This window comes from Desulfonatronospira thiodismutans ASO3-1 (assembly GCF_000174435.1).
Taxonomy (GTDB): Bacteria; Desulfobacterota; Desulfovibrionia; order Desulfovibrionales; family Desulfonatronovibrionaceae; genus Desulfonatronospira; species Desulfonatronospira thiodismutans.
Genome location: NZ_ACJN02000003.1, coordinates 1 through 54239, shown reverse-complemented (window position 1 = coordinate 54239; position 54239 = coordinate 1). Strand labels below are relative to the sequence as shown.

At 46.4% G+C, this 54239-nt stretch carries 64 protein-coding genes and 7 pseudogenes (1 of these 71 running past the window's edge); 22 read left to right on the top strand and 49 right to left on the bottom strand.

Annotated features, from left to right (window positions below; genetic code table 11):
• Positions 1 to 121, bottom strand: partial view of an archease gene (locus tag DTHIO_RS21700; protein ID WP_040418932.1) — the 5' end (the start) only. 302 nt of this gene lie to the left of the window's left edge; 121 of the gene's 423 nt are visible here — the first part of the coding sequence; its start codon is at positions 119 to 121; its stop codon lies off the left edge, out of view.
• Positions 122 to 546: 425 nt separating this feature from the next.
• Here DTHIO_RS21700 and DTHIO_RS12005 point away from each other — a divergent pair, with 425 nt between their 5' ends.
• From DTHIO_RS12005 to DTHIO_RS11990, 4 genes are all read left to right on the top strand, one after another.
• The gene (locus tag DTHIO_RS12005; protein WP_008870542.1) at positions 547 to 891 is read left to right on the top strand and encodes a hypothetical protein; all 345 of its coding nucleotides are present in this window, start codon (positions 547 to 549) and stop codon (positions 889 to 891) included.
• 271 nt (positions 892 to 1162) lie between these two features.
• A complete protein-coding gene (locus DTHIO_RS12000) occupies positions 1163 to 2725 on the top strand; it encodes a BCCT family transporter (protein WP_008870541.1) in 1563 nt (520 codons plus the stop codon).
• Between the two features lie 172 nt (positions 2726 to 2897).
• On the top strand, positions 2898 to 3128 hold the full coding sequence (locus DTHIO_RS11995; protein ID WP_008870540.1) for a hypothetical protein: 231 nt from the start codon (positions 2898 to 2900) through the stop codon (positions 3126 to 3128).
• Entirely contained in the window at positions 3128 to 3520 is a 393-nt protein-coding gene (locus DTHIO_RS11990) for a type II toxin-antitoxin system VapC family toxin (protein ID WP_008870539.1), read from the top strand. The genes DTHIO_RS11995 and DTHIO_RS11990 overlap by 1 nt, the downstream gene beginning before the upstream one ends.
• Before the next feature lie 239 nt (positions 3521 to 3759).
• Here DTHIO_RS11990 and DTHIO_RS21165 read toward each other — a convergent pair whose 3' ends face one another.
• On the bottom strand, positions 3760 to 4044 hold the full coding sequence (locus tag DTHIO_RS21165; RefSeq protein WP_144311528.1) for a hypothetical protein: 285 nt from the start codon (positions 4042 to 4044) through the stop codon (positions 3760 to 3762).
• Between the two features lie 182 nt (positions 4045 to 4226).
• On the opposite strand from DTHIO_RS21165, the gene DTHIO_RS22470 reads away from it, so the two are divergent.
• Together DTHIO_RS22470 and DTHIO_RS22465 are read left to right on the top strand one after the other, a co-directional pair.
• Positions 4227 to 4775, top strand: a complete 549-nt coding sequence (locus DTHIO_RS22470) for an integrase arm-type DNA-binding domain-containing protein (protein WP_244156374.1) — start codon at positions 4227 to 4229, stop codon at positions 4773 to 4775.
• Between the two features lie 36 nt (positions 4776 to 4811).
• Positions 4812 to 5381, top strand: a complete 570-nt coding sequence (locus DTHIO_RS22465; RefSeq protein WP_244156373.1) for a site-specific integrase — start codon at positions 4812 to 4814, stop codon at positions 5379 to 5381.
• A gap of 61 nt (positions 5382 to 5442) precedes the next feature.
• Here DTHIO_RS22465 and DTHIO_RS11980 read toward each other — a convergent pair whose 3' ends face one another.
• The 14 genes and pseudogenes from DTHIO_RS11980 to DTHIO_RS11905 all read right to left on the bottom strand — a co-directional run bounded on the left by DTHIO_RS11980 (position 5443) and on the right by DTHIO_RS11905 (position 21796).
• The gene (locus tag DTHIO_RS11980) at positions 5443 to 6348 is read right to left on the bottom strand and encodes an Rpn family recombination-promoting nuclease/putative transposase (RefSeq protein ID WP_244156396.1); all 906 of its coding nucleotides are present in this window, start codon (positions 6346 to 6348) and stop codon (positions 5443 to 5445) included.
• The gene (locus DTHIO_RS22460) at positions 6327 to 6485 is read right to left on the bottom strand and encodes a hypothetical protein (RefSeq protein WP_244156372.1); all 159 of its coding nucleotides are present in this window, start codon (positions 6483 to 6485) and stop codon (positions 6327 to 6329) included. The genes DTHIO_RS11980 and DTHIO_RS22460 overlap by 22 nt, the downstream gene beginning before the upstream one ends.
• Before the next feature lie 62 nt (positions 6486 to 6547).
• The gene (locus DTHIO_RS22455) at positions 6548 to 7198 is read right to left on the bottom strand and encodes an ISAs1 family transposase (protein WP_161598669.1); all 651 of its coding nucleotides are present in this window, start codon (positions 7196 to 7198) and stop codon (positions 6548 to 6550) included.
• A gap of 71 nt (positions 7199 to 7269) precedes the next feature.
• A complete protein-coding gene (locus DTHIO_RS22450) occupies positions 7270 to 8343 on the bottom strand; it encodes a Druantia anti-phage system protein DruA (protein WP_050775192.1) in 1074 nt (357 codons plus the stop codon).
• A gap of 262 nt (positions 8344 to 8605) precedes the next feature.
• Positions 8606 to 9661 carry an Rpn family recombination-promoting nuclease/putative transposase gene (locus DTHIO_RS11960; RefSeq protein ID WP_008870537.1) on the bottom strand — a complete coding sequence of 352 codons (1056 nt, stop codon included), beginning with the start codon at positions 9659 to 9661 and terminating at the stop codon, positions 8606 to 8608.
• A gap of 226 nt (positions 9662 to 9887) precedes the next feature.
• A complete protein-coding gene (locus DTHIO_RS11950) occupies positions 9888 to 10808 on the bottom strand; it encodes a transposase (RefSeq protein ID WP_008870536.1) in 921 nt (306 codons plus the stop codon).
• Positions 10720 to 13980, bottom strand: coding sequence for an outer membrane protein assembly factor BamB family protein (locus DTHIO_RS19845; RefSeq protein WP_050775191.1), 3261 nt, complete (start codon positions 13978 to 13980; stop codon positions 10720 to 10722). Before DTHIO_RS19845 ends, DTHIO_RS11950 begins: the two co-directional genes overlap by 89 nt.
• A gap of 768 nt (positions 13981 to 14748) precedes the next feature.
• A pseudogene (locus DTHIO_RS21695) lies at positions 14749 to 14964 on the bottom strand (hypothetical protein); the annotation flags it as partial.
• Between the two features lie 190 nt (positions 14965 to 15154).
• On the bottom strand, positions 15155 to 18382 hold the full coding sequence (locus DTHIO_RS20840; RefSeq protein ID WP_008870535.1) for a BspA family leucine-rich repeat surface protein: 3228 nt from the start codon (positions 18380 to 18382) through the stop codon (positions 15155 to 15157).
• A 470-nt stretch (positions 18383 to 18852) separates the two neighbouring features.
• Positions 18853 to 19055: pseudogene (locus DTHIO_RS22445) on the bottom strand (hypothetical protein).
• 101 nt (positions 19056 to 19156) lie between these two features.
• Positions 19157 to 20200, bottom strand: coding sequence for an Rpn family recombination-promoting nuclease/putative transposase (locus DTHIO_RS11920; RefSeq protein ID WP_008870532.1), 1044 nt, complete (start codon positions 20198 to 20200; stop codon positions 19157 to 19159).
• A gap of 168 nt (positions 20201 to 20368) precedes the next feature.
• Positions 20369 to 20653: pseudogene (locus tag DTHIO_RS11910) on the bottom strand (hypothetical protein); the annotation flags it as partial.
• Positions 20613 to 20765, bottom strand: coding sequence for a hypothetical protein (locus DTHIO_RS21465; protein ID WP_153305073.1), 153 nt, complete (start codon positions 20763 to 20765; stop codon positions 20613 to 20615). The pseudogene DTHIO_RS11910 and the gene DTHIO_RS21465, both read right to left, overlap by 41 nt.
• Positions 20766 to 20815: 50 nt before the next feature.
• On the bottom strand, positions 20816 to 21796 hold the full coding sequence (locus DTHIO_RS11905; protein WP_161598668.1) for an Rpn family recombination-promoting nuclease/putative transposase: 981 nt from the start codon (positions 21794 to 21796) through the stop codon (positions 20816 to 20818).
• Between the two features lie 295 nt (positions 21797 to 22091).
• On the opposite strand from DTHIO_RS11905, the gene DTHIO_RS11900 reads away from it, so the two are divergent.
• The 7 genes and pseudogenes from DTHIO_RS11900 (at position 22092) to DTHIO_RS22715 (ending at position 26738) form a co-directional block, all read left to right on the top strand.
• Positions 22092 to 22682, top strand: a complete 591-nt coding sequence (locus DTHIO_RS11900; RefSeq protein ID WP_008870529.1) for a site-specific integrase — start codon at positions 22092 to 22094, stop codon at positions 22680 to 22682.
• A gap of 353 nt (positions 22683 to 23035) precedes the next feature.
• A pseudogene (locus DTHIO_RS23115) lies at positions 23036 to 23317 on the top strand (Arm DNA-binding domain-containing protein); the annotation flags it as partial.
• Between the two features lie 150 nt (positions 23318 to 23467).
• A complete protein-coding gene (locus tag DTHIO_RS23110; protein ID WP_244156395.1) occupies positions 23468 to 24208 on the top strand; it encodes a site-specific integrase in 741 nt (246 codons plus the stop codon).
• A 68-nt stretch (positions 24209 to 24276) separates the two neighbouring features.
• On the top strand, positions 24277 to 24861 hold the full coding sequence (locus tag DTHIO_RS11890) for a hypothetical protein (RefSeq protein WP_008870527.1): 585 nt from the start codon (positions 24277 to 24279) through the stop codon (positions 24859 to 24861).
• A 22-nt stretch (positions 24862 to 24883) separates the two neighbouring features.
• On the top strand, positions 24884 to 25183 hold the full coding sequence (locus DTHIO_RS11885; protein ID WP_008870526.1) for a hypothetical protein: 300 nt from the start codon (positions 24884 to 24886) through the stop codon (positions 25181 to 25183).
• Positions 25184 to 25487: 304 nt separating this feature from the next.
• The gene (locus DTHIO_RS11880) at positions 25488 to 26492 is read left to right on the top strand and encodes a tyrosine-type recombinase/integrase (protein ID WP_008870525.1); all 1005 of its coding nucleotides are present in this window, start codon (positions 25488 to 25490) and stop codon (positions 26490 to 26492) included.
• A 117-nt stretch (positions 26493 to 26609) separates the two neighbouring features.
• The gene (locus DTHIO_RS22715; RefSeq protein WP_279614625.1) at positions 26610 to 26738 is read left to right on the top strand and encodes a hypothetical protein; all 129 of its coding nucleotides are present in this window, start codon (positions 26610 to 26612) and stop codon (positions 26736 to 26738) included.
• A gap of 272 nt (positions 26739 to 27010) precedes the next feature.
• On the opposite strand, the gene DTHIO_RS19835 is transcribed toward DTHIO_RS22715, so the two are convergent.
• The 7 genes from DTHIO_RS19835 to DTHIO_RS11840 form a co-directional block, all read right to left on the bottom strand.
• The gene (locus DTHIO_RS19835) at positions 27011 to 27763 is read right to left on the bottom strand and encodes a SapC family protein (protein ID WP_008870524.1); all 753 of its coding nucleotides are present in this window, start codon (positions 27761 to 27763) and stop codon (positions 27011 to 27013) included.
• 64 nt (positions 27764 to 27827) lie between these two features.
• Complete coding sequence (locus DTHIO_RS11865) at positions 27828 to 28742, bottom strand: transposase (protein ID WP_008870523.1); 915 nt, start codon at positions 28740 to 28742, stop codon at positions 27828 to 27830.
• Between the two features lie 271 nt (positions 28743 to 29013).
• Entirely contained in the window at positions 29014 to 30030 is a 1017-nt protein-coding gene (locus DTHIO_RS11860; RefSeq protein WP_008869515.1) for a site-specific integrase, read from the bottom strand.
• Positions 30027 to 30995, bottom strand: a complete 969-nt coding sequence (locus tag DTHIO_RS11855) for a tyrosine-type recombinase/integrase (protein WP_008869516.1) — start codon at positions 30993 to 30995, stop codon at positions 30027 to 30029. The genes DTHIO_RS11860 and DTHIO_RS11855 overlap by 4 nt, the downstream gene beginning before the upstream one ends.
• Positions 30982 to 32166 carry a tyrosine-type recombinase/integrase gene (locus tag DTHIO_RS11850; protein ID WP_008870522.1) on the bottom strand — a complete coding sequence of 395 codons (1185 nt, stop codon included), beginning with the start codon at positions 32164 to 32166 and terminating at the stop codon, positions 30982 to 30984. Before DTHIO_RS11850 ends, DTHIO_RS11855 begins: the two co-directional genes overlap by 14 nt.
• A gap of 5 nt (positions 32167 to 32171) precedes the next feature.
• Positions 32172 to 32468 carry a CHC2 zinc finger domain-containing protein gene (locus DTHIO_RS11845; RefSeq protein ID WP_008869518.1) on the bottom strand — a complete coding sequence of 99 codons (297 nt, stop codon included), beginning with the start codon at positions 32466 to 32468 and terminating at the stop codon, positions 32172 to 32174.
• Between the two features lie 102 nt (positions 32469 to 32570).
• The gene (locus DTHIO_RS11840) at positions 32571 to 32996 is read right to left on the bottom strand and encodes a hypothetical protein (RefSeq protein WP_040418625.1); all 426 of its coding nucleotides are present in this window, start codon (positions 32994 to 32996) and stop codon (positions 32571 to 32573) included.
• A 72-nt stretch (positions 32997 to 33068) separates the two neighbouring features.
• On the opposite strand from DTHIO_RS11840, the gene DTHIO_RS22710 reads away from it, so the two are divergent.
• Positions 33069 to 33191, top strand: coding sequence for a hypothetical protein (locus DTHIO_RS22710; protein WP_008869520.1), 123 nt, complete (start codon positions 33069 to 33071; stop codon positions 33189 to 33191).
• Between the two features lie 404 nt (positions 33192 to 33595).
• On the opposite strand, the gene DTHIO_RS22065 is transcribed toward DTHIO_RS22710, so the two are convergent.
• Complete coding sequence (locus tag DTHIO_RS22065; RefSeq protein ID WP_008870521.1) at positions 33596 to 33874, bottom strand: hypothetical protein; 279 nt, start codon at positions 33872 to 33874, stop codon at positions 33596 to 33598.
• A gap of 521 nt (positions 33875 to 34395) precedes the next feature.
• Here DTHIO_RS22065 and DTHIO_RS11830 point away from each other — a divergent pair.
• Both DTHIO_RS11830 and DTHIO_RS11825 read left to right on the top strand, forming a co-directional pair.
• Complete coding sequence (locus DTHIO_RS11830; RefSeq protein ID WP_008870520.1) at positions 34396 to 34674, top strand: type II toxin-antitoxin system RelE/ParE family toxin; 279 nt, start codon at positions 34396 to 34398, stop codon at positions 34672 to 34674.
• A 13-nt stretch (positions 34675 to 34687) separates the two neighbouring features.
• Entirely contained in the window at positions 34688 to 34993 is a 306-nt protein-coding gene (locus tag DTHIO_RS11825; RefSeq protein WP_008870519.1) for a HigA family addiction module antitoxin, read from the top strand.
• On the opposite strand, the gene DTHIO_RS11820 is transcribed toward DTHIO_RS11825, so the two are convergent.
• The 9 genes from DTHIO_RS11820 to DTHIO_RS11785 all read right to left on the bottom strand — a co-directional run bounded on the left by DTHIO_RS11820 (position 34994) and on the right by DTHIO_RS11785 (position 39898).
• Positions 34994 to 36010: a Calx-beta domain-containing protein gene (locus DTHIO_RS11820; RefSeq protein WP_008870518.1), complete on the bottom strand. Its 1017-nt coding sequence runs from the start codon at positions 36008 to 36010 to the stop codon at positions 34994 to 34996. It lies immediately after the preceding gene.
• Positions 36011 to 36044: 34 nt separating this feature from the next.
• The gene (locus DTHIO_RS11815) at positions 36045 to 36581 is read right to left on the bottom strand and encodes a hypothetical protein (protein ID WP_008870517.1); all 537 of its coding nucleotides are present in this window, start codon (positions 36579 to 36581) and stop codon (positions 36045 to 36047) included.
• A 59-nt stretch (positions 36582 to 36640) separates the two neighbouring features.
• Positions 36641 to 36862 (bottom strand): hypothetical protein, encoded by a 222-nt coding sequence (locus DTHIO_RS11810; RefSeq protein WP_008870516.1) that lies wholly within the window; start codon positions 36860 to 36862, stop codon positions 36641 to 36643.
• A 1-nt stretch (position 36863) separates the two neighbouring features.
• Positions 36864 to 37505 carry an NYN domain-containing protein gene (locus tag DTHIO_RS11805; RefSeq protein WP_008870515.1) on the bottom strand — a complete coding sequence of 214 codons (642 nt, stop codon included), beginning with the start codon at positions 37503 to 37505 and terminating at the stop codon, positions 36864 to 36866.
• On the bottom strand, positions 37502 to 38212 hold the full coding sequence (locus DTHIO_RS11800) for a SapC family protein (protein ID WP_008869510.1): 711 nt from the start codon (positions 38210 to 38212) through the stop codon (positions 37502 to 37504). Before DTHIO_RS11800 ends, DTHIO_RS11805 begins: the two co-directional genes overlap by 4 nt.
• A gap of 78 nt (positions 38213 to 38290) precedes the next feature.
• On the bottom strand, positions 38291 to 38506 hold the full coding sequence (locus tag DTHIO_RS11795) for a type II toxin-antitoxin system HicB family antitoxin (protein ID WP_008869511.1): 216 nt from the start codon (positions 38504 to 38506) through the stop codon (positions 38291 to 38293).
• A 3-nt stretch (positions 38507 to 38509) separates the two neighbouring features.
• Positions 38510 to 38692: a type II toxin-antitoxin system HicA family toxin gene (locus DTHIO_RS22990; RefSeq protein ID WP_008869512.1), complete on the bottom strand. Its 183-nt coding sequence runs from the start codon at positions 38690 to 38692 to the stop codon at positions 38510 to 38512.
• Positions 38693 to 38737: 45 nt separating this feature from the next.
• Positions 38738 to 38884, bottom strand: a complete 147-nt coding sequence (locus DTHIO_RS21460) for a hypothetical protein (protein WP_153305062.1) — start codon at positions 38882 to 38884, stop codon at positions 38738 to 38740.
• Between the two features lie 93 nt (positions 38885 to 38977).
• Positions 38978 to 39898: a transposase gene (locus DTHIO_RS11785; protein WP_008870514.1), complete on the bottom strand. Its 921-nt coding sequence runs from the start codon at positions 39896 to 39898 to the stop codon at positions 38978 to 38980.
• A 95-nt stretch (positions 39899 to 39993) separates the two neighbouring features.
• On the opposite strand from DTHIO_RS11785, the pseudogene DTHIO_RS11780 reads away from it, so the two are divergent.
• Positions 39994 to 40344, top strand: a pseudogene (locus tag DTHIO_RS11780) (IS21 family transposase); the annotation flags it as partial.
• Positions 40345 to 40375: 31 nt separating this feature from the next.
• On the opposite strand, the pseudogene DTHIO_RS21160 reads toward DTHIO_RS11780, so the two are convergent.
• The 4 genes and pseudogenes from DTHIO_RS21160 to DTHIO_RS21155 all read right to left on the bottom strand — a co-directional run.
• A pseudogene (locus DTHIO_RS21160) lies at positions 40376 to 40479 on the bottom strand (GDP-mannose 4,6-dehydratase); the annotation flags it as partial.
• A 15-nt stretch (positions 40480 to 40494) separates the two neighbouring features.
• Complete coding sequence (locus DTHIO_RS11775) at positions 40495 to 40695, bottom strand: DUF2283 domain-containing protein (protein ID WP_008870513.1); 201 nt, start codon at positions 40693 to 40695, stop codon at positions 40495 to 40497.
• On the bottom strand, positions 40692 to 40934 hold the full coding sequence (locus DTHIO_RS11770) for a DUF4258 domain-containing protein (RefSeq protein ID WP_008870512.1): 243 nt from the start codon (positions 40932 to 40934) through the stop codon (positions 40692 to 40694). Before DTHIO_RS11770 ends, DTHIO_RS11775 begins: the two co-directional genes overlap by 4 nt.
• Before the next feature lie 418 nt (positions 40935 to 41352).
• Positions 41353 to 41721 carry a hypothetical protein gene (locus tag DTHIO_RS21155; protein WP_144311526.1) on the bottom strand — a complete coding sequence of 123 codons (369 nt, stop codon included), beginning with the start codon at positions 41719 to 41721 and terminating at the stop codon, positions 41353 to 41355.
• Positions 41722 to 41971: 250 nt separating this feature from the next.
• Between DTHIO_RS21155 and DTHIO_RS11760 the strand changes: the two genes are divergently transcribed.
• Genes DTHIO_RS11760 through istB form a run of 4 tightly spaced genes read left to right on the top strand, consistent with a single transcriptional unit; the run spans position 41972 to position 44591 of the window.
• Positions 41972 to 42361 carry a helix-turn-helix domain-containing protein gene (locus DTHIO_RS11760; RefSeq protein WP_008868686.1) on the top strand — a complete coding sequence of 130 codons (390 nt, stop codon included), beginning with the start codon at positions 41972 to 41974 and terminating at the stop codon, positions 42359 to 42361.
• Entirely contained in the window at positions 42358 to 42666 is a 309-nt protein-coding gene (locus tag DTHIO_RS22430; RefSeq protein WP_244156371.1) for a hypothetical protein, read from the top strand. Before DTHIO_RS11760 ends, DTHIO_RS22430 begins: the two co-directional genes overlap by 4 nt.
• A 21-nt stretch (positions 42667 to 42687) precedes the next feature.
• Entirely contained in the window at positions 42688 to 43833 is a 1146-nt protein-coding gene (istA, locus tag DTHIO_RS11755; protein ID WP_244156394.1) for an IS21 family transposase, read from the top strand.
• Positions 43830 to 44591, top strand: a complete 762-nt coding sequence (istB, locus tag DTHIO_RS11750) for an IS21-like element helper ATPase IstB (RefSeq protein WP_008869835.1) — start codon at positions 43830 to 43832, stop codon at positions 44589 to 44591. Before istA ends, istB begins: the two co-directional genes overlap by 4 nt.
• A 756-nt stretch (positions 44592 to 45347) precedes the next feature.
• On the opposite strand, the gene DTHIO_RS11745 is transcribed toward istB, so the two are convergent.
• From DTHIO_RS11745 to DTHIO_RS11700, 9 genes are all read right to left on the bottom strand, one after another.
• On the bottom strand, positions 45348 to 45566 hold the full coding sequence (locus DTHIO_RS11745) for a DUF2283 domain-containing protein (RefSeq protein ID WP_008870510.1): 219 nt from the start codon (positions 45564 to 45566) through the stop codon (positions 45348 to 45350).
• Between the two features lie 609 nt (positions 45567 to 46175).
• On the bottom strand, positions 46176 to 47096 hold the full coding sequence (locus DTHIO_RS11735) for a transposase (RefSeq protein ID WP_008870507.1): 921 nt from the start codon (positions 47094 to 47096) through the stop codon (positions 46176 to 46178).
• Between the two features lie 254 nt (positions 47097 to 47350).
• On the bottom strand, positions 47351 to 48331 hold the full coding sequence (locus DTHIO_RS11730) for a DUF3800 domain-containing protein (protein ID WP_008870506.1): 981 nt from the start codon (positions 48329 to 48331) through the stop codon (positions 47351 to 47353).
• A 47-nt stretch (positions 48332 to 48378) separates the two neighbouring features.
• Positions 48379 to 48741, bottom strand: a complete 363-nt coding sequence (locus DTHIO_RS22985) for a glutamine amidotransferase-related protein (RefSeq protein ID WP_050775190.1) — start codon at positions 48739 to 48741, stop codon at positions 48379 to 48381.
• Positions 48742 to 48959: 218 nt separating this feature from the next.
• Positions 48960 to 49976, bottom strand: a complete 1017-nt coding sequence (locus DTHIO_RS11720; RefSeq protein WP_008869515.1) for a site-specific integrase — start codon at positions 49974 to 49976, stop codon at positions 48960 to 48962.
• Positions 49973 to 50941, bottom strand: a complete 969-nt coding sequence (locus tag DTHIO_RS11715; RefSeq protein WP_008869516.1) for a tyrosine-type recombinase/integrase — start codon at positions 50939 to 50941, stop codon at positions 49973 to 49975. Before DTHIO_RS11715 ends, DTHIO_RS11720 begins: the two co-directional genes overlap by 4 nt.
• Entirely contained in the window at positions 50928 to 52112 is a 1185-nt protein-coding gene (locus DTHIO_RS11710) for a tyrosine-type recombinase/integrase (protein WP_008869517.1), read from the bottom strand. Before DTHIO_RS11710 ends, DTHIO_RS11715 begins: the two co-directional genes overlap by 14 nt.
• A 5-nt stretch (positions 52113 to 52117) precedes the next feature.
• Positions 52118 to 52414: a CHC2 zinc finger domain-containing protein gene (locus tag DTHIO_RS11705; protein WP_008869518.1), complete on the bottom strand. Its 297-nt coding sequence runs from the start codon at positions 52412 to 52414 to the stop codon at positions 52118 to 52120.
• Positions 52415 to 52516: 102 nt separating this feature from the next.
• Positions 52517 to 52942, bottom strand: a complete 426-nt coding sequence (locus tag DTHIO_RS11700; protein ID WP_040418625.1) for a hypothetical protein — start codon at positions 52940 to 52942, stop codon at positions 52517 to 52519.
• Between the two features lie 76 nt (positions 52943 to 53018).
• On the opposite strand from DTHIO_RS11700, the gene DTHIO_RS11695 reads away from it, so the two are divergent.
• A complete protein-coding gene (locus tag DTHIO_RS11695) occupies positions 53019 to 53246 on the top strand; it encodes a hypothetical protein (protein ID WP_040418623.1) in 228 nt (75 codons plus the stop codon).
• A 114-nt stretch (positions 53247 to 53360) separates the two neighbouring features.
• On the opposite strand, the gene DTHIO_RS11690 is transcribed toward DTHIO_RS11695, so the two are convergent.
• The 3 genes and pseudogenes from DTHIO_RS11690 to DTHIO_RS21690 all read right to left on the bottom strand — a co-directional run.
• A complete protein-coding gene (locus DTHIO_RS11690) occupies positions 53361 to 53594 on the bottom strand; it encodes a DUF2283 domain-containing protein (RefSeq protein WP_435050724.1) in 234 nt (77 codons plus the stop codon).
• Positions 53557 to 53907 carry a DUF4258 domain-containing protein gene (locus DTHIO_RS11685; protein ID WP_008870502.1) on the bottom strand — a complete coding sequence of 117 codons (351 nt, stop codon included), beginning with the start codon at positions 53905 to 53907 and terminating at the stop codon, positions 53557 to 53559. The genes DTHIO_RS11690 and DTHIO_RS11685 overlap by 38 nt, the downstream gene beginning before the upstream one ends.
• Before the next feature lie 106 nt (positions 53908 to 54013).
• Positions 54014 to 54239: pseudogene (locus DTHIO_RS21690) on the bottom strand (hypothetical protein); the annotation flags it as partial.

Sequence of the window (54239 nt, the reverse complement as noted above, 5' to 3'; positions counted from 1 at the left end):
CACACATAACCGCCATGAGAGCCAGTCCGGCCTGGGCGAAAGCCTGCTCCAGGCTGGGGCCAACCCCCTGAATGCCGATATCCGCCCTGTGATCCAGGTGTTTCCAGTAAGCGTTATTCATATTGCAAAGAGTTCGCCCTGGTTGAATTGTTTTGAGTTCTGCATGCAACCGGGTTGAAATATTGCTGCTGAATTTTCCTGATTCTGCCGTCTCAGGGGTTTTGTTTGTGTTCCGGGTGGTGTTATTATTTGCACTATATTGACTTTTGGTAAGAATATAGTTCATATTAGAATTTATTTCAAACATTATTGCGGTTATTTTTGATCTGCTCAAGATGACTTGCAGTGTAATGGATTTTCGGAAATGGCGCAGCATCAGCAAAGATCTGCTTAGGATTGATGCCCCTTCTGAACATGGGTTGTCACTTGTCAACCTGAATTCTAACTGGTTTCCATCCGGAAAGTCTTTCTTTCCAGATGTTAAAGCTATTGGTTTTCTTTACCGAAAGAACCGTTTTCGGATGGAAACTAATTGGAGGTAGACTTATGAAACAGGGTAAGCGCAAAGGAACTTATACCCACAATTATGATCCTGACCGCCTGCGGCAGTTAATCAAGGACAAAAAGGATGCCAAGGCGATCATGAAGGATCTGCAGATTTCCAGGTACAGCCTTTATGAGCAGTTGCTCATGCTTCAGGACGAGGACAACGAACTTTACGAGATCCCAGGGCTTTTGGACCCACCCACTCTGGAAGAGAGAAGATGGTGGAAATACAAGAAGGATGGAGTGATTTTTTCCGAAAAGATGCTCCAGTATACCGGATTTAAACCCGGAGACGCCTTTGAAATGGTAGTTGAAGACGACCGGGTGATTCTGAAAAAAATTTAGAGTTTTATTACCTGGCGGGTACATCCGGACTTGGTATGGCAGGCATCTTGATGAACACAGTCGTCTTTTAGTTATCAGGTTTTTTGCTTTACTGCTTGATTCCTGCCAATTTTTTGAGCCTGGAAAAGTTTCTACATCCTCAGGGAATCGACTTCTCGCAGGGATGCTGAACAACCTGCCTGCATAGCAAAGTATCTTTGTGACGTGTATTCAGCTGTGCATAAAAGCTTAACTGCCAGCAGGAGTTAATCTTTCTAATCAGGAGGTACGCATGGAAGAAGATATTCAAATGCCGCGCCAGATGCGCAAGTCAACCTGGAAAAAGAGAACAGGAAAGTTTAGATACGACATTCATCCGTGGGTATTTTTTGTATCCACGGTGATCATTTTATTGGGAGTGATTGTTACCCTGGCGGCAGGAGATGTTGCACTGGAGGCTTTCGGAGCTATACAGGGGTGGATAACCACGCATTTCGGCTGGTTTTATATCCTGGTCATGAACCTGGTGCTGGTGTTCTGCATTGCTCTAATATTTACCAAGTATGCAGGAATGCGCCTGGGAGGAGAAGACGCTGAGCCGGAGTTTTCCATTATCGGCTGGTTCGCCATGCTCTTTTCAGCAGGCATGGGGATCGGGCTGTTGTTTTTCGGCGTGGCTGAGCCCATGTATCACTACCTGGACAACCCCCTGGGCGAATCCGAATCCATAGAAGCCGCCAGAATGTCCATGGAGATTACTTTTCTGCACTGGGGTTTTCATCCCTGGGCCATATATGCAGTAGTGGGCCTGGGCATAGGCTTTTTCGGCTTTTCCGAAAAACTGCCTTTGTCCATACGCAATATTTTTTATCCGGTTCTGGGAAGACGCATCTACGGCCCCATAGGTAACTTTATTGATATTCTGGCCACCATTGCCACGCTGTTCGGAGTGGCCACCTCCCTGGGACTCGGGGTACAGCAGATCAACGCCGGGATAAGCCATTTAACGGGCATTCCTGAAAATACATTTGTCCAGGGACTGCTCATTGCCGGCATAACAGCTATAGCGCTGTGGTCTGTACTTCGCGGTCTGGACGCGGGCATTAAGCTTTTAAGCCAGATAAATATCGGCATTGCCGCTGTCTTGATGCTCTTTGTCTTTATTCTTGGGCCGACCCTGTTTATTTTGACGGGGCTCTTGGAAAATACAGGCAATTATCTGCAGAACCTGCCGTCTCTGGCCCTGTGGAGCGAGGCTTATGACGAGGGCGGCTGGCAGAGCGCCTGGACCCTGTTCTACTGGGCCTGGTGGATAGCCTGGTCTCCCTTTGTGGGTATGTTTATCGCCAGGGTCTCCTACGGCAGGACCATCCGGCAGTACCTCACCGGCGTACTTCTGGTGCCAGTGGCTGTTACCTTTGTCTGGTTGACCGTATTCGGCAACAGCGCCATTTATTTGGAGCACTTCGCTGAAGTGGGTCTAGCCGACGCTGTTCTGGCAAACATGCCTGTATCCATGTTTGTATTTCTGGAACAGTTTCCCCTGGGAATGCTGACTTCCATACTGGCCGTACTGGTGGTCATCACTTTCTTTGTGACCTCTTCGGACTCCGGGTCCATGGTCATTGACATCATCAATGCCGGCGGAAACCCTGATCCACCCAAGATTCAGAGGGTGTACTGGGTGGTTCTGGAAGGCCTGGTGGCAGGGGTGCTTCTGGTGGGCGGCGGGCTGGTGGCCCTGCAGACCGCCTCGCTCATTACCGGACTGCCCTTTGCCATCATCATCTTCATCATGTGCTGGTCCCTGTTCAAGGGCCTTAGAAGACACTGGCTCAAGTACTACGAGGATTGATGATTCAGGCGTCTAATCGCTGCTTAAAAGACAGAAACAAAAGCGGCCCGCCGGCTGATCCGGCGGGCCGCTTTTTTTGTGGAAGCTGAGGCATGATCCTGGGCTGGATTTTCTTGACATGCAAGGAGGAACACATATAATTTAACTTATATATTAAGTTATGGAGGACAGCATGGGGCAGATGACTATATATCTTGATCCGGAGACAGAGCAAAAGCTCAAGGCTTTTCTGGAAGGCAGCAATATATCTAAAAGCAAGTGGATAGCCTCATTGATCAGAGAACAGACTTCCAGGGAATGGCCGGAAAAGATCAAAAGACTGGCCGGAGCCTGGAATGATTTTCCCGAGGCGGAAGAGTTGAGGAAGGACCTTGCTCCTGATTTTTTCAGGGAGCCCTTGTGATGTATCTTCTGGACACAAACACTGTGATATATTTTTTTAAAGGTCAGGGAAGAGTGCCTGAGCGTCTGCTGGCAATTGCGCCGGGGGAAACAACCGTTTCAAGTATTACAGTTTACGAGATTGAAACCGGTATTGCCAAGTCAAGGCAGCCGGAAAGACTTCGCAGCAACCTGGACCAGTTTTTAAGCATGGTCGTGGTTTTACCTTTCCAAACCCATGAAGCCAAACGGGCCGCCAGGATCAGAGCTGATCTGGAAGAATCAGGCATGCCCATAGGCCCTTATGACATACTCATAGCAGCAACTGCGGTGGCCAATGCCCGGATTCTGGTAACAAGAAATGTGCGGGAATTCAGCAGGGTACAAGGGCTCATGGTTGAAAACTGGTATTAAGTTGGTGTTCATACGTAACCATTCAGGGATGCCGCAATCTGCCTAAGGACAGTAATCACCGTCGAGGACTCCCTGAATAATTATGTATGCACTATTTTTTCGTAACAATTCAGGGGGGCAGGTACCGATCAGGGGGACAGTCCCCGCGACACTTTTCCTTCACGAATACAAAAAGTACAGACAAGATATGAAGTGAAGCTGCATAGTAATTACTCAGCTGGGGACAGTCCCCTGGCCTACTACGAAGATTGATGGTTCAGGCGTCTAATCGCTGCTAAAAAGACAGAAACAAAAGCGGCCCTCCGGCTGATCCGGCGGGCCGCTTTTTTGTTGAAGCTGAGGCATGATCCCGGTGCAGGCTGGTGTAAATGTGCAGCTTCATCATGTTGAAAAACATGGTTTGCCTGGCCATTTAAAAACATCAGCATCGCTGAGAGTAGAGAAAACCGTGAAATCCAGGCCTGGCGCGAAGTGAGAGTGTCGACAGACGCCCAGATGAAGTAAAAACTGCGACATGCCTGCATTCAAGCCCGCCTCAAATTAATTTTTTGCATGCCACACCTTCTAATTTTCAATTAATATCAGATAGTTATCTCTGGTGGGTAAAGATATACAGGCCTGCATCATGCCTTCCAGCGGAACAAATTATTTAAAAAAATTTTTTTCTGTCCTTATACTTGAAAAAGTGTATAAGGAGGAATCTCTTATGGCCTTGAACACATTAACCCAAAAGCTGGTTGATAACTGTGCATGCCCGGAGGACAAAAAGAAGGAAGTGATCTACGATGACAAATGCAAGGGTCTGATCCTGGAAGTCAGACCAACCGGCGTCAAAACCTTTTATCTCAGGTACAAAGGAAAAAGAGGAAAGTATAAGCAGCTCAAACTCGGCAGGGCCTCATTCCTAAGCGTAGCCCAGGCCCGGGAGCTGGCGAAAAACACTTTGGCGAATATTGCCATGGGCAAGGACCCCCAGGAAGAAAAGAGAATCCTTAAACAAGTGCCCACCTTTGAAAGTTTCACCCAGGATCAATATCTGCCATTTATCAGAGGATATAAAAAATCATGGCAGACAGATGAACAGATCCTACGTCTGCATATCCTTCCAAGATTTGGAAAAAAACACTTGGATGAAATCACTCAGGAAGAACTTATCACTTTCCACAAAAGACAGCTGGAATCAGGATATGCACCAGCCTCAGCAAACCGGGCGATCATAATCATAAATTACATGTTCAACCTGGCCATACAGTAGAATGTCTCAGGGGTAAAAAACAACCCAGCCAAGAGTGTGCCTCTCTTCAAGGAAAACACCAAGAGAGAGAGATACCTGAGCGAACAGGAACTAAAGGCTTTATGTGAAGCTATTAGCCAAAGCCAGAACAGCATGCTGGAACCGATCATATCTATGCTGATCCTGACTGGGGCCAGGAAGCGAGAAGTGCTGGATGCACGGAGGGAAGATTTTGATCTCGCCAGAAAAAGCTGGAGGATTTCAAACAGCAAGTCAGGAAAAGCAAGGACCATCCCCTTATCTGAAGCAGCCTTGGGGATTTTGAACAGATTGCCGAAAATAAAGGGTTGTCCTTATGTCTTTGCAAATCCAACTACAAAGAAACCCTTCGTGTGCATATTTAATGGGTGGGAAGGCGCAAGAAAAAGAGCCGGGTTGGAAGATCTGCATGTACACGATTTACGGCATTCTTTTGCTTCTTTCCTGATCAATGCAGGGCGGAGCATATATGAAGTAGCGACTTTGCTGGGGCACAGCCAAATAAAAACGACTATGCGCTATGCTCACCTCGCGGATGAAACCTTGGCGGAAGCGGTGAACACAGTGCCTTTAGGGAAGGTAGCTTAAGGATTGGGATGTGGGCCACCCTGGGTGTATGGGCTCAGGGTGGCTTTTATTACAATAGTTATCAAGCCTCCAGGGCTTTATCCACTAACTTACTGAACTCTTCCAGGGAACCTACTCTTTGGGTTTTTCTGAACAAGCCATTCAATATATCCAGGGATTCAATCGAGTATATCTTCTGGGTCAATCCTGAACCTACTACATCAAACCGTTCGGTCAAGATTTCTACAATTAGTCGTTGAGTAGCCCTGACTTCGGCTTGTCTCTCCCATTTATCCTTCTCGTGCAAAACCTCTTCTCTGCCTTCCTGCCTACCTTGTTGGACCCACTGATCAGCTAAAGTTTCCATTATACTCTCACCTCCTTCTGGAAGTAGTTCCAGAGCCTTTTTATAGTCTTCCTGAGTCAGATACCCAGTGCTTTTTACAAGATACCTAAAGAAAATCTCAATATACTCCAGGGCAGTTCTGTAACCCAAGGACTCAATCAGACCCCGAACAAGCCTTGGCGGGATCTCCTTTACACTGGGGTCGTTCTGGTATTTTATTATCTCCACATAGAACTTGAGCAGGATCTTTTCCCGAACCTTGGCCTCATCTATACCACGAACATTGAAAAAGGCAAAGGAAAAGTCCGGGATATAGACCTTGAAGGAATCCGAAGGCATTTCCACCAGAGCATGGAAGGAAGAGCACATATTTCTGTCGTCCTCCTGACCCTGGTAGATGACTATGGGAATAATCGGAGGCAGCTTGCCATCGACAAGCATGTGCTGCTCCTGGAGATCCAGCCACTGAAGAGCCATGTACTTGAGCACCTGAACGCCTGTAAGTGGATCAGGAGAACTCTTGTGCTCAAAGAGCAGGTAAATCTTGGCGAACTGGTTTTTATAACCTGTCAATCGTACGCTGAAAACCAGGTCTGAGTAGTGCTTCTTGAGCTTCTCATCTACATAAGTTGTAGGTTCCAGTCGCAGGGTATCCAGGTCAAAGCGCTTCTGGAGTTTTCAGACATATGCTTTTTCAGGAAATGCCTGGCGTTATCCAGATTCTGGAAAATCTTCAGGAACAGTCCTTCGTGTGGAGCTTGGTTTCTTTTAGTCGACATATAGATAATATAATCTATCCAGGGGCTGAGGGCAAGGGGCACGGCAAATTTGTTCTCCTTTGTTATGTTCTGTGTTTTTGAGAATTTTTTGTCATCTTGAAATAGTCCAGAACGGGCCTGATTTGTTGGTGCAGGTCTCTCACTTTTTGAGCGATGTCCTTAACTCCTTTGGACTTGAGCAAGCCTATGGCAAAACCTCTCAAGCGATTTGTATTTGCAGGGCCGTTGCCGGTTCTTATTCTGTTTCTGTCTTCGTCATAAGTCCAATCAAGGATATAATGTTTGCTGTTTTCAATACTCCAATGTCCACGATGGATTTGTAATATTCTGGCAGGATCAGCCTTATTTGGATGGTGGCTGGTTACGCCATAAAAAGTGTTTTCACAGACTTTATTGGTTTTTGGGTCATAGCTTTTTTTATGAATGCAAAACGCCTGGCCGACATGGGGAAATTCAAGGTATTCATTTAGCTCAGTGGTAGTCCATATGGAGCGGGTATCTATTCGGCCATGACCTGGTGGATCTTGGAGGCAATAGTCAGGTTCTTTGCGGTGTTCAAAGTAGTTCTTGATGTCGAAGTAGAGAGTGGGCTGGTTTTTTTTGACGGTAAAAAGGTAGGCTGCGTTGCGCCCAACGATGTATTCGGCCAGTTTTTTCTGAGTAAGAAGCGCGTCGGCGGTGATAGTTTTCCCGGAGACTTCTATTTGTTCCAAGATGGGGATAAACATCCCGATTTCGTTTGTCTGCTTCGTTTCTTGGTCATCATCCTCTGCAGGCAGAGCACCTACTTTTTTTGGGTGTGGGTGGTCTTGGATTCATGGCCAACAACACTGGCAATATGGGTTTGCCGGGCATTTTCATCAATGGCGTTTTTCATGGTTTTGCCATCAAAAGCCAGACAAGTGTCTTCGAGGCCTTGATCTTCATTAAAGCGTTGCACAGCCAGGTCTAATTCAACTGGGTCCGCACGGACTAGAACATCACGTATGACGAACTGACTGGGGATAACATATTTTCCATTTTCCTTGCGGCACCGAAACCGTTGCCGGGCCTTTTGTCCCAGTTTGTTGGCCCAGCCATAAATGGCCTTGTAGCCTTTCATTCCGCACAGGGTGGCTGCTGCTGCAATGGACAGAACTGTAGAGATTCGATGACGGCGTCCATGTGTTCTTCGAGGGTCGGTGACAGTTTTGAAGTAATCCGGGAGTGATTCCATCTGTTTAGCATTCATGGTCATTTTGGGTTCTCCTTTTTGATATGCTGGGTTAAGAATGGCACAAGACAACAGTTTTCTGGCGTTGGCTTGAAGCGGCAAGACAAAGATGAGTTTGGGGGATGAAGGTTTGGCACTGTATCCTTGGCCGACTCTTTTAAAGCCTTTGGTCAGTCCAAGCTCTGTCCAGTTTGAGGCGCGGTATACAGTGCCTGTGTAACGTCTGGGATCTACAAAGGTTTCCAGGAGCAGCAGTGGGTGGCCAAAATGTTGTTGCCAATCAAAAGAGATGCGCTTTGCACAAAGCGATAGGATGCGAGATCCCAGGTTTGGCAGATTCCAGCCCGGCAGAATAAGAAAACGAGTGTTGTTGGCCAGAAGCTTCAAGCGGTCAAACCGATGCCGATATTCCCATCCAATCCAACGGTCCCTGGCCGCGCATTTCAAGGCTGCAGCCGAGAATGTAAGCAGGGCAACCCACTGATCAGAGTATGTGGCGACATACCAGAGTGTTTCGCTGATTTTAGGCGAGGCTCCAAGATAGTGATGCTTGGCCATCAAGGACTTGAACAGGCTTTCCTGCTCCCTTTTGATTGGTTGCAGCCTTACGCTGAGCAAATATGAAGGACGGGGCTTTGTGTGCATGGCGAGCCCCTTGTAACAAACTTTCGAGCACTTGTCCAGGATTTGGGGTTAATTCTATAAATTTTTTGAATTTTTTTGTGAGCATAAATTGGCCCTGGGGCAAGGGGAAATTTTTATAGGCAGCAGAGAGTTGGAGCCTGGAATGTAACCACAAAACATAAAAGCCGGTAATCTGGCAAGCTATGCTGTGCAGTAGAAACAAAAAAAGCCACCCTATCCGCTAAAGGACAGAGTGGCTTTTGGGCTGGCAGGAAAGAAAAGGTTAGTTCTGTGCTGCTCTGTTTACGAGCTCAGTGAATTCTTCGAGGGACTGGGTTTTGATCACTTTTCTGTTTAGAGCTCTTAAGTTCTCCAGAGATTGAATGGACTTGATTTTCTCGTGGAGCATACCGGATAGAGGGCCGTATTGCTCGGTGGCGGCATCTATGAGGGTTTCTTGAGTAGCCTTGAGCTCGGCTTGCCTCTCCCATTTATCCTTTTCCTGCTTTATCCACTCTTCAGCCCGGTGCCTTTCTTTCTGAGCGCCCTGCTCCATCCACTGATCAGCTAAAGTTTCCATTATAGCCTCACCTCCTTCTGGAAGTAATTCCAGAGCCTTTTTATAGTCTTCCTGGGTCAGAAACCCAGTACTTTTTACAAGATACCTAAAGAAAATATCGATGTACTCCAAGGCGGTTCTGTGGCCCAAGGACTCAATCAGACCCCGTACCAGCCTTGGAGGAATTTCCTTTACACTGGGGTCGTTCTGATATTTTATTATCTCTACATAAAACTTGAGCAGGATCTTTTCCTGAACCTTGGCCTCATCCATACCACGAACATTGAAAAAGGCAAAGGAAAAGTCCGGGATATAGACCTTGAAGGACTCGGAAGGCATTTCCACCAAGTAATGAAAAGATGAGCACATATTTCTGTCGTCCTCCTGGCCCTGGTAGATGACTATGGGAATAATCGGAGGTAGCTTGCCATCCACAAGCATGTGCTGTTCCTGGAGATCCAGCCACTGAAGAGCCATGTATTTGAGTACCTGCACCCCAGTCAGAGGGTCAGGAGAACTCTTGTGCTCAAAGAGCAGGTAAATCTTGGCGAACTGATTTTTATAGCCTATCAATCGTACGCTGAAAACCAGGTCTGAATAGTGCTTCTTCAGTTTCTCGTCCACATAAGTTGTAGGTTCCAGTCGCAAGGTATCCAAGTCGAAGCGCTTCTGGATTTCTTCAGACATATGGTTTTTCAGGAAGTGCCTGGCATTATCCAGATTCTGAAAAATCTTCAGGAATAATCCTTCGTGTGGAGCTTGATTTCTTTTAGTCGCCATACAGAGAATATAGTCTATCCAGGGGATGGGGGCAAGGGGAAATTTCTGTTAGGCGGAGAAACAGGACTAAATGCTAACTTTTTATTTAGCGCTGCCCAAATTGTGCATTGCTTGAAATGGGTAAATGACGCGCTGAATTGCCCAAAACATACCATGCATGAAATGGGGAATGACAAGGACAAGTTCAAAGCCCAGAATAATCCCAGCTTTTAACAAAAAGTTGAGCTCAAGATTCACCTAACCTTTTCATAGAATACAAACCCTCCACACCGCCAACCGGAGTAAATTTCCGCTCGTCCTTGGAACCCAGGAGGTGCTTGACCTGGTCAAAGACCTCCTGAACAAAGTCCTTGCCGCCGATAACACCAGAATCGGTAAAATACCGGCATCTGTACCTGAAACGCTCTACTCTGGAAATCTTGTAGCCTTTCTTTCTGGCTTTTTCCACGATCTTTTTGTCCATGACCTTGCCTTTCCCCGCATCCACAGCGCCGGTTTCATAAACAAACTGCCTGTATTTGCGGACAATCTCCTTGGGATCAAACTCATTCCATTCCTTCATCCCAAAATCAATGGACAGCAGGCCGTCTTTGTTCCCGGTCTGGGTATGGTAGCCCAAAGAGCACCAGCGGTAATCCTCAGGTTTCTTTACAATACCTGCCCGGATGGGATTGAGGTCCACATAAGCCAGAAGGTTAACCAGGCTTAACCCGTCCTGAACAATCATACTCTTGAATCTATCCCCCCAGAAAAACCCTCTGCGGTTATACTTCTTATTGAAATACCTGGTAAATCCCTGCTTAATGTCCTTCACATAAGCCCCCAGGTTGGTCAGGCGCTTGCGGTAGTCGGATATAAGCACCCCGGTCACATTAAGCTCATCTCCATAATATTTCTGTAGCCTCTCCTTGATTTCATCATCCGTAGGATCAGACTCTGGATACATGCGGATTACCAGGTGGAAGTGGTTGCCTAAAAGTGCGAATCCCAGCACATCAACAAAGTAGAATTGACTGAACTTTTTGATCAGGCCCAGCAGAAAGTCATTGTCTTTATCCTTAATGGGCAGTCCCTGCAGGGCTGTTCTGGAAACAATATGGTATACGCTGGGCTGATTGTCCCGTATAAATCTGGCTATTCTGGGCATGTTGGACCTCCATGAAGGCTTGTGGTTGCTGGGTTGAAAGGAATTTAGCGAAATAGGGTAGAAAAGTCAACTTAAAGAACCTGTCCCCACTCTCTATTGTTCCACCATTTCGACCCAAGTAAAAATCAACAGAGTTCAGTTCAGACAAATCAGAATGCCAATCTTCTTCCGACAACACGTGGGCATTAGTCATAATATGTCTGGGGCTAATCATAAAGCCGGTTCCAGTGCCTAATGTTCCTGGATCAAGCCCATCATGGTCAACAATGGTATGCCCAATCATATCAAAAGGAGGCTTGTCAGTGTCAGCCCACTGCCACTGGAATTCCCGGTTTTTTTCGTCTTCATACAGGCCGAAAGTCTTAGTATCAGATTCTACCTCTGCACCTTCAACCACCCTTGCTTCTAAGTCCACAGCTCCTGGTTCAAAGTCGCTGGTATTATCAAATACACCAGAGATATCTTCTACATAAGGAGTGTCGCTCTCAAGGTCTACAATGACAGTCTCGACGGTACCGTTCTGGGTAATTGTAAACACAACCTCTTGAGCCCCTCCTGTATGCCCTACTATGGCATCTACCTGAACACTGGAACCTACCTCTCCTTCGGTGACTATGTCTATGGATTGAATGGAAAGCTCTACAGGATCTAGAACTTCCAGATTGGCTGCCTGGGTCTCGTCCCCAGTATTGAGTATCAGCTCGTACTCGCCAAGTTCCAAACCCAGCTCTCCCGAATCCACCACAAAGCTGAGCATTTCGGAATCCCCTGCATCCAGCTCAAGGCTTTGCTCTGCACTCCAGTCTATGGCCGGGTCTACAAAAGACAGGGTGACATCCCTTCTCCCTGAATTTTCGCCTTCATTCTCTATCAGGGCAGAGAATGTGGCAGTAGCTCCCATTTCTACGCTTTGATCTTCAAAATTGCCTTTCTGTGTTAGTTTGAGCACTTCTCCTAAATTATTACCAATATAGATAAGATCATCAGGCCCCACAACTAAACTGGTGATGCTGCTTTCTATTCCTATATCCTCTGCTTTAAAAGACCAAACCTCACTGCCCCCTGGATCATACTTGCTTATATATGAAAAAGATAGATCTCTTTGGAAAAAATAAACAAAGTCGTTTTCACCTACTGCTATACTGTTGATGCTAGCGTTACTATAGTCCGGCTCGAGAAACCAATCTTTGCTGCCTTCAAGATCCAACTTGCTCAAAAAACCTCCTGTATAGTCCCAACCTCCAACATAAAGATAACCATCCTTTGCCAAGGATATATCATAAAACGCTCTATCGTCTTTTTCGTAGGACCAGACCTTTTCTCCCTCAGGATCGATCTTATGCACGCTGCCATCTCTATGCCGTGAAGTACTATATACATAACCGTCATGGTCAACATCCAAACCAGAGATGAGAGTGCTATGCCCATCGTAACTCCAGATCTCATTGCCATCGGGATCTATCTTTCGCACGGTTCTATCCAAGGAAGTGCTATAGACATAGCCCTCATGGTCCACAGCTACCCCACTGACATAATCAGTATGCCCATCGTAACTCCAGATCTCATTGCCATCGGGATCTATCTTTCGCACGGTTTTATCCCTAGAAGTACTATAGACGTAGCCCTCATGGTCCACAGCTACTGCCCAGACAGCATCATTATGCTCATCGTAACTCCAGACCTCATTGCCGCCGGGATCTATCTTTCGCAAAGTGTCATCGAGGGAAGCACTATAGACGTAGCCCTCGTGATCCACGGCTAAGTTGCTGACACTGGAAGCGGCCCCCCCGTCAAACAACCAGACCTTATGAAGTTCAACCGCTTCTGGATTAATAGTGAAATATGCCCCATCCATATCAAGAACATCCAGATTCAGCTCATAGTCGTTCTCATGATCCCATCCCTGTGTTTCGACCTCCAGGTAATACATTCCTGCATCCAGTTCCGCCTGGATATACTCGTTGTCATCGTAGGTCTCGGAAACATCTATTACTCCGCCGACACCTGTAGAATCGTAAAGGGTCATAAACAGATTACCATCGTCAGCGTAGTCATATAAAAGCTCAATGTCTACTTTTGCAGACTCTACCAGTTCAAACCTGTAATAATGCCTGGACAGGTCATCGCCTACGAAATCTTGTCTGGACAAGCTATCTCCCAGGCCCAGCTCACCTATATCCAAGGCAGTCACAAAGCTATCCCCTGGTCCATCATCTGTGATTTCAAAGTCTTTAGCTTGTTTTATCTTAGAAGCATTATCCGCCCCTACGGTCACTTCAAAATCATAATCCCCAGCCTCATCTATCACCAGTTCTTCAAAGGTAACACTAGCCTGCGCTCCCTGGAGTGAGTCTACCTCTATGGTCTCATCTATCTCAGTACCAGATATCGCCAGGTTAACAGTCAAGTTTTCAGTCTCAATACCTGCCAGTTCTTCTATATTCACTTCTACTGTGAATTCCTCTCCTGGCTCTGGCTTTTCCGGGGTTACATCAATAGACTGGATGGATAGTTCTGCCTGGTCGGGTTCATGTTTTAGCCAGTCATTTGAAAAATCTTCATGTTGTCCTATTAAATTGATTATCTTCTGAGTAGAATCACCAGCCTCTATTGCAGATGACACTTCATCTACAAGATCTTCATCTACCCCTCTTAAGTAGACCAGATAGCTATCAGGTGTCTCCTCCCAATCAAAACCAATCTGGATTTGATCACTCTCAGGAGTATCCCAGACATACTTGTCGTCATCGATGTCTACATTAGTCTTGAGTTGATCTTCTGAACCAAAATTATCAATTCTTACAGTTGCTCCATCATTAGGAAAAGGTTCAAAATCAAACTGGACAGAATTAGCAGGTTCCTCACGTACACTATCTGCGTCTAAAGAACTCCCATCATCAGCTGCCGTTACTGTATACACGACATCAAACTCAGCCTCACTTTTAAAATACCCTGAAAAATCGGGGTCGTTTTGAAGGTTCTGGATATCTAAGAAGTCTACATTATCATCCCAGCTGGTCAAATATAGCTGTGCTCCTAAAGGATCAACATCTTCATCTTCCTCAAAAAAGGCGCTATCAAACCTGGAACCCATAAAATCTTTTACCAAAGGATCCATCCCTAACTCCAGCTGCTCATTAAGCATTGCTGTAAGCTCTCTACCTTTACTCATAAGCCCCTCCCATTAGATTTTGTTACAAAAAAAGCCCGCTCCCACCATAAAAGGCAGAAACGGGCCTATAAGCCTGTGAATGTCCCAAGATTATTGACAGGTCCAAGGCCTGGTGCAGGGACCAGCCTTGCTCTGTAAAATGGTTTAAAAACACACAATGCTCCTTAATTTAATTAAAGCATACTGTAAATATTCATAAAACGCAATGTCTTTTTCAACCTACCTGAATGAGGTGGTTATTCAGCCTTCCTATCCTTCAAAGCCCGATAAATAGCCTGTCTGGAAATTCACAATCGCTTGGCTACCTCTGTCTGGTACAAAATGGACTTTTGCAGGCACATCTTTTTAAATGCCCTGAAAGAAAAAAGACGAGGAAAAAGGGATCGGATAAAAAGCTGGAAGCTCTGTGTGGGGCTGTGAGGGCTATTTATAAGGATGTGAGGGCGCAGTAAAAAAGCCAGCAGAGTTATCCTTAAATTGATATGGTTGTAAAGCAATTATTTTTCTTTCCTAATCCACCTGATTTTTAAAAGATTCAGGATGAGCCAAATGTCCAAGTTTTACTTTTTTCCCGATAACATCTCAGATTATTGATTGAGCTTGCCAGGAAGACCTTGGGATGTAAGGCCTTCCTGGTGTCTTTTGCAGGTTATGCAGCCTGCTTCTTATTCTAACCGCCCAGGCATTTAGGTATGTTGATGTGCGCTTGAAAAACCAACGATAAAATATATCACCAAACTTACGAATCAGCGCACTAAGCTCTTCGATCTCTTCCCGTTCTTCCTCTCTCACCGCCTTAAGCTTTTCATCCAGCTCCCTGAGACTGTTCGCCAAACCGTTCAGGAAGTTACTGGCTTGAGAAGCAAAATAATCATGGTTCCGGCCTCAACTGTGGAATCATCTGCACCTCTTTGGGTAAGTTTAATCCTCAAATTTCCATTCGACAAAGTCACTTTCGAAAATACCATCTGCAAATACGTGCATCATCGGTCATCTTTGGATTTGTTGACTGTAGCTCTTGTTCACAGCACAGCCCAGTATCCAAGGTAATGCCTCAGCCTGTCTTTCTTCCTGTAGAAGATCACTGCCCAACTAAGTGAATACGGGTGACTAAAGATCATCTCCAAAAGTCGCTTGTCGACGCAAGATTTGAGGCCATACTCATCCACCTTAACTATGCAACGCAGAGTTCTTCAAACTCCTGGGCAATGCCCTGGAGATCAACTTTCTTATTGAAGTCCTCCTGATCCGAAATGTTGCCATCCTCGTAGTCCACAGCCACTCCGAAATCATCCAAGGACTCAGCGGTCAGTTCCCAATCTTCGCTGAACATGACGTATTGTTCGCCGTTCCATTCCAGGTTGAGCTCATCCGAGAAGTTCAGGGTGAGGTGAGCACCATCCACGTCAGCGCTGTCTATACCGATATTCTCCAGATTGCCTTCGACATCGCTGATCTGAATAACAAATGCATCCAGGTCCAGATCCTCCTCCAGAGGTAGCTTTTCCTGGTAGCTGAAGGTCATGCCCAGCTCGCTGGCTTCGTAGATTTGGTGCTCTGAATTTTCGCTGCCAGTGGTTTCAGTGAATACGAGATCGTCCAGGTAGGGGTTTCCCCCCCACTGCGGATGCCACTCTTCTTTGCCCTCCAGAGGTGATCCATAAGCAAAATATTGTGGTTCTTCACTTATTTCAGGAACGGACCAGCCCGAAATATCCTGATAAAAATCGCTATGGCCAAACATCCACACCATATTTTCCACGTTTGACACATCCCAGTCGCTTATATCCTGATCAAATATAGTTTGATAGAACATAGCATACATGTATTCAACATTGGATACATCCCAGTTTCCTATATCCTGATCGAACACGTTAGCTCCCCAAAACATACCACTCATCCCTTGAACATTGGATACATCCCAGTCTCCGATTGTATCGTTAAACATGCTATGACCAAAATGCTCGGCATCATGAAACATCCAGTTCATATACTCAACACTGGATACATCCCAACTTCCAATATCCTGCCTTAAGTTAGAATTTTGGAACATGCCGCTCATATCCGTAACCTTGGATACATTCCATTCATCAATGCTTCCACTGCCGCCATTGTTGAAGTTATAGGCATTATAAAACATGTAGCTCATGTCCGTGACATTGGATACATCCCAGTGACCTATGTCTTCATCAAAATCCGTACCAGCGAAAAGCTCTGACATGTTTGTAATATTGGAGGTATCGATATTTTTATCAGATTTCCAAAAGGTATACTCTGTATTGTGTCTTTCAACAGTAAATGACCCGTCAGAGGCAGCTTCATAAAGCTCGTGCTTTTCAACAGTTATTGTATCGGGTATCGAGTCCGAGCGAACAGTAAAATATGTTGAATCATAATCATAATCCGGATCAGCGTTTTCAGCTTGAGCACTTACCACGACCTCATACTCACCGGGATCATCCAAACTTATCGAACTGCCGTCAATGAAAGTATCAAATTCCACATCGATGCTTTCATCCTGTAGTTCTCCGGGCCTTGTAAAGTTCGAACCCATCATATTGCCATTCTCATCATAAATATTTAGAATAACTTCCAAATCCTCGGTCTCTACCCCGGCGATCTCGGAAACTCCAAAATTAACTGTAAGTTCCTCACCCACTGAAGAAGAGGACGGATTTACCTCCACATAATCAATTAATAGCTGGGAATATCCTTCCTCGTAAACAGTAAAAAATGTTGAATCATAATCAAAATCCGGATCAGCGTTTTCAGCTTGAGCACTTACCACGACCTCATACTCACCGGGATCATCCAAACTTATCGAACTGCCGTCATCTAAAGTGTCAAATTCCACATCGATGCTTTCCCCCCGAATCTCTCCGGGATATTTATATTTACCCAACACACCCCTGCCATCTTCATCATGGATAGTCAGTAAAACTGCCAAATCCTCGGTCTCAACACCGGCGATCTCGGAAACTGTAGCATCAATTGTAAAATCCTCGCCTACTGAAGGACTGGATGGATCTATCTCTATGTTATCTACAGATATTTGGGCAGGAGGATCGTCAACATCTAACTCGACAAGCACATGATTTGTCACATCCCATGATCCTAAGTTCAAAGGCAACCCGTCTACTTCTGTGCTGTCGTGAACCATAAAGCTACCGGAAACCTCGCCCAATCGAACAAAATATGCCCTGGACTCTCCGGTACCATAAAACTGCTCTCCGTCCCGCAAAACGCCTGCACTTCTTATACCGTCAGGATCCATTCCAAGAGAATCAAATAAAGCGATACCCTCCTCCTCGTAACTATCAACTATATCATACCAGTCTGCAATGGCTACTTCTTGCTCAAATTCTTGATTAACCAAATTTTCCAGGTCAGTATCAGTTAAATCGTATTGCTCTGCTGTAAGTGCAAAATCATCACGAATCTCTGGAGTTATCTCGATCACCGAACTGGAAGTGACCGCATCAGCATTATCCGCATCCGCCGTAACCTCAATCGCATACTCCCCAGCCTCATCTATCACCAGTTCTTCAAAGGTAACACTAGCCTGCGCTCCCTGGAGTGAGTCTACCTCTATGGTCTCATCTATCTCAGTACCAGCTATCGCCAGGTTAACAGTCAGATTTTCAGTCTCAACACCTACCAGTTCTTCCAGGGTTACATCTACTGTGAATCTCTGGCCTAGCTCAGGTTCTTCCGGGGTTACATCTATAGACTGGATGGAGAGTCCTGCCTGGTCGAGTTCATGTTTTAGCCAGTCAGTTGAAAAATCTTCATGTTGTCCTATTAAATTGATTATCTTCTGAGTAGAATCCTCAGCCTCTATTGCAGATGACACTTCATCTACAAGATCTTCATCTACTCCTCTTAAGTAGACCAGGTAGCTATCGGGCACCTCCTCCCAATCAAAACCAATCTGGATTTGATCACTCTCAGGAGTATCCCAGACATACTTGTCGTCATCGATGTCTACATTAGTCTTGAGTTGATCTTCTGAACCAAAATTATCAATTCTTACAGTTGCTCCATCATTAGGAAAAGGTTCAAAATCAAACTGGACAGAATTAGCAGGTTCCTCACGTACACTATCTGCGTCTAAAGAACTCCCATCATCAGCTGCCGTTACTGTATACACGACATCAAACTCAGCCTCACTTTTAAAATACCCTGAAAAATCGGGGTCGTTTTGAAGGTTCTGGATATCTAAGAAGTCTACATTATCATCCCAGCTGGTCAAATATAGCTGTGCTCCTAAAGGATCAACATCTTCATCTTCCTCAAAAAAGGCGCTATCAAACCTGGAACCCATAAAATCTTTTACCAAAGGATCCATCCCTAACTCCAGCTGCTCATTAAGCATTGCTGTTAGCTCTCTGCCTTTACTCATAAGCCCCTCCCATTAGATTTTGTTACAAAAAAAGCCCGCTCCCACCATAAAAGGCAGAAACGGGCCTATAAGCCTGTGAATGTCCCAAGATTATTGACAGGTCCAAGGCCTGGTGCAGGGACCAGCCTTGCTCTAATCTGTGATCAAAAAAACAAAAGTGCATTTTGTTCTCCAAACCTGACAAATCTACGTTTGCAATATACCCTAAATTTCCATAAAGTTCAAGGTTTTTTAAACTGATCTGCTGCCTAAATTCTCCTTGTCTTAGCCACATAACTTTTTTGAAGCTTCAAGTAAACAATAACCACCAAAGCATAAATAAACAGACGGTACAAGAGCAAACCAAACAATGGCCATGAAAAGAGGGAGCAGGCCTGATAGCTTTGTGTGAGTGTAATTTGCAAGGGCATGAAGGTAAAAGCCTGCAGAGACACCCCCTACTGACTCTTAATCAGTTACTGCTAAGTCTGCTACTCCCTGGCCTCTTTCAATCTACCCTCCAGCTCCTTGAGACTGTTCGCCAAACCGTTCATTAAATTACTCGCCTGGCTCGCCGGAATAATCATGGTGCCGGCCTCAACTGTGGAATCATCTGCTCCACGTTGGTCAGCATGATCCTCAGATTTCCATTCGACAAAGTCACTTTACTGATTCCATCTGCAAATACGTGCATAGTTGATTCTCCGTCATATCTTTAGAATACCAGCTTTCTTTTTTCAAAAAGCCGGAAATATAGGTGGCCATCCTTTTGGTTAAGGACAGCCACCTTGGCAGTTAATGTTGAGTAGCCCGATTTACAAGCTCAGTAAACTCTTCAAGGGATTGGGTTTTGTAAACCTTTCTGGTTAAGGTCCGCAGGTTATCAATGGAGTCTATGGAGTTGATTTTATCCTGGAGAGAATTCGGTAAAGGGCCAAAGAAGTCTCCAGCTACATCTATGAGGGTTTCTTTAGCGTTTTTTAACTCTGCCTGCCTCTCCCATATAGGTTTCTCAAGCAATATTGCTTCCCTTTCCTCTTCCTTGCCCTGCTGTTTCCACTGATCAGCTAAAGTTTCCATTATAGTCTCACCTCCTTCTGGAAGTAATTCCAGAGCCTTTTTATAGTCTTCCTGGGTCAGATACCCAGTGCTTTTTACAAGATACCTAAAGAAAATATCAATGTACTCCAAGGCGGTTCTGTGACCCAAGGACTCAATCAGACCCCGAACAAGCCTTGGAGGGATCTCTTTTACACTGGGGTCGTTCTGGTATTTTATTATCTCCACATAGAACTTGAGCAGGATCTTCTCTCGAACCTTGGCCTCATCTATACCACGAACATTAAAAAAGGCAAAGGAAAAGTCCGGGATATAGACTTTGAATGACTCCGAGGGCATTTCCACCAGGTCATGAAAAGATGAGCACATATTTCTATCGTCCTCCTGGCCCTGGTAGATGACTATGGGAATAATCGGAGGAAGCTTGCCATCCACAAGCATATGCTGCTCCTGGAGATCCAACCACTGAAGAGCCATGTACTTGAGTACCTGCACCCCAGTCAAAGGGTCAGGAGAACTTTTGTGCTCAAAAAGCAGGTAAATCTTAGCGAACTGGTTTTTATAACCTATCAATCGTACGCTGAAAACCAGGTCCGAGTAGTGCTTCTTGAGCTTCTCGTCCACATAAGTTGTAGGTTCCAGTCGAAGAGTATTCAGGTCAAAGCGTTTCTGGAGTTCTTCAGACATATGTTTTTTCAGGAAGTGCCTGGCGTTATCCAGATTCTGGAATATCTTCAGGAACAGTCCTTCGTGTGGAGCTTGGTTTCTTTTAGTCGACATATAGATAATATAATCTATCCTGGAGGTGGGGGCAAGGGGAAATTTCTATAGGCGGCAGAGAGTTGGAGCCTGGAATGTAACCACAAAACATAAAAGCCGGTAATCAGGAAAAAACCACCCTATCCGCTAAAGGACAGAGTGGCTTTTGGGCTGGCAGGATAGAAAAGGTTAATTCTGTGCTGCCCGATTTACGAGCTCAGTAAACTCTTCAAGGGATTGGGTTTTGTAAACCTTTCTGGTTAAAGTCCGCAGGTTATCAATCGAGTCTATAGCTTTGATTTTATCCTGGAGAGAATTCGGTAATGGGCCGTGGAAGTCTCCAGCCACATCTATGAGGGTTTCTTGGGCGTTTTTCAGTTCGGCTTGTTTTTCCCATTTCGGCTTTTCTTGATAAGCAGTATCATATCCTCTATCATACCCTCTCTTTTCCAACATATCTGCTATGGTTTCCATGTTTATGCCCCTGACCAAACCATTCATTTTTCAACTCTTTTATTCTGTTTTCATACTCTGACTTCGTCCTCTCATCCCCTTCTCTTCTAAACATTCCAGCAATGGTTCCCATATATTTTTCTCATTCATTCGCTTACAGAGCGGGATAAACTAAGTATTGTATTAATTTTCTGCTACCTTTTCTAGGAGGTCGGTGAATTCCTCTATAGAGGAGCACTTGAAAGACATCTCAAATAGATCGTTCAGGGTATCTACATCTTGGATAGACCTTATTTGCTCTTTGATACTCGGTCTTACTAAATCGAACCTCATTTTTAGGGATTTGATCAGCATTTCTTGAGAGTTCTCCACTTTGGCTTGCTTCTGCCAATAAGGCTTTCTTGTTTGTTCAACCCGCTCCTCTATTTCTCGTGCGGCTAAACCTATCATTTCCTCACCCCCTGAAAAACGTTTGGCATGCTCAAGAAGTCTCTTCTCTGGAATAGCACCAGAAGCCATAACGTATCTGACAATAATGAACAGGTAATCAGTCAGCTTATCGTTATCAGGCAATTTTTCCAAAAGATCATAAATTTCATGGATTTTAGTATCCAGCTCAGGATAATATATGTATTTCAAGAGCAGATGAAATATCTCCATTATGGTGGTCGTCTTGAATGAAGCTTCATCCATCTGTCCGATATCGTGCAGAATATGCCGGAACTGGGGAATGAAATCCTTGTAATACTCAGATGGCAGCTGAAAAAGGTCTTCAAACTGAACACTGAAATTCCAACTCTTATAGCCATTATAAATAACCACCGGAACAATAATTGGCAAGTGCTGGTTGAGTTTACCCTCCACTAAAAGCCGCATCCATTTCTGCACTTGGTAATTCAGGGTCTGCAGTATGGTGAACCTGTACGGCTTGCTTTTGTGCTCAAAGAGGAAATACAGTTCCAGCTCGTGAACCCTGTCATTGAAATAAACCTTGGCTACCACGTCTGAATAAAACTCTTTAAATTCCTCAGACAGATAACCTTCCATATCAATCTCAATGATTGTCAAGTCCAGGTGTTTTTTGATTTCCTCAGGAAGATAGTACTGGATGAAGTCCCGGACAAACTCCTCTCGGCTGAAAAAAACTTTTAAAACAAATGTCATGTGCATTTGGAATCTTCTTGCTCATAGGGTTGACCTATATCTGAAAGTAGAAAGGCTGGCAAGATGTTTTTTACATTTACACTCAAACACAGCACGAACATATAAGCATTGCCCCAAAATGCCAACTTTTAGGACAAAGTTGGCATTTTTCAAAACAGCCTTAACCCACGCCAATCATAGCTTAAAGACGAATAAAAGACTTTTATGCACTCTACGCACAAATAAATTAGCCAACTAAGATGCAATTTATATCATTATACTTGACATAAATGAACTGTTATGGTAGTATTTAAAAATGGCAAACACAAATCATCCCAAAAAGGGTTCCAGCATCACAGTGGAACCGATTAGATCCCAGGAAGACATCAAGTCCATCAAGAAACTTTTATCTGGAAACCCCAGGGACCACCTCCTGTTCACCATGGGCATAAACAACGGGCTTAGGATCGGCGATCTTCTGCAACTTAAAGTCATGGACGTGCAGGGTGTAAAACCAGGAGACACCATCCGGGTTAAGGAGCAGAAAACAGGCAAGACAAACATCCTGGTCATCAACAAGGCCACGCACAAAGCCCTGCAGACGTATCTGTCCCAGACCATGTCTGATCCGGGGGACTTCCTATTTAAAAGCCAGAAAGGAAATGCCCCTCTGACCGTCAGCTACGCCAACAGGATGATCAAAGACTGGTGCAGGCAGATCAACCTCCGGGGCAACTACGGCACCCATACACTGCGCAAGACTTTCGGCTACATCCAGAGAGTGCACTATGGAGTTGGTTATGAGCTGCTGTGCAAGAGGTTCAATCACAGCAGCCCTGCGGTTACTATGCGTTATTTGGGCATAGAAGACAAGGAAGTCAATAACATTTTAATGCATGAAATATAAAATTTTATGCCAAATATAATTTATTCGTAGATTCACTCCAACTAACAATGGACAATATTCTTACCTGTCATCTTTCTCCTACACTCTACTACACAAAATTTCAATATATTAACACTTGCTGTCATTATATATTAACAGAAAAGAATTTTTATACTTTGAAAGCAAAGTGTTAAATGCCAATATTTTTTAATAATTTTTTTCTTATCATATTACACTTTTTTTGCATTTAAACAGTACAAATACGTTGTATACAAAGGTTTTCGTATCAGATCAAATATTTTCATGTGAACTTGACATACGATATTCATGATGGTTTAATTGTTTTAATAATCAAAACAATATAAATTATATGTATGGAGCAATGTATGTCAGTTAAACTTTTGAAACAAAATTATGTTAACAAGCTAAAGTGTTCTAAAGGAAAAGAAAAGTTGAAGGTACATGACCAAAAGTGCAGAGGATTGATACTGGAGGTTAGACCTACAGGGGTCAAAACATACTTTATTAGGTATAAAACGCTACGTGGACGCTATAAGCAAATAAAGCTCGGTAGAGCTACCGATCTGTCTGTGAATCAGGCCAGAAAGCTGGGACACAAGATACTTGGAGACGTGGCAATGGGGAAAGACCCGCAGCAAGAGAAGAAAGTGCTACAAAGCGTGCCCACGTTTGAAGAGTTTGTGTGGCATGAATATTTGCCTTATATAAAATCATACAAAAAGTCCTGGAAAACAGATGTTATCTTGCTGCGCAATCATCTGATACCCAAATTTGGAGGCATGCACATGGACCAGATAAAAAGAGACCATATAATCAGCCTGCATCAGCAATGTCTGCTTGCGGATTACAAACCTGCAACCGCCAACAGGCTGGTCGTTTTGTTACGCTACATTTTCAACCTGGCTCTGAAATGGGATACAGCAGGTGTTCGGACAAATCCAACCAAAGAAGTCACGTTAGCCGAAGAGAATAATCAGCGAGACAGATACCTGGATAAAAATGAACTGGACAGGCTCTGCAAGGCTTTGAAGGAAAGTGAGAACCCCTTATTAGAACCAATTATTTTAATGCTGCTACTGACCGGAGCCAGGAAAAGCGAAGTGCTCAAGGCAAAATGGCATAACTTCGATTTTGAAAGACGGACATGGCAAATTCCAGGAACAGACACCAAAACCGGAAAAACTCGAACAATACCTTTGTCTGATAGCGCTTTGGAGGTGCTGGATAAAATAAAATATGTAGATGGCTGTCCTTATGTTTTTCCAAACCCGGACACCCAAAAGCCATTTACTGCCATTTTCAGGTCCTGGGATACAGCCAGGAAAAAAGCCGGACTTGGAGAAGTACGGATACATGATCTCAGGCACAGTTTTTCAAGCTTTCTGATCAACTCTGGCCGCAGCATTTACGAAGTAAGCGAGCTTTTGGGCCATACCCAGATTAAAACGACCATGCGCTATGCACATCTGGCCAACCAGACACTCTTGGATGCTGTAAACAGTGTCCCATTAAACAATGTAGCATAGGCAATATATAAAAACATCCAAATAAATTTTGCTCTTTTGAAAAAATAATGAATACAGGAGATTAGTACATGGAAAAAGCTAGGCAATTTATCAAAAAACTGGAAAATATTGATTGGATGAACAGTGCGAACATCCAACAATCAGGTGATTTGACTATATTCGATGATTACGATGGTACAAGCGCTTCTTTTGAAAACAGTATGATTTGCGCAATGGATATACTTAATCAATGGATACCGAAAATTGGGGACAGACCTGAACCTGAAGATGGCCTTGGATTTAATCATCAAAAACAGATTTTTGAAGTGTTATATCCAGTCACATATGCCAAGGGAATTTTAAAAAATTGCATAAAAGATGGTATACTATATGTTAATATGAAGGATGCAATGTTACATAATGATGCTGTACAAGAGTGGTGCGAGCAAACAGCTGTATCCGGTGCAAATATAATTTTTGACGAAGAAAGTGATAACTTAATTATTGCATTTGATATAGTCAAAGACTGGATTGATGAAAAAAATATTATTGCTGCATTTGTAGCAAGCAAATTAAAACATGATTTAAGTTCTGATAGAGAAGACATGGGATTTGATGAAACTGAACAAGACTTGGGAATTAATCTGACGCATTTAATGCAAGAGTCAAGTTAAGTTAATATAGAGGAAGCAAATTTTGAAGAACACTATAGCAAAGAAACCAGTAAGTATAAGGCTGGCTGATGACGTGCATCAAAGGCTGGAGCAGGAGGCGAGGTCATCTCATGAATCCTTGACTAATGTCATCACGAAAAAGTTGTTGCGTGAAACAGAGATTGAAGATGTTATATTCAGGATTATTGAGCACTCACAAAATTTACACAAAAGTAACTGGAGCCAAGTCAGTGAAATATTAAAAGAATTGATTAAAACGCACAACAATCTGATCAAGGAAGTTAAAGGGCTAAGAAAATATTTGGAAAACAAAATTCCGTAATGAACGCTTTAATTTATGCAGTGGAGGAAAGGCTTGAACAACGAAAAGGATTGTCCTCTAAACTTAGAGGGTTGTTTGGCCAAAAATTGTATTACAGATTTGTATAAGAACGGGCACATTTTTTGTCCCGTTCTTATGGCGGCTGGTTCCATAAGCTGATCAGTGAAGCGTAATACGCTGAACTGATCAGCTTATGGAAATCACGGAGGCTGGAAGCCGTAGTGATAAGCCGCCACTGGATAAACAAAAAAACTATTGGTCGCTCAAGAATAAAATGAGCTGTCAGTAAAATACAGGGTTCCTTATGACAAAGTCAGCAGCAAGAGCTATTGCTACTCATATTATTAACTACACTCAAAATAATGACCAGGCTACAAACAATCATCTGCTTAAAATTTTCAAAAGAATTTACGCCAATGGCGGTCTGTTCAGGTATTTTCAAAATAGGAATCTGAAAAAAACGACATGGTACAAATACAAAGCAGCTTACCAGTATGGTGCCTCTCTACTGATCCGGTCCCTGTTGAAAGAGGCCGACAAACTGGAAAAAACTGACAAGACCAAGGTTAAGTTATATAGGGAAGAGGCGTTGAGGCTTGGCGAAGATCTGAAAAAACTATCTCCAGACTATGAAAAGCAACATCGACTTAATCCTCCAGCACCAGGTAACCAACCTAAACCGTACAAAAAAGATAAAATTTCTGGAAAAAGAAAAGCTCTACGTGGACTGCCCAGTAATTGGGTGGGCCAGCTCATCGATGAACTCCCCATCCAACACCAGGATGCGGCCCTGATCATGGCGTTAACCGGATGCAGGCCTGCAGAGTTGGAGAAGGGTGTATGGCTGGAGACTGTGGACCATGACCATCTTAAGGTTACTATAAAGGGTGCTAAATATATTAAAAATAAACAGGGGCAAAAGCAACGGGTTCTCAAGTTTGCACTCGAAGATGCGCACAGACTTTTCAATTTGGCCTACGAAGAACCCCGCCTGGTGTGGATTAATAAAGAAGCATTTAGAAAAGCCATCCGCCGGGCAGCAGATAATCTTGGGTTCAAAGGAGTTTCTCCTTATTCCTTGAGGCATCAGTTTGCAGCCAACCTAAAAAGTGAATCTGGGAAAAAATGGACACATGAGGATCTGGCAAAAGCGTTGGGCCACATTACAGACCGCTGCCAACAGTTTTACGGCCACCCAAATCAGGCCAGGGGCAGAGGCAGCGGAATACTTGCCGTGCAGGCCAGCACTTCAATCAAAAACAATAGAGGGGTCATACCTACCCCCCAGCCTGAAACCAATCATTTTTAACAATCAATAAAAGGTCATGCTTACCGTAAGGGAATAAAAAACAAAGACATCGACTTTGCAAAAAAGGCAACTCAAAGAACCTGTCCCCACTTTCTCTACAATCACGCCCGGCCCCACATGTCCAATGATGGATATCCCCCAGTACTTAAGCCTGTAGAATTCAAGCAGGCAGAAAAAAGCGTTTGCAATCTGGAATCCATCCCCTGGGTGGGAGGGTTTCATCACAGCTACCGCTGGGCGGCATAAATTCAATCTGCTTAATTGCACAGAGGACCACAAGGCACACCTGCGTCCAAATTTCCTGTCAAAACTCTTTTGTTACCCCACATGCCTCTATTTAAGTAAAGTTCAGCTCCCAACTGTTTGAATTTCAACGGTGCGATGCTATATTTTTGTATTTTGTATGCTATAAATATTACTTATTATATATTTTTATGCCGAATTTATTTTTCCCAACGACAATCGGTATCAAATTCTTTTCCATCAATAGTAATTGTAGCCATTTTAATAACTCTCCTTTACTGGTCAAACCTTATTATATCATCATCCCCAAAGCTGAACCCAGGATCAACAGGTCCAGGCTCTGGCACAGCCCGCTTCTTACCAGCAAGCACGCCGTACTGCAAATTAGCCTTAGAGAACAGGTGCGCGGCTATCAGCTCCATGGTGGGGCCGTAATTGCTTGTAAAGCCTTTCAGTTTTTCCTCGTCTATCATTCTAAGCCCGCCTATTGAGGCCACGGGCTGGTCTTTCAGCTTTATGGTTAGTTGTTCCATTTTGAATAACCCGGCTTTTTCTATTTCCTGTACAGCCTGCTGGGTTATTATACGCTGCTGCTCTATGCCTTTAAGCAGCTGTATCTTATTTTGCATCAGCTCAGTGGGCTGATTGTTCAGGGTGAATAAAGGCTCTCCAGTGGCCTGCTCAAAGTGCGGGGCGTTTATGTCGGCTGCCAGGGTGAATTCGTCTTGAGCAGAGTCTTCCTTTTTGGCCAGTATAAACGGGTATCTTCTTATGTATGCTGGGATGTATTCAGCTTGCCAGCTTCCGTCTTCTGATACGTACTGGTTAGTGTTCTGCTGAAAGCCCAAGAGGGCGTGGGGCAGGTCTGTCTGATTATTTGGGAAGCAGATAAAGTATTCCCTTACTACCTGGGGCAGCTCCTGGAGGAAGACCGGGCAGAAGTTTTCTTTGGCTGCAAAGTGGTAGTTACTTACCTGAGTGAATTTTATGTCCTGGGATTTGTCCAGGGCCTGGGTGTTTTGGTACATGCCACGGGCTCCATATTGTTGTTGAATGAATGAGATTATTACTACATGAGCTTGGAAGAGATGTCTATCCAAGCCGCTTCATGGAATAAGTTCCCTCAACCCCGCCTACGGGAGTAAATTTCCTTGTATCCTTAGACCCCAGCAGGTGTTTGACCTGATCAAATACCTCCTGAACAAAGTCTTTCCCGCCGATCACCCCGGAGTCAGTAAAATACCGGCATCTATACCTGAACCGGTCAGTCCTGGATATTTTGTAGCCTTTCTTCCGGGCCTTTTCCACGATCTTTTTATCCATGACCTTGCCTTTACCCGCATCCACAGCGCCTGTTTCATATACAAACTGCCTGTACTTGCGAACTATCTCTTTTGGATCAAACTCATTCCATTCCTTCATGCCAAAGTCCATGGACAATAGCCCGCCCTTATTCCCGGTCTGAGTATGATAACCAAGAGAACACCAGCGGTAGTCTTCCGGTTTCTTTACTATCCCGGCCCGGATAGGATTGAGGTCCACATAAGCCAGAAGATTAACCAGGCTTAACCCGTCCTGAACAATCATACTTTTGAATCTATCCCCCCAGAAAAAGCCTCTGCGGCCATACTTTTTATTGAAATACCTGGTAAATCCCTGCTTGATGTCCTTCACATAAGCCCCCAGGTTGGTCAGCCTCTTGCGGTAGTCGGATATAAGCACCCCGGTAACATTAAGCTCATCTCCATAATATTTCTGCAACCTTTCCTTGATTTCATCATCCGTAGGATCAGACTCTGGATACATGCGGATTACCAGGTGGAAGTGGTTGCCTAAAAGTGCGAATCCCAGCACATCAACAAAGTAGAGTTGTGACAGCTTTTTGATCAGGCCCAGCAGAAAGTCATTGTCTTTATCCTTGATGGGCAGGCCCTGCAGGGCGGTTCTGGATATTACATGGTATACACTGGGCTGATTGTCCCGGATAAATCTGGCTATTCTGGGCATGGTGGACCTCCTGGAAGGCTTGTGGTTGAGCGGTTTGGAGTAAACTTAACAAATTTCGGTTTTGCTTGCAATAATTAACCTGTCCCTTATGTTGCGAGTTCTCGTAACAGGCTGATATGCATGTAAATAAACCGGATTTGGCGGGGTCTTCATATCTTCATGGATACCAGGGGGATATGAAGACATGCAGCATAATTATTTTGGGCTGGCAACATAATTTTTGGCCTTGGAATATAGTACCACTTGTTTGGACTCAGCCTGCATATGGGCCTTACAGGCTGTCCAGCCAGTCCAGAGTCTCCTGCTCTTTTTCCCAGTCCAGAAGTTCATCCAGTTTGGGGTCCTGGGTCTGGTTCTGGGTGTATTCAATGAACTTCTGCTGCAGCTCTCGTTTGCGATTCAGACTCAGCTTGAGATAGACCATGGTGGATTGCAGGTTTTCATGTCCCAGGTGGTTTTTGATGTCTGTCAGGCTGAAGCCGGTCCCGAGCATGTTGATGGCACATGAATGCCTGAAGCAATGCACCGGATTCAATCCCTGGAATCGGTTTTCTTCAAACACCAGGCTCAGATATTTCCTGCATAACCGGTAGATGCCGTTTCTGGTAAAGCCTTGCCTGCGCTGATTTAAAAACAGGGTGTTCTGATGCAAGGGTTTGGGCCTGGGGCGGTATTTCTGGATATACATGGACATGAGCTGGACTGTCTTGGGCCAGAGCTCGATTTGGCGGTAGCGGTTGCCCTTGCCCAGGATGGCCAGGGTTTTCTTGTGCGGGTCAAAGTAGTCCAGACGTAGCGAGGCTGATTCCTCGGCCCTGGCCCCGGAGTTGTAGAGCAGGTGGATGATGGTATAATCCCGGAAAGCTCCGCTTTTCTTGAGATTTATACTATCCAGGACCAGCAAAACCTCTTCATGGGTGAGAAAGGCAGCCAGTTTTTTGGGGAAGCGCTTCTGAGGGATGGAGATAATCCGGTCTGCCAGCAGTTTATGTTCGGGATAGAGAAAACGGATCATTCTGGCCAGGGACTTGAATACCGCCAGTCTGTGGCCTCTGGTGCGAGCACTGTTATTTCTGCCGCTCTCCAGATGGTCTAAAAAATCCAGGATGAGCTGGGTGCTTAAATGCTCAATCTCCAGGGAGTTGATATCCCGGCCAAGGGTTTTGGAGGCAAAGGGCAAAAACAGGCTGAAGGTATGGCGGTAGGCCAGGATGGTGTTGGAGCTGACGCCCTTGGTTCTTGGCAGGTACTGATCAAAGAAGGTATGCAGACAGGAGCCCAGATTCATATGTCCTCCAGTCGCGAGATGGCAAAGTCCACAAATCCCTGGCGCTTCTCGGCGTCCATGACCTTGAGATACAGGGCGGTGTAGCGGTACTTGCTGTGGCCCATATACGCGGATAGTACTGGCAGAACAGCCTGGGGGTCCCGGCCCCGGTCCCGGGCCGCCTTGAGGGTGTTGACTGCAAAGGAATGCCTCAGGCTGTGCGGAGTGGGATGGCCAAAGACCATGTTGGCTATAATTCTTCTTGGGGCATGGATTCCCGTTTCCCGCACAGCCCTGTGAAAGACGGGATACACCTGATTGGTTCTCAGGGCGTTTTTAAATCCTGGCAGGAGATAAGGGCTTGTGCAGCACAGGGCGTCTCGAAGACTCAGGAAGTTATCCAGTTCTTTTTGGGCCTCCCAAGGAATGGGAATCAAGCGGTCCTTATGGAACTTGGTCTTTTGGATATAGATAGTGCCTTGCACAGGATCAAAATGTTCAAGCCCCAGGTTGAGTGGTTCGGACATGCGCAGCCCGCACCTGGCCTGCAACATTAGAGCTATGTATATGCCCATATCCACCAGGAAGCACTTTTCCCTGCTGCGCCGGATCTGACTTTGCACCCCCTGCAGGAGCTGCTCCACCTGCTCCGGGGAGAAAATGAAAGGGATAAAGGCGTTTTCAGTCTTGGCCGGGAGATCCTGGACCGGATTATGTTCACAGCAGCCTGTCCGGTGCAGATAAGCAAAGAAGTTGCGTGTGGCCTGAATGACATTGTTGACGGTTGCAGGCGAGCCCTTGATTCCATCACGGAAGCCCAGAAAAAAGGCAGGCGTGAGGTCTTCCCACCCCCGGGCATTATCCCGGACATAATAATCCAGTGCTCTCAGCTGGTTTGCCAGGCTCTTGTTCACATATCCAAGTTCCTTGCGGTACTGGATAAAATCATTTAGATGTCCGGCCAGAAAGCTCTCAAACTTTTTCATTGAACAATACCTCACGCATCAGTCTGGTGTGTACATGCAGATATCTCTTGCTGGTCTTGATGATGTCATGACCCAGCATCTCTTTGATTTCAAAGATGGACGCCTCCGCCTGCAACAGGTTCTGGGCATAGGTATGGCGCAGCCAGTAGGCAGATCCTTTGATCCCGGCCCGGCGGAAGCAGGCGCTGATATTCTGGCTCACGGTCAAAGGAGTGAGTGGTCCGTAAGGTGTCCTGGTATTGCAAAGAAGAAACCTGTGCCCGGGATCCATTGGTCTATCCCAGGCAAGGTATGCGGCCAGAGCCCTGAGTGCCCCCTGAGGCAGGGGAAGTTTGGCTGGAGAAGAGTTTTTTCTGTCCGGCAGGTATATCAGCTTGTCCCGGAATAAAATGTCATCCAGGGTCACCCGGCAGATTTCCCCCGGCCGAAGCCCCAGGGAGTAGGCCAGATGGATCATGGCATAAGACCGCAGTCCCCCGGGGCGATCCTTGTCAATGCTTTGAAACAGGGTCTTTATTTGTTCCAAAGTAAGAAACCTGGGTGGTCTGCTCTGGGCATACACCGGCGGCCCCTGGATCAAAGCGCTCAAATCTTTCTTCAGGATTTGTCTTTCCAGGTACAGGTAGCGTAAAAAACCTCTAAGGCCTGATCGTTCATGTATTCTGGTTTCAGGGGCGTATTTCCTGTTTCTCTCAGCCAGAAAAGCATCCATATGTAAGACATCCAGGTCTTTAAGCTCCATGCCCTGGTTTTGCAGGTAGTCATTAAGTGCGGATAGAGTCCCCCGGACCCGGTAGATCTGAACATGTCCCACCTGGCGGGTTTGGGTGTAGAATTGCAGATACTCTTCATAAAGCCTGGGCAGCTGGGCTCTTTGGAGCTTGCTCCTGCCTCTGCCTTCAGGCAAAGCACCCGGCGGCAAGCAGATTATGCCATTCTGGTGCAGGTAGCGCATGAATCCGCGCAGGACAAACCCGGCATACTTAACCTGGACATGGTCCTTAAATGCCTGCAAGGTATCCCGGGCAAAGGTACGCTCCCAGGGGATGCTATTTAGCACCACAAAGTCCAGCAGCCGGTTTAGAATTTGGCTGTGTTGGGCCATTGTCCATGGAGCATACCCGGCATTGTTCATCCATTCCAGGTAGTCCTGGATCTGCCTGTCCAGCATAACCTCTACCTGCCCAGCCTTTGTTCCATGTCCTGCAAAAACTCCACTGCCTCCCGGAAATTTAAGCCCTTGACCACCATGACCAGGTCAATGGGGTTGAAATTTCTTTCGCAACGAAAACACCTGGCCAGGTTGGTTCTGGGATTACAGGCGGTCAAAAACTCGGAGCAAAGCGGGCACAGAAAGCGCAAGTATCCGTCCCTGACTTTGGAGGGCATATCCAGGATATGGACAATAACGTCATTGACCAAAACCTTGTTTCGCAACCGCTGCAGTTCCTCTCTGGAATATCTTTGGGCCATGATTTCCTCCTCGAGATAAGTGTCAGTGATTAAGATTTGACTTCCCTATCACCACCCCGGCAGTGGAGGCTATCGAGTCCTACCTTTGCAATCAGGACCAAATCATGCGCAACCCATTGATACTTCTGTGATTTTCACGATTTTCGCGTCCATCTTTGCAATCAGCAGATCCTGGACAGAAATCATGGCGTAAGTTCCTGATATGTCACTGTTTTCAGCTGATAACGCGTCCAGCTTTGCAATTTCGCTGGAAATGGATTCGATGGCCCTCCTGCGCCGGTTTCTATATCGCTGTTTTTCCCGGTTGCTTCGAGTATAGTCAGGGTTGTTTTCCCTGTAGTTATTCCAGTAGTCAGGGTTCCTGGCACTCCAGCGTTGGTCTGAAGCCCTTTTATTGAGCCTGTAGGCCTGGTCCACCTGCATTTTCTTTCTTTGCCACCGGCGCTTGCGCGCTCTCTGGCAATCAGGCTTGGAGCAATACTTCTGGTCGGGGTTACGTTTGGTAAGGGGAAAAAGACACCGGCTCACTGCAGCGTTTTTTGGACATACAACCTCCAGGAGCAGTTACTCCAAGAGGTTGTAGTTTTGGAAAGAAGAAAAATGAATGAAAAGAATTCAGGCGGGGTCAAGAAAAAATCAGGGATCAGTGCTGAGTACTGGAGTCTGACCACTGAACATTCCGGGAACTGCCTCAAGGGCGGGGTATATGTCTATACCTGGTGAGGCGGGGTGGATTAATTCTGTTGAGCCGAAACTTCCCTTAGGGCATTCAATCAGGGCGGGGTATGCAGGGTATGTTAAAAAAAATACTAAAGGCAGGCGGGGTATAGCGGGATACTGGCAACATAACTAAACTCGCAACATAATGTCCCTATCTTCCCTATCCATACACAATAAATCTGCAATGTTTTCCTCTTTCCTGGTCAGGCTGTGATATTCCTCAATACTAAGTACAGATATTCGTAAATACAATGACATTACAATGCCAAGTGCATGCAAGTTTCCAGTACCTTAATCAACACTTAAAAATACGAAACTCGAAGCACGAAACTCGAAACAAACTCGAATGTCAAAAATACAAAATTCGAAACGTAAGAGTGGGAGTCAAAGTCTAACTAATTTTGATATCACATTAGAGAATTAGGGAATTGGGGAATTGGAGAATTAGAATTTCGGATTTGTTTCGAATTTCGATACTCGGATTTCGGATTTAATAAAGTCAGCGCCCAATTTTTTGGTTCGATTGGACTCATAGAGAATACGTCACCGAACTTACGAATCAGAGCACTAAGCAGCACGTGACAAGGTTTTCCCCGGTCTGTAATGAATACTGGCCCCGCCTCGGCTGCCTTTTTTGCTTGGCCTGCATATTGATTGAATTCCCGGCTGGTCATTGTTTTACTCATGGCCATTCTCCTTGAAGAACTCTTCGTAGAAACTTTACTACAAAATAATGCAACTGCCAAGACATGTTTTTTGAGAATAATGATATTGGCTACGAACCACCCAATCGCTCCATAGAATACAAACCCTCCACACCGCCTAAAAGCGTAAATTTGCGCCTGCCCGGTTAAACATTTATCCGGTTAAATCTTCTTCCATTTAACTGGACGGCGAAGCCGTAGACCTCCGGTCTGTTTAACCGGGTCAATCCTTGGACCCAAGCAGGTGCTTGACCTGGTCGAATATTTACCCCGTTTATAACCGAAGAAGGCTTGATTTTTGAATTCACACAAGGCCTAATAAGGGACTTGAAAGCAAAAAGACGAGAAGGAGAGGCCGGATAAAAGGCTGGAAGCTCTGTGTGAGGACGCGAAGGCTATTTATGGGGATATGAGCCATTCGGGCCAAGCTGCAAACCCTTTCTTGACTGCAAAGCAACCTTTTACGCTTGACGTAACAAGTAATCAGCTATATAACATATCCAATGATCAAGTCATTCAAAGACCAGAATACCCAGAAACTCTACTCCGGGTTGTTTGTGAAAGAGTTCAGCGGATTCGAAAGACAGGCTATCCGGAGATTACAGATTCTGGATAATGCGACATCCCTGAATGACCTGAAAGGACTCCCCTCTAATCGCTTTGAAGCTTTGAAAGGCAAAAGAAAAGGCGAGTACAGCATCAGAATAAACAGACAGTGGAGGATCTGTTTCAAGTGGGATGAGGAAGGCCCACGGGAAGTAGGCATTGAAGACTACCACTGAAGGAGAAAGGATCATGGAAAATAAAATGCCGCCGGTTCACCCAGGCGAGATCCTGCGGGAAGAACTGGAAGAGTTAACCATGTCTGCCAGTGCGCTGGCTAAAAAGCTGGATGTGCCTGTAAACCGGGTGACCCAGATATTAAATGAAAGAAGGAGCATAACCCCTGACACAGCCCTTAGGCTGAGCAGGTATTTCGGCACTTCCGCCGAGTTCTGGATGAACCTGCAGCAGGCTTATGACCTGAAAACAACCAGAGAACTCAAGGGCTCGGAAATAGAAATGGTGGTTCAGCCACATGAGGCAGCTTCAAATAGCTGATCAAACATCAAAAAGCTCCGGCTCAAGCTGGGTTACTCCAGCCAGGCCTACTTGGTCATCGTGCACAACCCTCTGGGCTGTGAGCTCTTCCTTGCCCTCGGGAAACTTGGCACCTTCCGGATTTTCCAGCACCAGGGAGAAATCCCGCTCGCCCTGATTGGAATTAGCCAGGGTCTGAACCCAGACCCTGGCCCACTGATCACCCTCTGCCAGGGTTAATGTACCTTCGGTGGGTATATAGTCATATCCAGCCTCGGCTGTACCGTCACGGGTATAGAAATCAACTGAGACTTCCCGGCTGGCAGGAGAGTCAAGCTCCACCAGAAACCATACACCTTCGCCTTCAGATACTTCCATGGGCACAGAGTCCCTTGAGGGAGGCTCAGAGCTGCGGGCTTCGGGGTCCTGCACTGTACCTGTAGTCTGATCTATCCAGTGCGTGTAGGTGCTCACCCTTGTGGATACGCCTATGTCCCCGGATGTATAGCTGTGCACTCCTGCAAGCTTGGAATCAATAAACATCCCCCCGCCGGAATCCCCGCCAGCAATCATATCCCCGGTATCCCTCTTAAATGCCAGTTGATGGTACACGCTGCCGTGAGTCACATATTCACCGGCTAACCCGGCAACAGTGTTACTGCCGCTCCAGAAAGAGCTCCCGCCGTATCCGGTAAGATCCACCTGCTGCCCTGCTTCATCATGCTCCCGGTACAGCTCATATCTCTGTGCATCCCGGGGAGCAGCCCTGTCCAGCACAAACAGACCTATATCGTGATACATCCCGGAATCGGTTATTGCGTAACCCGGATGCTTGCCATAACCGATAATCTCCCGAGTGTCAGTGCCAAAATCCACACTGCCGCCGGAGAGGTGAAAGTCTTCAACCACATGCCCGGCTGTGATAATAAATATCCCGGACTCGTGCAGAACAGAGGAGCCCTGCTTGTATCCATCGCTTACTTTGGCAACTCCGCTCCAGGCCTCATGACTGGTCAAGGTGGTGTCGAATTTTTTCATCTCTTATCCTGGAATCAACAAAATACACACCTGTTCAGTTTACAGGCTCAAATATCCGGTTGATCTCCCCTTCGTGTCTGCGGACTGTCTCAATATCCTCGGCGGGAACGTCTTGAATCCTTTCAAAAAGATCCAGCTGCTCCTGGATATGGCGGGTTATTTGTTCCTTCTGCTCTTCCGGCAGGGGGCTTTGCCTGATCTCCTCCAGGGCCTGCTTCATTTCAGCGGTGGGGTCCTCATCCTGCATTTCCATCCCCAGAAACGCCCTGAAAATATGGTCACCAGTTAGAGCCCACTCTTGTGCATCGGAAAAACCGTGATCCACAGCTATCTGCTGCAGACGATCATAGGCTTCATGCCCCCTGACCTCTTCCAGGGAGGCAGAAAAAGGGCTTTCAGGCACAAATTCACCATCGGGCTGTTCAATATCTTCAAATTCATGCTCCAGGCTCTGCACATCGCTCCAGCTATCCACGAACCTCTCCACCCTGTCATCTGTGAGCTCAAAAGCATTAGCCGGCTGCAGAAGCAGCAAAACAAGCGCGATTGAAAGCAAAAACTTCTTTATCATAGTCACTCCTGAAATCTGTTTAACGGATAAATAGTCAGTTCCCCGGGGCCTGCCTGAATCTACTGTTGAGTCTGCTGAGCTTCCCTGGCCTCTTTCAACCTGCTCTCCAGCTCCTTAAGACTGTTTGCCAAACCGTTCAGGAAGTTACTGGCTTGAGACGCTGGAATAATCATGGTTCCGGCCTCTACTGTGGAATCGTCTGCTCCACTCTGGGTCAGCATAATCCTCAGGTTTCCATTACTCAAAGTCACTTTCGAAATACCGTCCGCAAATACGTGCATCTTAACTCTCCTTATTCCCCAAGTTTGTACTTATAAAATCCGCCTGCTCCGAAAGCTCTATTGAGACAGGGGCATGCATATTATCCAGACATACCTGCACCCCTTCCTGGCGGACCATCTCCATAGCCGGAACCAGATCTGTTCTGTCGGTGATCAGAACAAACATATCCCCGGCTTTTCTGGCTGCAAGGGTGATCATATCCAGGGCCATCTTTACGCTTATCTGGGTAGTCTCGCTTCCCGGTCGGATATCGCTGTCTGACAGGTCATCCACAGTTATCTCCTTCTTCAAAAGCGGAGACACCTTGGAGCCGACAACATTCCAGTCCCTGCCGTTCCACTCCATGCTTCCAAGCCTCAAACAGAAATTTGGTGCATGGCGCAGGCCCTCGAACAGCTGGTGTCTTAGCCTTGCACTCTCCAGCCTGGAAAAGTCTATCTCCTTACCATTCAAGGGAGATGTTCCCCTGGCCTGCAAGGGCTTACAGTCATAATAATAAATACGCACCAGGTAGTCGTTTGGTCTCAGGTGCTTCTGGCAGTATTCCCGGATCTCTCTTGGCTTGTACAGAAAGTGGTTTCTCTCCAGCACCCGGCGGCGCATGAACATGCCGTCTGTGAAAATGATTACTTTGCGTGTCATATTTTTATCTTCTCAAAATCCAGTTCTTCCATACTCTCCCAATCCGGCTCCTTATCCTGTTCAGCCAGTTTCTTAAGCCTTGCCATCTGAGTCAAGGAATAAAGCTGCCCGTACATAACCTTCAATCCGCCGGTATCCCTGAGCTTCACAAAGGCTTCTCCACTCAGGTCTTTCAACTTGGCTTCGCTCACTTTATACAGGCCACCGTACCCTTCCCAGGGCTCGATCACACCAAACTCAGCAAGCGCAGCACAGGCCCTGTCAGTTATAGCCCTCTCCCTGGCAATCTTTTCCAGAAAGTCTATTATCTGCTGCATCTTCTGGGTGGGCTTACCCTCTTCTCCGAACATTTGCTCACCATCTGGGCCATCCGTAATCAGATCAGAATTCTCGTCTACGCAGACTACTTGTTTTCCTTCCTGAGATTCCGCTAGGTAAAAGGGATGGCCTCTCAGATATGCCGGGATATAGCTGGTCTGCCACTTGCCTTCCTGGGTGACAAACAGGTTCTGTTCTGGTTTTAAGCCCATCACAGCACTCAGTACGTACTTGTTCCTGGAATAGGTAAAGGCTATTGGAAATGCCGGTACTGCTCTGGGTAATTCAGAGATAACCATGGGAACAGTGGTGCGGGTTTTGGCGTGTTGGTAGTTCTTTGCCGGATGGAAACTTTTGCCAGCGTGTGTTGTTTTGGATAAGGGTTGCATTTGGGTTTTGTAAATGAAAAACCCCGCCCTGGCAAGTTGCCGGAGGGCGGGGTATTAATCTTAAATGACGTAACCTGCCTACTTAAAAACCCACTCAGGTTCAGGGACTTCCACTTTTTCCATCTCAAAACCTGGCTCGAAAGGGACCTCTGTTTCCAGCATGTCCCTTGCCCCTTCTCTCAAGGACTCAAGCAATTCTTCCCTGGTTCTCTCTTGAGCGTTTACGCCAGGCAGATCAACCAGCCAACCTATCCACCAGTCATCGGTCCTCTTTATTACTGCTCTGTAATGCATTATCTACCTCACAAAAGGAATATTCAGATCTTTACAAATTTTTCGGGCCAAATCATCTACTATCTCGTTATGCCTTGGGACCTGAGTCTTCTTTCGATCCAGCTGATATATACTGTGTTTGCTTCCCTCTCGCAAAAGATAAGCGCCATGTACCTGCAAATGTTTGATCAACTGATGTCTTTTCATTAACTTACATTTTATGCATTCTTCCGGCAATTGGCAAGGAGCCGCTTACTCCCTCCTTATTTCATAGTCAGGATCAGCCCAGGGAGTTTTGCCGGTAATCGCATTCCAGAGCATACGCAAGGCTCCGGTGTTCTCATGGTAATGCTCATAGCAGGCCTGCAGCTCATGGATAAGACCTGTCAGGCCATCCATTGGCGCAAAGGTCCGGCCAACAATAATGAGGATCGCTCCGCCAAAATCAGATCAGGGCATACCCTGTCAGTGAACATGCTTGGAGCAGTAAACTCAAGTCTGCCCCAGGCGCTTCATAGAGTACAAACCCTCGACACCGCCAACCGGAGTAAATTTCCTTGTATCCTTGGACCCCAGTAAATGCTTGACCTGGTCAAAGACTTCCTGAACAAAATCCTTTCCGCCGATAACCCCGGAATCAGTAAAATACCGGCATCTGTATCTGAAGCGCTCTACCCTGGATATTTTGTAGCCTTTTTTCCTGGCTTTTTCCACAACCTTTTGATCAATGGTCTTGCCTTTGCCGGCGTCTACTGCTCCGGTCTCGTAAACAAACTGCCTGTACTTGCGGACAATCTCTTTGGGGTCCAGCTCGTTCCATTCCTTGAGCCCGAAATCAATATCCAGCAGACCGTCTTTGTTCCCGGTCTGGGTATGGTAGCCAAGTGAACTCCAACGGTAATCCTCGGGTTTCTTTACTATTCCAGCACGGATAGGGTTTAAATCCACATAGGCCAGCAAATTAACCAGAGTGCTGCCTTCCTGGACAATCATACTCTTAAACCGGCCTCCCCAGAAAAATCCCTGTCGCCTGTGCTTTTTGTTGTAATACCGGGTAAAGTTCTGCTTGATGTCCTTCACATAGGCACCAAGGCTGCAAAGCCTCTTCTTGACCTCAACCATCCGGTCTGTGGGCACCTGGGCTTCATCACCATAATATTTCTGCCACCTCTTGATGATGTCTGAGTTGGAAATTTCATCCTCAGGGTGCATCCGGGCTACCAGGTGGAAATGGTTACCCATGACCGCAAACCCAAGCACGTCAACAAAGTAAAGCCTGCTCAGTCTTTTGATAAGCCCCAACAGATAATCCTTGTCAGTGTCTTTAATGGGCAGACCTGACAGAGCAGTACGGGATATGACGTGGTAGACGGTGGCTTGGTCACTACGGATAAAACGGGCTATGCGGGGCATGAATTACCTCCTTTAAGGCTGGTGGTTGAGCTGTTGGAAGAATGGATAGCATAAGCTGAAATAAAACGCAAGAAGAGACTGTCCCCTTCTTCTCCTTTGTCGATTATGCCGGCCATACTGTACCGGTTACGGATCCGGGAACCGGAGAAATAAGCCAGGCCCAGATCTTTGTAGCTGTCATGGGTGCAAGCAACTACACCTATGCGGAAGCCACCTGGAGCCAGAATCTGTGGGACTGGATCAACTCCCATGTCCGGACCTTCAAGTTTCTACAGGGAGTCCCCTTGATTACAATCCCGGACAATCTCAAGTCCGGAGTCAATAAACCCCATATATATGAGCCGGATCTGAACCCCACCTATCAAGACATGGCCCTGCACTACAATACGGCGGTCATCCCTGCCAGGAGAAAAAAGCCAAAGGACAAGGCCAAAGCCGAACGCGGTGAGTATTTTTCGTCTGTCCCAGTTCTTCCTTCCTGCGCTTGATACCGTGGACTGTGTAGTTCTTGTGCAGGAGCAGTTCTGCCAGATATGCTCCGTCTTGACCTGTTATGCGGTGATTAGGGCTTTTTTAGTCATAAAATAAGTTGGAAATTAAACTGTTTCAAACTGCATTGTAGAAAGATTTTTTTTGTCTGTTTTTTTCGAAATATTAAGGATTTCCATACCAACCACTTGGTTGTTGGCGTCAAAGTCCAGTATTACACCGGGTTGAACTTCCTCTGATTCAACAATCTTGTTCTCGTCAAGTCGAAAATAAAGTGCATCAGTTTCTTTATCTACTCTAATTCTCATTGTCCTGTTCTCCTTAATCGGCGATCAAAAAAAGCTGTTATCCTCCGAGGTGGATCACTTTTAATGTTTATGACGACCCTGAGCCAGCGGCCGCCATTGACATTAAACAACTTAAGATAGTGCTTTGTTCCGTCTTTTCGTTCTTCAGTTTTATCAGGAATTGTCATGGTTTTATCAACCATTTCCATTGAAATTTCCCGCTCTTTAAGCATCTCTGTGAAATGTTTTGTATCAATCATATCATTACTAAAAAAATTGAAGGATATAGTCGAAGGCTATCCGTATAAATTTCATTGCCATGTCGTGCAATAGATACTGACATAATAGGCTTTTTGGAGGCAGGCAAGGGGAAATTGAATGCCCAGGCTACGAACCGCCCAGTCGCTTCATAGCATATAAACCCTCCACCCCGCCAACCGGAGTAAATTTCCTTGTATCCTTAGACCCCAGCAGATGCTCCCCCTGGTCAAATATTTACCCCGCCTGCCTTGTGAATCCGGGCTCCCTCTGGGTGATTCACTGGGTAAAATTCCTGCCCCATGAAATTTCTTCTCATTTCATTGGGGTCTTTCCCATTTTACTTGGGCCTCCTGCACAAAGTCTTTTCCTCTGTGAGCGCCAACCTGAATATGTCTTAATTATGCCGGTTTGAAATTGTTAATATCTTATTCTTGTATCTTCTTCTAAAAGAGAAAAGAAAAAAATATTTTTTATTTTATCTTCTTTTCTGTCCTTCTTTTTCTTCCTCTTCTTCTGTCTTGCCGTTACTGCCTTCTTTGCCTGTCTGAGGCAAAGGAGGCTAAGTTCTTGGGCCGTAAACAAAGCCAACAAGTTGTCTGCCTGCACTGTGGCGAAGCCTTTTGTCCCGACTACCGAAACAGGGGCAAGCAAAAATACTGCTCCAAAGTGCCTTGTCGGGCAGCCAGTAAGAAAGCCAGTCAAAAGGCCTGGCTGGATAAGCCTGAAAACAGGGATTATTTCCGGGGACCGGCCCATGTGGACAGGGTCCGGAACTGGAGAAAGCAAAATCCCGGATATGCCAGGCGCAAGACCACTGCTCCCAGGAAAACGTTACAAGATCACTGCCTCCAAAAAAGCGTTGAAAATCAACGTGTTGAGAAAACGTTACAAGATCACTGGATCACGCAACCATCTGTTATTATAGGACTAATATCCTCCTTATGCGGGAGTGCGTTACAAGATGACATCGTCAGGGCCGCCCGGCGGATGTACACCCTGGGCTGTGACGTCATCAACAACCCCAAAGGAGGATTTCATGTACCAAAAGTATCCGATTCATCCCCAGAGACTGCGCAAGGTTCCCAGACAGTTCAGCTGGGTGGACCACAGGCTGGTTCGTGACGGTCATATTGAGAGGTTAAGCCATGCTGCAGCAGCCTTGTACCTGTTCCTGGTGACCGTTGGCGATCAGCAGGGGCTTAGCTACTACTCCGACCCCATTGTCATGCAGCGCCTGGGCATGGATGAAGTCACTTTGCAGCAGGCGCGCTTCAATCTGATCCAGGCTGACCTCATTGCCTGGAAGAAACCGCTTTATCAGGTTCTATCCATCCAGGTCCCACCCGTAAATCAGGCCAGGACAGCACAGGCCGGGCCTGTGCACTTCTCAGACGTTCTCAAAAAACTTGCCGGGGGTAACACATGATTGATTATGAGCTTTATGCCAGAATAAAGCACTACCATGAACAAAAAGGACTTACCCCGGCCCAGATAGCAAAAGAACTGCAGCTGGATCCGCGTACAGTGGGCAAATGGCTCGAAGCAAAGCAGTTTCATCAAAGAAAGTCAGTAACAAGACCAAGCAAGCTTGATCCCTTCAAGGATACCATCGTCAGGATGCTGGAGGAGCACCCCTACACAGCCGTCCAGGTTTTGCGCAGCATCAAGGAGCAGGGCTATACAGGAGGCTCCTCCATTCTCAAGGAATACATAAGCAAAGTCAGGCCCTAAAAGTCCAGGGCCTTTTTAAGTCTGGCCTTTGCCCCAGGAGAGTGCGCCCAGGTTGACTGGGGAAATCACGGCTCCATCCAGGTGGGAGACAGCAGGCGCAATCTCAGCTTCTTTGTCATGGTCCTTTGCTACAGCAGGATGATGTATCTTGAGTTCACTGTCTCCCAAAGCATGGAGCACTTCCTGGCCTGTCATCAAAACGCCTTTGACGCATTCGGGGCGGTCCCCAGAAAAATCATGGTGGACAACCTGAAATGTGCAGTGCTCAAGCACCCCTATGGCCAAAAACCGGTTCTAAATCCCAAATATCTTGACTTTGCAAAGCACTGGGGTTTTGAGATCAGTGCCTGCGGAGTCAGAAAGCCCCATGAAAAAGGCCGGGTGGAGAATGCCATAGGTTATGTCAAAAAGAACTTGCTGGCCGGCCTTGAACTGCCGGATTACCGGGCCATCAACCATTACGCCCGCCACTGGTGCAGGGCAACAGCCAATGTGCGTATCCATGCCCAGACCGGCAAGAAGCCGGTGGACATGCTTGAAGAAGAAAGAGAGCACCTTTTGCCCCTGCCTGTTAACACCTATGATATCGGAGTCTTAACCCAGGTCCGGGCCTCGTCGCAGTTCCGGATCACCCTGGAGTCCAACCGCTATTCCGTGCCAGCCAGGTACGCAGGCAAACGCCTGACCTTGAAGACTTATCCTGATCGCTTATGCATCTATGACGGCAACAATCTTGTGGCCAGGCATGTCCGCAGCTTTGATAAAAAAAGGGACATTGAAGACCCCGATCATGTCCAGGAGCTTATTGCCCAGCGCCGGGCAGCCAGGGATCAGCAATTGTTTTCCCGGTTCCTGGCTTTGTCCCCAAGAGCAAAGGATTACTTTTTTGAGTTGGAGAAAAAGCACTTGAACATCAAACACCATGTCCAGAAGATTGTAGCCTTAAGCGAAATCTATGGCTCTGAAGCCGTGTCCAGGGCCATGGACGACGCATTCACCTACAGTGCCTTCTCCTGTGAGTATGTAGCCAACATCCTGGAGCAAAGAGCCAGGACCATGCCCGCACCAGGAGCCCTGCATCTGACCAGGCGAGAGGATCTGCTGGATATTGAAGTCAAAGACCCTGATCTAAGTATTTACGACAAACCCAAGGAGAAAAACCCATGACCAACAAACACCAAAGTGAGGTGCACAGGCTGGAAGAAAATCTCCAGCTGCTCAAGCTAACCTGTATAAAAGAGCAGTACAGGCCGGCGGCTGACAAGGCTGCCAGGCAGAACTGGGATCATCTGGGCTATCTGGCCAGGCTGGTCCAGGCAGAAGCAGATGCCAGGCATGATCGCTCCATCCAGCGCCGTATCAGGATGGCCCGTTTCCCAGGCATAAAAACCATGGAGAACTTCGACTGGACATGGCCGACCAAGATCAACCGCCCGGCCATCCAAAACCTCTTTCGCCTTGGATTTATGAAGGACAAGGCCAACATAATAATCCTCGGAGGAGTAGGCCTGGGCAAATCACACATAGCCACAGCCCTGGGTTACAGTGCATGCCTGGAAAAGCATTCTGTGCTGTTTGCCACCACCATAGATGTCATAAACACCCTCTCGGCCGCACAGGCTGCACACAAGCTCAAAACAGAGCTCAAGAAATATGTAAGTCCTGAACTGCTCATTCTGGATGAGCTTGGCTACCTGCCCATAGACAAGCAAGGTGCAGACCTGCTCTTCCAGGTCATAAGCCAGCGCTACGAACAAAAATCAACCATCCTGACCACCAACAGAGCCTTCAAGAAATGGCCCGAGGTGTTCAACAACGACAGCACCCTGACCTCAGCCATGTTGGACAGACTTCTGCACCATGCCGAAACTATCCTCATTGAAGGCAAAAGCTATCGGATGAAAGACCAGGTTCAGGAACAATAGCTCCGCATAGGCAACCGCCGGCATCAACCTTTATGTCTGGAGCTGGCGGTTGCTCCAAAACAACATTTTTAAACCGGCGTTTTATGGCATCTTCAAGCCGGCGCTAACATTCCTCCGATAACCCCGGAATCAGTTTACCCAGTTAAGCATTTATCCGGTTAAATCTTCTTCCATTTAACTGGGACGGCAGAGCCGTAGACCTTCGGTCTGTTTAACCGGGTGAATACCGGCATCTGTACCTGAATCGCTCAACCCTGGATATTTTATAGCCTTTCTTTCTGGCCTTCTCCACGATCTTTGGGTCAATTCCTCTCTTCACTGACCCCCCTCCGGGGCGTAGGCCCCTATGGGCCGGAGGCTGTCCCCCCTCCGGGGCCGCTTCCAGCCCGTAGGGCTTCCAGGCCGGCTTCCGGCTCGTAGAGCCTACAGCTCGGAGAGAGGGTAGGCCCCTATGGCTTCCTGCTCCGCTTCCAGCCCGTAGGGCCTCCAGGCCGGAGGGGAGAGCTTTCCAGCTCGGAGAGGCCGGAGGCTGACTCCTGATACCTTCTTCACTGCCCCCTGACTCCTAACTCCTGGTTCCTTATTTCAAAGCGGGGGATATGCAGGGTACTTTAAAAATCAATGCGGGGTTGGGCAGGATAAGGAAGAAAAAATAGCGGGATGCTGGCAACATAACTAAACTCGCAACATAACATAATGTCCCTACTCTCAATCTTTCACAACAAGTTTGCGTAGAAGACTTTTATCAAGGTCTAGCTAAGCAGCTACTGTCATGATGTTGGGATGAAGACCTTTGAGATAAAAATCCCGCAATTGAATCTTGTGCCCAGCATTATCTATATCGATTCCAACAAGTTTTCCTTGGGCATCATAGTCAAGGACCACTCCTTCAGAAATCTCCACACTTTCAGCGCTTGTTTCATCTGAAAATTCAATATACAGGGAATCTGTTTCATCGTAATAATTTAACTTCATAACTTAAACCTCCTGTCCAGGAAAGCATTATGTATGGTAACCTTGTCATCTAAAGTTACCACGCGCAGAATACGGTTGTCCAACTCCGGTATCCTTCCCCAGAAGCGATATCGATTATGTTCTTGTGGCTCTGATTTGATTGGATTTTCAACTACTTCTACGCACCATTCCTTTTTTAGATATGGTCGTTTTTTCAGGACCTGTTCTTCAAAGTATTTTGTATACAGATAAGTCGGCATACACCACACAATTCCTTTACCACAATATTTTTTAACAATTCATCCATGTAAATCTGATTGGCAAGGTACACTGAAGCCGAAATAATGGCATTTTCCCGGTCTGCCATCACACGCTTGAATATCTTGTCGTGTGGCCCATGGATTACGTGCATAGCTGGACAGTCAAAAGTTTTTTTGTAAATATTTATTTTTTTAGCTTTTTTAGCAGATCAATATGTCTTTCAAGCTAGGCCAAATATCTACTCAAATTTATTGACTTTATTTCTTTCAACCAGGAACGAAGAACCAGGAGCTATTAACTCTCAAGATGCATAGATACTGATATAATAGGCTTTTAAGGTGCAGGCAAGGGAAAAATGAAAGGCCCAGGCTATGAACCACCCAACCTCTTCATAGAGTACAAACCCTCTACACCACCTACGGGCGTAAATTTCCGCTCATCCTTGGACCCCAGCAGGTGTTTGACCTGATCAAATACCTCCTGCACAAAGTCCTTCCCGCCGATAACCCCGGAATCGGTAAAATACCGGCATCTGTACCTGAAGCGCTCTACACGGGAGATCTTGTAGCCCTTTTTCCTGGCCTTCTCCACAACTTTTTTTTCAATGGTCTTGCCTTTGCCCGCATCCACTGCGCCTGTTTCATAGACGAACTGCCTGTACTTGCGGACTATCTCTTTGGGGTCCAGCTCGTTCCATTCCTTGAGCCCGAAATCAATATCCAGCAGACCGTCTTTATTACCTGTCTGGGTATGATAACCAAGTGAACTCCAGCGGTAATTCTCCGGTTTCTTAACAATACCGGCACGGATAGGGTTTAAGTCTACATAAGCAAGCAGGTTCACCAGAGTACTGCCTTCCTGTACAATCATACTCTTAAACCGGCCACCCCAGAAAAATCCCTTCCGCCTGTGCTTTTTGTTGTAATACCTGGTAAAGTTCTGCTTGATGTCCTTCACATAGGCCCCAAGGCTGCAAAGCCTCTTCTTGACCTCAGCCATCCGGTCAGTAGGCATCTGGGCTTCGTCACCATAATATTTCTGCCACCTCTTGATGATATCTGAATTGGAAATCTCATCCTCAGGGTGCATCCGGGCTACCAGGTGGAAATGATTCCCCATAACTGCGAAACCCAGCACGTCAACAAAGTAAAGCCTGCTCAGTCTTTTGATAAGCCCCAACAGATAATCCTTGTCAGTGTCTTTAATGGGCAGACCTGACAGAGCAGTACGGGATATGACGTGGTAGACGGTGGCTTGGTCACTACGGATAAAACGGGCTATGCGGGGCATGAGATACCTCCTTTAAGGCTGGTGGTTGAGCTGTTGGAAGAATGGATAGCATAAGCTGAAATAAAACGCAAGAAGAGACTGTCCCCTTCTTCCTTTGGTCTGTCATCTGTAAGGCTTAGAAGCCTTGATCCCCGGCCTGCGGCCAGAATTATTGCTTTCATAAAAAAGATTATACCACAGAGAGCACAGAGGCTCACAGAGAAAAAGGTTAAGAACAACTCTCTTTACGCCCTCTGTTGACATCATAAGTGTTTTCAGGTCACAGAAAAACATAAAGAAATAAACTCAGCCTGGTAAACCTTGACAAAATAAGCATGGATGTTTAATGTTGATAACGTTCGGTGCTGCTTGTCAGCTCGATAGGGTCCGCCCCGCCGAACATCAATAAACAATAAAGCCTCCGCAAGGAGGCTTTTGTTTTTTTCCCACCAGGGTATTAAGGGACTGTCATCTGGAAATATTTTCAAGCCATCCACCTTGCTTTGATTGGTATTAGATGAGTTGTACAGCAGGGGGAATACTTTTTTGAAATATTCATAATCAAAGCGCTGATAGCGCATTGTATGGTATATATTGTATGAACACATATCTGCCGCCTGAATTCCTTCTGAAAGTTCACTTCGCACAAAGAGAGGCATTTCCACGATATGCCTGAACCTGCAGTCGGCACTGGTTCCACTTTCCAGAAAATATGCATGTTTTCTGGCCAGAGAAAGGTTGGCCTGTCTGCTGATATCATCTGTAACCATTATAGCTTTATGTTTGCGGTGCTTTTCCCGCATATAGTTTTCCACCCTCTCACATAAGAGCTCCCAGGCCTTGCGGTGCAGTTTTGAGGCGTCCATGTAATCCTGCAGATATCTCTTATCTATAACCACGGAAACCAGCACTGCCGGAACTGAAAACAGCTGGTTGTAGTATGTAGCCACAAGATCATCCACTTCTTCCATGGTCAGCAGGGAGAGAAAGGGATGTTTTTGCCTTTCCCTGTTTATCCTGATCCAGTTTGATTTTATCTCGCACTCATCAAGTGAAACCTGGCCTGCATTATGAATCTGGAGCAATATTTTCTTTTTGGCGGCTATAGGATCATAAAACTTGCGCCAGTTATGTTCAAATATCCCCAAAGCTGTTAATACATACAACCAGTCTTTGGGAGAAGCTGAATAATCCATCCCGGGATGTATACCGTGGGTATCCAGGTTTCCTGTCTCATCTACGTAAAATATGTACAAAGCAATATCCTCGTGTGTTGATACGAAGAAATACTTAACAGGCAAACTTACAGTGGTAAACCAAAAAACCTCCTGATTATTTCCATATCAAAATCCCGCACCGGCAATTCCCTTTCCGGATGCCACATTACAGCCATCAGAGGTTTGTCCTGATGATAAAAGCCTTCAATATGGCCCTCCATATCCCTGACAAAGGTTATAAGCGGAGGGTTAATTTCAAGAGGTCCGCAGTTGTCATGGTAGGAGTTTACAGTACGTTTGTTGCCGGAAAGGCTTATCTCATGTCTGGTTCCAGCATGGCCTGTGCAAGGGCTTATTTCATATTCAAAATAATGAGCCATGATCTGCAGCCCCCGGCATACTCCAAATACAGGCAGGTTATTATCAAGGGCATACTGGATTAAAGTCAACTCTGTCTCATAAACGCAAGAAGAGACTGTCCCTTATGTTGCGAGTTCTCGTAACAGGCTGATATGCATGTAAATAAACCGGATTTGGCGGGGTCTTCATATCTTCATGGATACCAGGGGGATATGAAGACATGCAGCATAATTATTTTGGGCTGGCAACATAATTTTTGGCCTTGGAATATAGTACCACTTGTTTGGACTCAGCCTGCATATGGGCCTTACAGGCTGTCCAGCCAGTCCAGAGTCTCCTGCTCTTTTTCCCAGTCCAGAAGTTCATCCAGTTTGGGGTCCTGGGTCTGGTTCTGGGTGTATTCAATGAACTTCTGCTGCAGCTCTCGTTTGCGATTCAGACTCAGCTTGAGATAGACCATGGTGGATTGCAGGTTTTCATGTCCCAGGTGGTTTTTGATGTCTGTCAGGCTGAAGCCGGTCCCGAGCATGTTGATGGCACATGAATGCCTGAAGCAATGCACCGGATTCAATCCCTGGAATCGGTTTTCTTCAAACACCAGGCTCAGATATTTCCTGCATAACCGGTAGATGCCGTTTCTGGTAAAGCCTTGCCTGCGCTGATTTAAAAACAGGGTGTTCTGATGCAAGGGTTTGGGCCTGGGGCGGTATTTCTGGATATACATGGACATGAGCTGGACTGTCTTGGGCCAGAGCTCGATTTGGCGGTAGCGGTTGCCCTTGCCCAGGATGGCCAGGGTTTTCTTGTGCGGGTCAAAGTAGTCCAGACGTAGCGAGGCTGATTCCTCGGCCCTGGCCCCGGAGTTGTAGAGCAGGTGGATGATGGTATAATCCCGGAAAGCTCCGCTTTTCTTGAGATTTATACTATCCAGGACCAGCAAAACCTCTTCATGGGTGAGAAAGGCAGCCAGTTTTTTGGGGAAGCGCTTCTGAGGGATGGAGATAATCCGGTCTGCCAGCAGTTTATGTTCGGGATAGAGAAAACGGATCATTCTGGCCAGGGACTTGAATACCGCCAGTCTGTGGCCTCTGGTGCGAGCACTGTTATTTCTGCCGCTCTCCAGATGGTCTAAAAAATCCAGGATGAGCTGGGTGCTTAAATGCTCAATCTCCAGGGAGTTGATATCCCGGCCAAGGGTTTTGGAGGCAAAGGGCAAAAACAGGCTGAAGGTATGGCGGTAGGCCAGGATGGTGTTGGAGCTGACGCCCTTGGTTCTTGGCAGGTACTGATCAAAGAAGGTATGCAGACAGGAGCCCAGATTCATATGTCCTCCAGTCGCGAGATGGCAAAGTCCACAAATCCCTGGCGCTTCTCGGCGTCCATGACCTTGAGATACAGGGCGGTGTAGCGGTACTTGCTGTGGCCCATATACGCGGATAGTACTGGCAGAACAGCCTGGGGGTCCCGGCCCCGGTCCCGGGCCGCCTTGAGGGTGTTGACTGCAAAGGAATGCCTCAGGCTGTGCGGAGTGGGATGGCCAAAGACCATGTTGGCTATAATTCTTCTTGGGGCATGGATTCCCGTTTCCCGCACAGCCCTGTGAAAGACGGGATACACCTGATTGGTTCTCAGGGCGTTTTTAAATCCTGGCAGGAGATAAGGGCTTGTGCAGCACAGGGCGTCTCGAAGACTCAGGAAGTTATCCAGTTCTTTTTGGGCCTCCCAAGGAATGGGAATCAAGCGGTCCTTATGGAACTTGGTCTTTTGGATATAGATAGTGCCTTGCACAGGATCAAAATGTTCAAGCCCCAGGTTGAGTGGTTCGGACATGCGCAGCCCGCACCTGGCCTGCAACATTAGAGCTATGTATATGCCCATATCCACCAGGAAGCACTTTTCCCTGCTGCGCCGGATCTGACTTTGCACCCCCTGCAGGAGCTGCTCCACCTGCTCCGGGGAGAAAATGAAAGGGATAAAGGCGTTTTCAGTCTTGGCCGGGAGATCCTGGACCGGATTATGTTCACAGCAGCCTGTCCGGTGCAGATAAGCAAAGAAGTTGCGTGTGGCCTGAATGACATTGTTGACGGTTGCAGGCGAGCCCTTGATTCCATCACGGAAGCCCAGAAAAAAGGCAGGCGTGAGGTCTTCCCACCCCCGGGCATTATCCCGGACATAATAATCCAGTGCTCTCAGCTGGTTTGCCAGGCTCTTGTTCACATATCCAAGTTCCTTGCGGTACTGGATAAAATCATTTAGATGTCCGGCCAGAAAGCTCTCAAACTTTTTCATTGAACAATACCTCACGCATCAGTCTGGTGTGTACATGCAGATATCTCTTGCTGGTCTTGATGATGTCATGACCCAGCATCTCTTTGATTTCAAAGATGGACGCCTCCGCCTGCAACAGGTTCTGGGCATAGGTATGGCGCAGCCAGTAGGCAGATCCTTTGATCCCGGCCCGGCGGAAGCAGGCGCTGATATTCTGGCTCACGGTCAAAGGAGTGAGTGGTCCGTAAGGTGTCCTGGTATTGCAAAGAAGAAACCTGTGCCCGGGATCCATTGGTCTATTCCAGGCAAGGTATGCGGCCAGAGCCCTGAGTGCCCCCTGAGGCAGGGGAAGTTTGGCTGGAGAAGAGTTTTTTCTGTCCGGCAGGTATATCAGCTTGTCCCGGAATAAAATGTCATCCAGGGTCACCCGGCAGATTTCCCCCGGCCGAAGCCCCAGGGAGTAGGCCAGATGGATCATGGCATAAGACCGCAGTCCCCCGGGGCGATCCTTGTCAATGCTTTGAAACAGGGTCTTTATTTGTTCCAAAGTAAGAAACCTGGGTGGTCTGCTCTGGGCATACACCGGCGGCCCCTGGATCAAAGCGCTCAAATCTTTCTTCAGGATTTGTCTTTCCAGGTACAGGTAGCGTAAAAAACCTCTAAGGCCTGATCGTTCATGTATTCTGGTTTCAGGGGCGTATTTCCTGTTTCTCTCAGCCAGAAAAGCATCCATATGTAAGACATCCAGGTCTTTAAGCTCCATGCCCTGGTTTTGCAGGTAGTCATTAAGTGCGGATAGAGTCCCCCGGACCCGGTAGATCTGAACATGTCCCACCTGGCGGGTTTGGGTGTAGAATTGGAGATACTCTTCATAAAGCCTGGGCAGCTGGGCTCTTTGGAGCTTGCTCCTGCCTCTGCCTTCAGGCAAAGCACCCGGCGGCAAGCAGATTATGCCATTCTGGTGCAGGTAGCGCATGAATCCGCGCAGGACAAACCCGGCATACTTAACCTGGACATGGTCCTTAAATGCCTGCAAGGTATCCCGGGCAAAGGTACGCTCCCAGGGGATGCTATTTAGCACCACAAAGTCCAGCAGCCGGTTTAGAATTTGGCTGTGTTGGGCCATTGTCCATGGAGCATACCCGGCATTGTTCATCCATTCCAGGTAGTCCTGGATCTGCCTGTCCAGCATAACCTCTACCTGCCCAGCCTTTGTTCCATGTCCTGCAAAAACTCCACTGCCTCCCGGAAATTTAAGCCCTTGACCACCATGACCAGGTCAATGGGGTTGAAATTTCTTTCGCAACGAAAACACCTGGCCAGGTTGGTTCTGGGATTACAGGCGGTCAAAAACTCGGAGCAAAGCGGGCACAGAAAGCGCAAGTATCCGTCCCTGACTTTGGAGGGCATATCCAGGATATGGACAATAACGTCATTGACCAAAACCTTGTTTCGCAACCGCTGCAGTTCCTCTCTGGAATATCTTTGGGCCATGATTTCCTCCTCGAGATAAGTGTCAGTGATTAAGATTTGACTTCCCTATCACCACCCCGGCAGTGGAGGCTATCGAGTCCTACCTTTGCAATCAGGACCAAATCATGCGCAACCCATTGATACTTCTGTGATTTTTACGATTTTCGCGTCCATCTTTGCAATCAGCAGATCCTGGACAGAAATCATGGCGTAAGTTCCTGATATGTCACTGTTTTCAGCTGATAACGCGTCCAGCTTTGCAATTTCGCTGGAAATGGATTCGATGGCCCTCCTGCGCCGGTTTCTATATCGCTGTTTTTCCCGGTTGCTTCGAGTATAGTCAGGGTTGTTTTCCCTGTAGTTATTCCAGTAGTCAGGGTTCCTGGCACTCCAGCGTTGGTCTGAAGCCCTTTTATTGAGCCTGTAGGCCTGGTCCACCTGCATTTTCTTTCTTTGCCACCGGCGCTTGCGCGCTCTCTGGCAATCAGGCTTGGAGCAGTATTTCTGGTCGGGGTTACGTTTGGTAAGGGGAAAAAGACACCGGCTCACTGCAGCGTTTTTTGGACATACAACCTCCAGGAGCAGTTACTCCAAGAGGTTGTAGTTTTGGAAAGAAGAAAAATGAATGGAAAGAATCCAGGCGGGGTTAAGAAAAAAGCTGAGGCCGGTGCTCATGAGTGGAGCCCGACCACTGACTCTTGAGTCTGAGAACGACTTTAAGGGCGGGGTATGCGGGGTGTATGTAAAAACTATACCGAGTAAGGCGGGGTATGCGGGGTACGTTAAAAATAAAAAGATACTAAAGGCAGGCGGGTTAAAGCGGGTTATCGCGGGATACTGGCAACATAACTAAACTCGCAACATAATGTCCCCTTCTTCCTTCGTGCTGGTCTCAAAGACTTGGCCCCACGCTTCACCTCCTTGACTTTCTTGGCATGGATGTCCCATTTTGATCAATTTTGATCAATTAGGCATGAACCGGTATCTTTTTGTCCTTTATCATAGGAACAAGAATATTAAACTCGTCCATAGCTACAAATTTCGAAGCATCCAGAATTTCCATCTCAACAGGAACTCCTTCACTATCAAGATGAAGAATGACTCCTTCCTTCATATCTATTGAATCTACAGGAACTCCTTCCTTAAATTCAACTACGAGTATATCAGTCTCTTGGGAGTATTTGATCTTCAAAGCTTCCACCTCCCTGAAAATATCTATCCTTATAAGGACAATATACAGTGATCAACACTGAAACCAAATCATCATATTCATATACTGCTCTTAATACATGCTGACCAAAACATCTGTGGGCTATGAATCTATTATTGTGCCCCACCAGGACTTCTTCAGGGTCTAGTAACGTTTTAGATACCGCTTCAAGGGTGAGTTGCCATTTCTCCATTCTTGTTAGAGCATGGGTGGTAAAAATTATTTTATACTTAGCATCGTTTTTTTCAAAGGTAAATAAAGTCCCTTTGTCATGGGGAAGACTGTCAACTACCGCAATACTCACCTGATCTTTCCTTTAGCTTTACCCACTTATGCTCATTCTAAAATCTAAAACATTTTATCAATTTAATAAGATAAAGGCAAATAAAATTCTAGGCAAAGCCTTGAATTCAGCCTGCTCCCAACCTTTTCATAGAATAAACCCCCTTCACCCCGCCAACGGGAGTAAATTTCCTAGTATCCTTGGACCCCAGTAAATGCTTGACCTGGTCAAAGACTTCCTGAACAAAATCCTTTCCGCCGATAACCCCGGAATCAGTAAAATACCGGCATCTGTATCTGAAGCGCTCTACCCTGGATATTTTGTAGCCTTTTTTACGGGCTTTTTCCACAATC

Excerpts from the sequence above, each read along its gene's own strand:
- DTHIO_RS12005 (WP_008870542.1), top strand. The coding sequence starts at position 547 with ATGAAACAGGGTAAGCGCAAAGGAACTTATACCCACAATTATGATCCT.
- DTHIO_RS12000 (WP_008870541.1), top strand. The coding sequence starts at position 1,163 with ATGGAAGAAGATATTCAAATGCCGCGCCAGATGCGCAAGTCAACCTGG.
- DTHIO_RS11995 (WP_008870540.1), top strand. The coding sequence starts at position 2,898 with ATGGGGCAGATGACTATATATCTTGATCCGGAGACAGAGCAAAAGCTC.
- DTHIO_RS11990 (WP_008870539.1), top strand. The coding sequence starts at position 3,128 with ATGTATCTTCTGGACACAAACACTGTGATATATTTTTTTAAAGGTCAG.
- DTHIO_RS21165 (WP_144311528.1), bottom strand. The coding sequence starts at position 4,044 with ATGCAGGCATGTCGCAGTTTTTACTTCATCTGGGCGTCTGTCGACACT.
- DTHIO_RS22470 (WP_244156374.1), top strand. The coding sequence starts at position 4,227 with ATGGCCTTGAACACATTAACCCAAAAGCTGGTTGATAACTGTGCATGC.
- DTHIO_RS22460 (WP_244156372.1), bottom strand. The coding sequence starts at position 6,485 with ATGTCGACTAAAAGAAACCAAGCTCCACACGAAGGACTGTTCCTGAAG.
- DTHIO_RS22450 (WP_050775192.1), bottom strand. The coding sequence starts at position 8,343 with ATGCACACAAAGCCCCGTCCTTCATATTTGCTCAGCGTAAGGCTGCAA.
- DTHIO_RS11960 (WP_008870537.1), bottom strand. The coding sequence starts at position 9,661 with ATGGCGACTAAAAGAAATCAAGCTCCACACGAAGGATTATTCCTGAAG.
- DTHIO_RS11950 (WP_008870536.1), bottom strand. The coding sequence starts at position 10,808 with ATGCCCAGAATAGCCAGATTTATACGGGACAATCAGCCCAGCGTATAC.
- DTHIO_RS19845 (WP_050775191.1), bottom strand. The coding sequence starts at position 13,980 with ATGAGTAAAGGTAGAGAGCTTACAGCAATGCTTAATGAGCAGCTGGAG.
- DTHIO_RS20840 (WP_008870535.1), bottom strand. The coding sequence starts at position 18,382 with ATGAGTAAAGGCAGAGAGCTAACAGCAATGCTTAATGAGCAGCTGGAG.
- DTHIO_RS11920 (WP_008870532.1), bottom strand. The coding sequence starts at position 20,200 with ATGTCGACTAAAAGAAACCAAGCTCCACACGAAGGACTGTTCCTGAAG.
- DTHIO_RS21465 (WP_153305073.1), bottom strand. The coding sequence starts at position 20,765 with ATGGGAACCATTGCTGGAATGTTTAGAAGAGAAGGGGATGAGAGGACG.
- DTHIO_RS11905 (WP_161598668.1), bottom strand. The coding sequence starts at position 21,796 with ATGACATTTGTTTTAAAAGTTTTTTTCAGCCGAGAGGAGTTTGTCCGG.
- DTHIO_RS11900 (WP_008870529.1), top strand. The coding sequence starts at position 22,092 with ATGGCAAACACAAATCATCCCAAAAAGGGTTCCAGCATCACAGTGGAA.
- DTHIO_RS23110 (WP_244156395.1), top strand. The coding sequence starts at position 23,468 with ATGGACCAGATAAAAAGAGACCATATAATCAGCCTGCATCAGCAATGT.
- DTHIO_RS11890 (WP_008870527.1), top strand. The coding sequence starts at position 24,277 with ATGGAAAAAGCTAGGCAATTTATCAAAAAACTGGAAAATATTGATTGG.
- DTHIO_RS11880 (WP_008870525.1), top strand. The coding sequence starts at position 25,488 with ATGACAAAGTCAGCAGCAAGAGCTATTGCTACTCATATTATTAACTAC.
- DTHIO_RS22715 (WP_279614625.1), top strand. The coding sequence starts at position 26,610 with ATGTCCAATGATGGATATCCCCCAGTACTTAAGCCTGTAGAATTCAAG.
- DTHIO_RS19835 (WP_008870524.1), bottom strand. The coding sequence starts at position 27,763 with ATGTACCAAAACACCCAGGCCCTGGACAAATCCCAGGACATAAAATTC.
- DTHIO_RS11865 (WP_008870523.1), bottom strand. The coding sequence starts at position 28,742 with ATGCCCAGAATAGCCAGATTTATCCGGGACAATCAGCCCAGTGTATAC.
- DTHIO_RS11860 (WP_008869515.1), bottom strand. The coding sequence starts at position 30,030 with ATGAATCTGGGCTCCTGTCTGCATACCTTCTTTGATCAGTACCTGCCA.
- DTHIO_RS11855 (WP_008869516.1), bottom strand. The coding sequence starts at position 30,995 with ATGAAAAAGTTTGAGAGCTTTCTGGCCGGACATCTAAATGATTTTATC.
- DTHIO_RS11850 (WP_008870522.1), bottom strand. The coding sequence starts at position 32,166 with ATGCTGGACAGGCAGATCCAGGACTACCTGGAATGGATGAACAATGCC.
- DTHIO_RS11845 (WP_008869518.1), bottom strand. The coding sequence starts at position 32,468 with ATGGCCCAAAGATATTCCAGAGAGGAACTGCAGCGGTTGCGAAACAAG.
- DTHIO_RS22710 (WP_008869520.1), top strand. The coding sequence starts at position 33,069 with ATGAATGAAAAGAATTCAGGCGGGGTCAAGAAAAAATCAGGGATCAGT.
- DTHIO_RS22065 (WP_008870521.1), bottom strand. The coding sequence starts at position 33,874 with ATGAGTAAAACAATGACCAGCCGGGAATTCAATCAATATGCAGGCCAA.
- DTHIO_RS11830 (WP_008870520.1), top strand. The coding sequence starts at position 34,396 with ATGATCAAGTCATTCAAAGACCAGAATACCCAGAAACTCTACTCCGGG.
- DTHIO_RS11825 (WP_008870519.1), top strand. The coding sequence starts at position 34,688 with ATGGAAAATAAAATGCCGCCGGTTCACCCAGGCGAGATCCTGCGGGAA.
- DTHIO_RS11820 (WP_008870518.1), bottom strand. The coding sequence starts at position 36,010 with ATGAAAAAATTCGACACCACCTTGACCAGTCATGAGGCCTGGAGCGGA.
- DTHIO_RS11815 (WP_008870517.1), bottom strand. The coding sequence starts at position 36,581 with ATGATAAAGAAGTTTTTGCTTTCAATCGCGCTTGTTTTGCTGCTTCTG.
- DTHIO_RS11810 (WP_008870516.1), bottom strand. The coding sequence starts at position 36,862 with ATGCACGTATTTGCGGACGGTATTTCGAAAGTGACTTTGAGTAATGGA.
- DTHIO_RS11805 (WP_008870515.1), bottom strand. The coding sequence starts at position 37,505 with ATGACACGCAAAGTAATCATTTTCACAGACGGCATGTTCATGCGCCGC.
- DTHIO_RS11800 (WP_008869510.1), bottom strand. The coding sequence starts at position 38,212 with ATGCAACCCTTATCCAAAACAACACACGCTGGCAAAAGTTTCCATCCG.
- DTHIO_RS11795 (WP_008869511.1), bottom strand. The coding sequence starts at position 38,506 with ATGCATTACAGAGCAGTAATAAAGAGGACCGATGACTGGTGGATAGGT.
- DTHIO_RS22990 (WP_008869512.1), bottom strand. The coding sequence starts at position 38,692 with ATGAAAAGACATCAGTTGATCAAACATTTGCAGGTACATGGCGCTTAT.
- DTHIO_RS21460 (WP_153305062.1), bottom strand. The coding sequence starts at position 38,884 with ATGGATGGCCTGACAGGTCTTATCCATGAGCTGCAGGCCTGCTATGAG.
- DTHIO_RS11785 (WP_008870514.1), bottom strand. The coding sequence starts at position 39,898 with ATGCCCCGCATAGCCCGTTTTATCCGTAGTGACCAAGCCACCGTCTAC.
- DTHIO_RS11775 (WP_008870513.1), bottom strand. The coding sequence starts at position 40,695 with ATGAGAATTAGAGTAGATAAAGAAACTGATGCACTTTATTTTCGACTT.
- DTHIO_RS11770 (WP_008870512.1), bottom strand. The coding sequence starts at position 40,934 with ATGATTGATACAAAACATTTCACAGAGATGCTTAAAGAGCGGGAAATT.
- DTHIO_RS11760 (WP_008868686.1), top strand. The coding sequence starts at position 41,972 with ATGTACCAAAAGTATCCGATTCATCCCCAGAGACTGCGCAAGGTTCCC.
- DTHIO_RS22430 (WP_244156371.1), top strand. The coding sequence starts at position 42,358 with ATGATTGATTATGAGCTTTATGCCAGAATAAAGCACTACCATGAACAA.
- istB (WP_008869835.1), top strand. The coding sequence starts at position 43,830 with ATGACCAACAAACACCAAAGTGAGGTGCACAGGCTGGAAGAAAATCTC.
- DTHIO_RS11745 (WP_008870510.1), bottom strand. The coding sequence starts at position 45,566 with ATGAAGTTAAATTATTACGATGAAACAGATTCCCTGTATATTGAATTT.
- DTHIO_RS11735 (WP_008870507.1), bottom strand. The coding sequence starts at position 47,096 with ATGCCCCGCATAGCCCGTTTTATCCGTAGTGACCAAGCCACCGTCTAC.
- DTHIO_RS11720 (WP_008869515.1), bottom strand. The coding sequence starts at position 49,976 with ATGAATCTGGGCTCCTGTCTGCATACCTTCTTTGATCAGTACCTGCCA.
- DTHIO_RS11715 (WP_008869516.1), bottom strand. The coding sequence starts at position 50,941 with ATGAAAAAGTTTGAGAGCTTTCTGGCCGGACATCTAAATGATTTTATC.
- DTHIO_RS11710 (WP_008869517.1), bottom strand. The coding sequence starts at position 52,112 with ATGCTGGACAGGCAGATCCAGGACTACCTGGAATGGATGAACAATGCC.
- DTHIO_RS11705 (WP_008869518.1), bottom strand. The coding sequence starts at position 52,414 with ATGGCCCAAAGATATTCCAGAGAGGAACTGCAGCGGTTGCGAAACAAG.
- DTHIO_RS11695 (WP_040418623.1), top strand. The coding sequence starts at position 53,019 with ATGGAAAGAATCCAGGCGGGGTTAAGAAAAAAGCTGAGGCCGGTGCTC.